Below are 56,002 nucleotides of genomic sequence, written 5' to 3' on the forward strand. Positions count from 1 at the left end.
CCCCCCCCCCCCCCCCCCCCCCCTTCTGCTTGACCCGCCGCCCCGGACCTCCGCGGCGGCGGGCCCTTACCTCACTTCGTCTTCTTCTGCTCCATCAGCAGCTTGAACTTGCTCCAGGTGGTCTCGTTGGGGCGGTTGTCGTCCCGGGGCGGCGCGTCCTCGTAGATCGGATAGTTGGCCCGGATCTCCTTCTTGAGCACCTCGGGCAGTTCCTCGAAGCCGCCGGGCAGCTTGCGGCCCATGGCGTTGAAGACCATCTGGCCGGGCCGATCGGCCATCTCCATCCACGGAGCCCATTGCGACACCCGCACCCAGCTTACCGCTGGATAGGCGGTCGGTGACTTGCGGCCGAACAATTCGCTCTTGAGCGCGACGAAATCGAAAATCTCCATCGCGTGATAGCTGCCGCCGACGTATTTCTGGTAATCGCCCTGAAGCGGGTTGGTGTAGAACAGCGGCGCTTCGAAGGGCATGAAGACGAATGGCCCTTCCTCGCGCAGGCTGGTGAGCCGGAGCGGCTTGCCGTCTGCGCTCGTCGCGTAGTTCGGGCGGCCGTTCACCGGGTCGTTGTGGATGTGCATCACGCTGACCTTCTGCCCGGTATAGGGGTTGGTCCATTCGCGCAGCACCTCGCCCGTAACCGGATCGAGCATCAGCATCACCTCGCGGCTGACCATCCGCCAGCCCTTGCCCTGCTTGGGATCACTGACCTCGACGCAGCGGCGGATGTTCATGCCTTCGCCCTTGAACAGCAGCTTGTCGGGCTGGCCGGGGCTGCGGCCGTAGATGTTGCCCGACCAGTGATACACGGCCGGCTTGTCTTCCGAAACGCCGCATTGCAGGCGCTTGGAGATCTCGAGTGCCTCTTCGGGCTTGTTCGGATCGAGCATTTGCGCAGTTCCCGGCGACGCGGCGACGGCGGCGGCCATCATGCTGGTAGACATGAGCAGCGAACGGATCGTCTTCATTCGTATTCCCTCCCTTTGGTGTGGCCTTGCGCCAGCGCGCCTTTCCGCGTCACGACACGGAAAATCGGGCTTGACTTTAGATTTGTCCGGACAAATTGTGAAGGCCTCAATTTCGCGGTTCCACCCCGTTGCGAAAAGGCCCAAAGTCGCCCTCATGTTCTCCGCCTGCAGCCTGCTTTTCGTGCCTGGATCGAAGGCCGAACGCTTTGCCAAGGCGAAGGCCAGCGGGGCGGACCTGACGGTGATCGACCTTGAGGACGCGGTGGCATTCGCCGACAAGGCGGGAGCCCGCGCGGCGGCGCTCAGCCAGATCGCAGCGGACGGCGAAGGCTGGGCGATCCGCATCAACGGGATTGCCACCGCCGCCGGCATCCGAGACCTTGCGGCGCTGGTCGATAGTCCGCTGCTGCCCGAGACGCTGCTCGTGCCGATGGTCGAGAGCGCGGCCGAACTGGCGGTGATCGCCGGGGCGCTCGGCGAACGCTGCCCCGATCTCGTGCCGCTGATCGAGACACCGCGCGGATTGCGCCTTGCCCTTGCCATCGCCAACCATCCGAGGGTGACGGCGGTGATGTTCGGCGGCGGGGACTTCTCGGGCGAACTCGGCGTAGCCCTCGCCTGGGAGCCGCTGCTCGCTGCGCGACAACAGCTGGTCCTTGCCTGCGTTGAGGCGAGAAAGCCCGCGATCGACGTGCCCTTCATCACGCTCGACGACGAAGCGGGGCTTGCCGAGGAGGCCGCCCGCGCCCGGGCCATCGGCTTTGCCGCCAAGGCCGCGATCCACCCCCGTCAGGTGCCCGCGATCCGCGCCGCCTTCGCGCCATCCGCCGCGGAAGTCGCCGAAGCCCGCGATGCGCTCGCGGCCTACGCGGCGGGCGGCGAGCGGGCGATCCGTCACAAAGGTCGGATGCTCGAGGCACCGATCATCAAGCACTACCGCGCGCTGATCGCGCGCCATGAGGAGTTGACCCATGCGTGACGCCTGTATCGAAGTCGCCCCCGGCCGCTTCCGCGAGACGCAGGGACGCTATTTCGAGGACTTCGTGGTCGGCCACGTCTATGAACACCGTCCCGGACGCACGATCACCGATGCGGACAACGTGTGGTTCACGCTGCTGACGATGAACACCCACCCGGCGCATTTCGATTACGAGCTCTCGAAGAACACCGAATTCGGCAAGCCGCTCGTGGTCTCGCCCTTCACCATTGCCTTGATGACCGGGATGAGCGTGTCCGACACCAGCGGGAAGGCGATCGCCAACCTGGGCTGGGACGAGGTGCGCATGGTGAAGCCGCTGTTCGTCGGCGACACGCTCTATTGCGAAAGCGAGATCCTCGAGAAGCGCGAGAGCCAGAGCCGCGAAGGCCAGGGGATCGTCACCTTCAAGACCATCGCCAGGAACCAGCATGGCGAGATCGTCAGCCACTACAAGCGCACCGTCCTCGTCTGGAAGCGCGGCTACGGCAATCTCGACGACTGACCCGCACGCGCCCCGACCGTTCAGCATCCGCACCATCAGGAACCCGACATGGCCACCGCCCCGAAAATCGAAACCCAACTTCGCAGCATCGACCCGGACGAGGAGCGCGCCTTCATGGACGCGATCGACCGCTGGCTCGAACGCGAGGTCATCCCGGTGATCCAGCATCATGACCACAACGATATCTGGCCCGAGAAGCTGGTCGAGCAGATGGCCGAGATGGGCCTGTTCGGCGCGACCATCGGGCAGGAATACGGCGGTCTCGGCTTGCCTGCGACGACCTATGCAAAGATCGTGATGCGCATCTCCAGCTACTGGATGGCGATCACCGGCATTTTCAACTCGCACCTCATCATGGCCGCCGCGGTCGAGCGTTTCGGCACGCCCCAGCAGAAGGCGAAGTGGCTGCCCAAGTTCGCGACCGGGGAGATCCGCGGCGGGCTCGCGCTGACCGAGCCCAATGCCGGGACCGACCTCCAGGCGATCCGCACCGTGGCGCGCAAGGATGCGAACGGCGACTACGTGCTCAACGGCACCAAGACCTGGATTTCGAACGCCCTCAACGGCCAGTGCTTCGCGCTGCTGGCCAAGACCGACCCGGCCGCCGAGCCGCGCTACAAGGGCATGAGCCTGTTCATCGCCGACAAGCGCGAGGGGCTGACCACCGGCAAGAAGTTCGACAAGCTCGGCTACAAAGCGATCGATTCTGCCGAACTCGTCATGGAGGACTACCGCGTCCCCGCCGACCAGCTGATCGGCGGGGTCGAAGGGCAGGGCTTCTTCCAGGCGACCGGCGGCCTCGAATTAGGGCGCATCAACGTCGCCGCGCGCGGGGTGGGCCTTGCCGAGGGAAGCCTTCGCCTCGCCACCGAATATGCCCAGCAGCGCGAGACCATGGGCAAGCCCATCGCCCAGCATCAGGCGATCCAGCTGAAGCTCGGCGAGATGGTGACCCGCGCGCGCGCCGCCCGGCTGCTGACGCTCGATGCCTCGGAGGCCTACGACCGGGGCGAGCGCTGCGACAAGGAGGCGGGAATGGCGAAGTACTTCGCCTCGGAGGCCGCGGTCGAGAACAGCCAGGAGGCGATGCGGATCTACGGGGGCTATTCCTATTCCAAGGAATACGACATCGAGCGCTACTACCGCGACAGCCTGCTTATGTGCATCGGGGAGGGGACCAACGAAATGCAGCGCATGATCATCGCCAAGCAGCACCTCGCCGAAAATCGCATCTGAGCGGCCGGGCCCTTCGCATGAATCTCCCGCTCGCCGGCTTCCGGATCATCAGCGCCGAGCAGTACGGGGCCGGCCCTTACGGCACGATGTTCCTCGCGCAGATGGGCGCGGAGGTCATCAAGATCGAGCCGCCGGGCACGCCCGGGCCCGACGGGCGACGACGCGGCGGCGGGGACACCGCGCGCGCGGTCGGCCCGCACTTCCTGCGGCCGGGCGAGAGCACCTATTTCCAGGCTTTCAACCTCAACAAGCGCTCGCTGACGCTCGATCTCAATTCCGCCGAAGGGCAGGAGGTGCTGCACCGGCTGGTGCCGACCTGCCATGCGGTCGCGAACAACCTGCGCGGCGACCTGCCGGCGCGGCTCGGCCTCGACTACGCGGCGCTCGGGCCGCTCAACCCGGCGATCGTCTGCGCGCACCTCTCCGCCTACGGGCGCGACAATGCGCGGGCCAAGTGGCCGGGCTACGACTACCTGATGCAGGCCGAGGCGGGCTACTGCCAGCTCACCGGCGAGCCCGGGGGCGAGCCGCAGCGCATGGGCCTCTCGATGGTCGACTTCATCACCGGCACGATCTTCTGCATCGGCCTTCTGGGCGCGCTCGTCGACGCGCAGCGCAGTGGCAAGGGGCGCGATGTCGACACTGACCTACTCTCGGCGGCGGTGCACCAGACGAGCTATCCGGCGCTGTGGTACATGAACCACGCCGACGAAACGCAGCGCACGCCGCGCAGCGCCCACCCCACCGCGACGCCGAGCCAGATGTTCCGCGCCGCGGACGGGTGGATGTTCGTGATGTGCCAGCTCCCCAAGTTCTGGGACATCCTCGTCGACCGCATGGGCCGGGCCGACCTCAAGGACGATCCGCGCTTCGCCACCAACGCCGACCGTCTCGCCCACCGGGAAGAGCTCACCGCCGTGCTCGACGCCGAATTCTCGCGCGAGCCGATGGCGCACTGGCAGGCGCTGCTCGCCGGCTTCGTCCCGGTCGCGCCGGTCTACACGCTGGGCGCCGCAATGGACAATCCGTGGCTCGACGCGATCGGCCTCAAGGACGAGGTCGCACATCCCGACAATCCCGCGCTCAAGGTGCTCGCAAGCCCGCTGAAGTTCGACGGCCGCCGCCCGCCCAATCGGGCCGCGCCCTTGCTCGGGGCCGACAGCGACAGCATCCTCGCCGATCTGGGCTATGAGCCGGGCGAGATCGCGCGATTGCGCACCGCCGGCGTGATCTGATCCGGCCCGTAGGAGGCACGATGGGCAAGCTTGACGGCATCAGGGTGGTGGACCTCACCCAGTTCCTGCCCGGTCCGATGATGACCGTGATGATGGCCGACCAAGGCGCCGAGGTCGTGAAGGTCGAGCCGGCCGCGGGCGATCCAGCGCGCGAGCAGGCGCCCTTTGCGGATTATGGCGGGGCGGAGAATTCGGTGTGGTTCGCAAACCTCAACCGCGGCAAGCGCAGCGTCGTGCTCGATCTGAAAAGTGCCGAGGGCAAGGCGAAGCTCGCGGAGCTGATCGCGGGCGCGGACGTGCTGGTCGAGGGCTTCCGCCCCGGCGTCATGGCCCGGCTCGGCTTCGACTATGCGGCGGCGCGAGCGATCAACCCGCGCATCGTCTATTGCTCGATCTCCGCCTTCGGCCAGCACGGCGCGCTCGCCCACCATCCGGCGCACGACATGGCGGTGCAGGCGCTCGCCGGGTTCCTCTCGGTCAATGACGGACCCGATGGCACCCCCGTGGTCCCGGGCGCTCCCAGCGCCGACCTCGCGGCCGGGCTCACCGCGCTCTCGGCCGTGCTCATGGCGCTGATCGGGCGCGAGCGGACGGGCGAGGGCGCCTATATCGACTGCGCGATGTTCGACAGCCTGCTGCCGTGGTGCGTCCACACCGCAGGCAGCGCCATCGTCGGGGGCGAGGCGCCGCGATCGGCGCGCCAGCGCTCGCTCGGCGGTGCGGCCTTCTACCAGGTCTACGGAACCGCCGACGGTCGCCACGTGGTCCTCGGCGGGCGCGAGATCAAGTTCGCGCGCAATTTGCTCGGGGCGCTCGGGCGGCCCGATCTCCTGCCGCTGGCCGAGGCGCCGGCGGGCGAGCAGGACGAACTCATCGCCTTCCTGCGCGACACATTCCGCACCCGCACCCGCGCCGAATGGGTGGAGTGGTTTGCGGACAAGGATGTGGCCTTCGCTCCGGTGCTCGATTTCCGCGAGACGCTGGACGAGCCGCACATCGCCGAACGCGGACTCGTGAGGGAGGGGCACATTGCCCCCGCGATCCGCTTCGCGGGTGAGCAATGGGCGCCGGCCAAGGTCCCGGGGCTCGGCGAGGATCGCGCGTGAGGGGCGGGTCAGGCCTCGACGTCGATGTGCATGGCGTAGGCGAAACGGTCGCCCGGGTGGTGGCTGACCGAAATCTCGAATATTCGTCCGCGCGGGTCGGAATAGCAGCGCAGGATGCGCAGCACCGGGCTGCCTTCCTCGACCTCCAGCGCGGCGGCAATCGCGTCATCGGCGGCGATGGCCTGGATGTCCTGCGTGATCTTGCCGATTTGCACCCCGGCGAGGCGCTCGATCTGGCTGAACAGCGTGCCCGCGCCAAGATCGAGCTCGCGCACCGCTTCCCCCAGCATCTCGTGGAAATAGGCGACGGTGGCGGCGATCGGCGGGTCGTGCTCGCCATGGCGGCGCACCCCGCGAAACGAGGTCCAAACGCCCCCGGTCGGCTCGGCAATCTGCTCCGCCACGGCTTCGGGCAATTGGCCCTCGCCATCCCTTTCGTAGACCACCTGGCTGCCTTGCGCATATTGCAGCAGCTCACCCACGTTGGAGAGCGGCTGGTGCAGCGCCCCGCCGCGCGCCGCAGCCGGCTGCACCGTGGTGCCCGATCCGCGCCGCCGCTGGATCAGGCCCTCGGCTTCGAGCCGTCGCAGCGCCTCGCGCACTGTGTAGCGACTGACATCGTAGCGGCCGCAAAGCACGGTCTCGGTCGGGAATTGCCGCCCGCCGGCGAATTCTCCTTGCAGGATCGCTTCGCGCAATTCGCCCGCCAATTGCAGATAGCGCGGGGTGCGTTTCGCCTTCGGCTCTTTGGCCTGCGTTGCCAAGATGGGCTCCAATATGCTGGCGGTCGGACGGCCCGGGCGTGGTGACCGAGCCGCTTCTGACCGGACTTGGCGCAAGGTTAGCGCGCCCCGTCGCCAAAAGCGAGCGCCAGCGTGCGCGGCTGCACCTGCTCGATTGGCTCGCCTGTGTCGCCGGCGCCCGCGGCACCGAGGCGGCGCTGCTCGGCGCCTCGATCGCCTTCAACGGGTGGGAGCGGGCAACCTATTGCGGCAACGTGCTGGAGATGGATGACGTGCATCGCACCGCGCTGCTCCACCCCGGCCCGGTGGTGTGGCCCGCGGCGCTCAGCATGGCGAGCGCAGGAATGGACGCGCGGCTCGATGCGGCGGTGCGCGGCTACGAGGCGATGATCGCCGTGGGCGCGGCCTTCGATGCGCATCACTATGCCCGCTGGCACCCGACCGCGACGATGGGCGGTCTCGGCGCGGCGGCTGCCTTTGGTTCGCTGATCGGCTTCGCGGGCGTCGAGTATGCCCACGCGCTCGCCAATGCCGGGTCGGTGGCGGGGGGGCTGTGGCATATGCGCCATGCCCCGGGCGTCCTCACCAAGCAGTGGCACATTTATCATGCGGTGCGTACCGGGCGCGACGCCGCGCTCCACGTTCACTACGGGGCGACCGGGCCGCTTACGCTGCTCGAGGGGCCGCAGGGGCTGTTCGCGTCGATGACGGAGCGACCCGGCACGCTTGGCGGAAGCGAGGAGGGCTGGCTGATCCACGCGGTCAGCTTCAAGCCCTTCGCCGCCTGCCGCCATGCTCACCCCGCGATCGACGCCGCGATGGAACTGCGCAAGGCCGGGCGGCTCGCGGCACCCTTCCATGTCGAAACCTATGCCGACGCTCTGACCTTCTGCGACCGGCCCGCTCCGATCACCGAGCTCGACGCCAAGTTCTCGCTCCAGCACGCGCTCGCCGTGGTGGCGGACGGCCGCAAGGCTGAGCCCGAGGACTTCACCACCGAGGCAATCGCCGCGCTCGCGCCGCTGCGCGCGCAGGTGACGGTGGCGGAGGACCCGGCCATCACCGCGCGCTATCCCGCGCACTTCGGCGCGCGCGTCAACGGGCTCGAACTGGTCGACACCCTCGGCGATCCCGAGCGCCCGGTGTCCGAGGAGCACATCGTCGCCAAGATGCACAGCCTCGCGCGCTGGGGCGGATTGCCCGCGAGCGCGGCGGAGCGTGCGGTGCGCCTCGCGCTCGAGGGCGAGGATGCAGCCGCCATCGACGCCATGCTCGAGGAATGGATCCGGTGAGCGCGACCGCCTGCCTCCTCGCCTTCGCGGGCGGCGATCACGTCCTGCCGCAAGCCGTGCGCGCCGATGCGCTGCGGCTGCTCGGCGACACGCTCGCGGTCGGCGCGGCAGGGGCGGGTGCGCCCGGCGCGGACGCAATCCTCGCCGCAGCGCGCGCGATGGGGCGGGGCGAGGAGGCGCGGCTTCTCGGCACCTCCGAACGCCTTCCAGCTCCGGCGGCAGCCTTCGTCAACGGCTATCGCATCCACTGCCTCGAATGGGACGCGGTGCACGAGCCGGCGGTGGTTCATGCACTCAGCACCGTGGTGGCGGCGCTCGGCGCGGCAATCGACCGGCGCGGCGGGTGCGATGCCGAGGAGGCGCTGGTCGCGCTCGCCGTCGGGGTCGATATCGCCGCGGGCCTGGGGCTTGCCGCCGATAGCCCGCTGACCTTCTTCCGCCCCGCCACCGCCGGGGTGATCGGCGCAGCGCTCGCTGTCGCGAGGATCGACGGTGCGCCCTTGGACGACGCGCTCGGCCTCGCATTCTCGAGCGCGGCGGGGACAATGCAGGCCCATGTCGAGGGGCTCGCGACGCTGCCCTTCCAGATCGCCAACGCCGCCCGCGCGGCGGTAACCGCCAGCGACCTCGCCCGCGCGGGCTTCCCCGGTCCCAGGGAGCCGCTGGAAGGCCAATTCGGCTATTTTCGCCTGTTCGATAGCGGCGACCTCACCCGCTACACGACGCATCTCGGCAAGGTCTGGCGGATCGCCGAGGTGAGCGTGAAGCCGTTCCCCTCGGGCCGCGCGAGCCACGCGATGATCGGCGCGATCCTCGAGGGCGGACTCACGACCGACGATGTCGAGGCGCTCGAGATGTATGTGCCCCCGCTGGTCCACCGCCTGATCGGGCGGGCCTACCATGCGGACATGACCCCCGCCTATGCGCGCCTGTGCGGGCCGCTGCTGGCGGCGCTCGCGCTGACCGACGGGACGATCGACCCGCGCCGCTTCTCGCCCGAAACCTTCGCCGATCCCGCCATCGCCGACCTCGCGGGCCGCATCGCGATCCGGGTCGACGACAATCCCGATCCCAACGCCCTGAGCCCGCAGCGCATGGTGGTGCATGTCCCCGATGGGCATCTCGACATGGAGATTCCCCACACGCTCGGCAGCCCGGCAAGCCCGCTCACGCCGGAGCAGGCCGCCGCCAAGCTCGCCCTCGCCCGCGACCTCGCGCTGGCGGACGCCGACCCGCGCATTTTCACCGATCCTCTCGCCTACTTTACCGGAACGCCATGACCTACCCGACCTATTTCGAAGCGCTCGACCACAGGCAGATCCTCGCCGACTATCCGATCGGCGAGGCCTTCACCGCACGCTATCGCGCCATGAGCCGCGACGAGCTCTTCGCGCTCCAGGATGCGCAGTTCAGGAAGCTCATGGCGCGGGGCTGGCAGGTGCCCTTCTACCGGCGGCTGTGGGGCGCGCGAGGCATCGAGCCGGGGGATATCCGCGGCCTTGCGGACATCGGCAAGCTCCCGGTCTACGACAAGTCGGAACTTATGGCCTCGATCGCCGACCACCCGCCCTACGGCGACTTCCACGGCATGGGCGAGGCGGCGATCCGCGCGCCGACCATCTTCCACACCACCTCCGGCACCACCGGCAAGCCGCAGACGCTCATCTTCGGGCCCAAGGGGAGGGAGGTCGGCAACCTCCTCGTCGGGCGGATGTACCGCTGGATGGGGCTGGAGCCGACCGACGTCGTCCATTCGGTCTACGGGCACGGCATGATCAACGGCGGGCACTACATCCGCGAGGCGGTGACGCACTTCACCAATTCGGTGTTCCTCTCCGCCGGCACCGGCATCGAGACCCGCTCCGTCAACCAGGTGCGGCTGATGGCCGATTTCGGCGTCACCGCGATCGTCGGCTTCGTCGACTATATTCGCAAGCTCGCCGAGACCGCCGAGGCCGAGGGGCTGTTCGACAAGATCGCCATCCGCATGATCATCGGCCACCTCGGCACCGAGGACCGCGCTTCGACAGAGGCCGCCTGGCACGGGGCCAAGGCCTATGACTGGTACGGCGTCGGCGACACAGGGAGCATCGCGGGCGAGGGGCCGGAGCGCGACGGGATGTATGTCTGGGAGGACGCGCAATATCTCGAACTGCTCGACATCGAGACCGGCGCGCCGGTTGCGAAGGGCGAGACCGGCGACATGGTCGTCACCTGCCTCTACAAGGACGACATCGCGCCCTGCATCCGCTTCAACACCCATGACATCACCCACGAACTCGACGGGCGCGGCGAGATCGTCTTCAAGCGCATCGCCGGGTTCAAGGGCCGCAGCGACAACATGGTGAAGTTGCGCGGCATCAACGTCTTCCCCCACGCGATCGGGGCGATCATCGAGAACCGGCCCGACCTTACCGGCGAATATGTCTGTCACCTGCGCCGCGACGAAGCGCAGAAGGACCACATGACCGTGACGCTCGAGAGCCGCGGAGGCACCGATTCTGCCGCGCTCGCCGACCTGCTGCGGCGCGGTCTCGGCGTGGAAGTCGAGGTCGCGCTGGTCGGCCCCGGCGATACGGCGGCCGCGACCGAGATCGATACCCGACAGAAGCCGCTGCGCCTCATCGACAAGCGCGGGTTGTAGGGCGCCGGCATGATCGATTTCGACGCCCTCGAAGCGGCCAACGCCCCGCTCAACGCCTTTAGCGATTTCGACCCGACGGCGGCGTTCGGCGAGGGGCCGCTGGCGGGGCTCGCCATAGGCGTCAAGGCCAACATCGCAGTGGCAGGGATGCCGTGGCACGCGGGGCTTGCCGCTTTCGAGACGCGGCTCGCCGAGCGCGATGCCGACACCGTCGCGCTGCTGCGTCAGGCGGGGGCGGCGATTGTCGGCGTGCTTAACATGGAGGAGGCCGCGCTCGGCGCAAAGACCGACAACCCGCATTTCGGCCCCGTCCACAACCCCCACCGGATCGGGTTCTCCCCCGGCGGATCGTCGGGCGGGAGCGGGGCGGCGGTGGCAGCGGGGCTCGTCGATGCAGCGCTCGGCACCGACACGATGGGCTCGATCCGCATTCCGGCCGCACATTGCGGGGTCTACGGCTTCAAGCCCGCGACCGCGAGCGTCAGCCAGGAGGGGCTGGAGCCCGCCGACCTCACGCTCGACGCGATCGGTCCGCTGGCGCGCGACCTGGATACGCTGGAGCGGGTGGCGCGGGTGATCTCGGGCTTCGGCGACGATCCGCTCGAAGACCCGGGGGCGACGCTGGTCGAGCACGGGGTCGCGGTGCATCCCGAGGTCGCGTCAGCCTTCGACGCCGCGCTCGCCGCGCTCGGCGAAGCGCCGGTGAAGGTCGCGCTCAGCCACCCGCAATCGCGCATCCGGTTCGCCGGTTTCATCGGCGTCGCGCGCGAGATGGCCGCGCACCTTTCGGGCATCGCCACCTCGGAGCGGCTCGCGAAACTCCTCGCCTATGGCCCGCGCCGCAGCCTTGCCGACTGGGCCGAGGACCGCGACGTCCTCGCCCGGACCCGCGACGAGGTGCGGTCGGTGGTCGAGGAGCACGGCTTCCTGATCCTCCCCACCGTGCCCAACCCGCCGTTCCCGCACAGCGAGCCCGAACCTGCCGCGCAGGCCGATTTCACCTGCCTCGCCAACATCGCGGGGCTCCCGGCCCTGTCGTTCCCCGCCGGTTGGACTGCCGACGGCCTGCCGATTGGCGTGCAGATCGTCGCCCCGGCGGGGGCGGAGACCGGGCTATTCGCGCTCACCCGCCATCTCGACGATACCTTGCGGGCCTATCGCCCGCCTAGCCAAGGAGTTTGAGCCATGCGCATCATCTGCCTGTTCAACCTGAAGCCCGGCGTCGACGTCGCCGAATACGAGGAATGGGCGAGGACCCGCGACCTGCCCACGGTGAACGCGCTCGGATCGGTCATCAACTTCACCGTCCACAGGGCGACCGGCGTGTTCGGGGACGAGGCGGCGACGCCCGTCTACCAGTATATCGAGGTGATCGACATCACCGGCATGGACGAATTCGTCGCCGACATCTCGACCGCCGACTTCCAGGCCGCCGCCGCGCCCTTCCAGGGCTTTGCCGACGCGCCGCAGTTTATCCTCACCGAGGATCTGTGACTATGGCCGGGGCGTTCGCGGGCAAGACCATCGTCGTCACCGGCTCGGGCAAGCACAAGGGGCTGGGGCAGGGCATCCTCCAGGCTTTCGCCGACGCGGGCGCGAACTGCGTCGTCTCCGACCTGGTGATCGACGAGGAGGCGCTGACCGTCGCCGAGGACCTGCGCGAGCGCGGAGCCGAGGTCGCGGCGATCGCCTGCGACGTCTCCAAAGCCGAGGATTGCTGCGCGCTGGTGGCAGGCGCGGTGGAGCGCTTCGGCGGGATCGACATCCTCGTCAACAATGCCGGGATCGGCTTCAAGATGAAGCCGCTGCTCGACGTCGACACGGCCGACGAGTGGGACCAAGTGATCGCCGTCAACCTGTCGGGCGCGTTCTACTGCACCCAGGCTGCAGCGCGGGCGATGGTGGCGGCCGCAAAGGGCGGGCGGATCATCAACATCGCCTCGCAGGCCGCCAAGACCGGCTTTCCGCACCTGCCTGCCTATGTCTCGTCCAAGCATGGCATGGTCGGGCTGACGCGGGCGAGCGCGGTTGAACTCGGCAAGCACGGCATCACCGTGAACGCGGTGTGCCCCAACCACGTGACCACCGGGCTCGGCGCGCAGCAGAACGAATATTTCAGCAAGCTGCTCGGTTTTGCGAGCGTCGAGGACTATCTCGCCAACATGGCCGCCAAGAACCCGATGGGCCGCCCGGGCCTCCCCTCCGACACCGCCGCCGCCTGCCTCTGGCTTGCGAGCGATGCGGCCTTCTATGTCACCGGCGAGGCGCTCAACGTCAGCGGCGGGGAGGAGATGCACTAGCCCCGCCTCACCCTCACCGTTTGCGCCGAGCGAAGTCGAGACACACAGGCGCGAACGGTTCTCGACTTCGCTCGAACCGAACGGAGAAGTTTGCGTGCTGACGGAAGAAAGAATGGACTGGCCCGGCGGGGCGAAGCTGGCGCTCAGCGTCGTCGTCAATGTCGAGGAAGGCAGCGAGATGACCATCGCCCGCGGCGACCGCGGCATGGAGCCGGTCGACGAGCTGGGCGTCTTCGTGAAGTCGAAGATGCGCAACTATTCCAACGAATCCAACTACCTCTACGGCATCAAGGCGGGCGCACCGCGGATCGTGAAGCTGCTCAAGCGCTATGACATCATGGCGAGCTGGACGGTCGCGGCCATGTCCCTCGAGAACCACCCCGAGATCGCCGCGGCGATCCGCGAGCTCGGCCACGAGCCTGTCAGCCACGGCTGGCGCTGGGTCCACCAGTTCAAGATGGACGAGGACGAGGAGCGCGACTTCATTCACAAGGCCGTTACCAGTATCGAGGCGACCTGCGGCGTGCGCCCTTACGGCTGGCTTTCGCGCTACCTCCTCACCGACAACACCCGCCGTCTGCTCTCCGAGGAGGGCTTCACCTATCACATGGACGATTACAGCGGCGACGTGCCCTTCTGGGACCGCGACACCGTGCCGGGCAAACCGATGTGTATCGTCCCCTATCAGCTCGACAGCAACGACATGAAGATGTGGACCGATCCCGCGCTCACCCCGCACCAGTGGCTCGACTACGCCAAGGCGAACTTCGACCAGCTCTACCGCGAGGGCGAGGAGGGCTTCGCCAAGATGATGAGCCTCGGCCTGCACCTCAGGATCATCGGCCGGCCGGGCCGGATCTGGGCGCTCGAGGAGTTCTTCCGCCACGTCCGCGCCCACGAGGGCGTGTGGGTGACGACACGCAAGGCGATCGCCGATCACTTCATGGCGAGCCACCCGGCATGAGCCTGCGACTCGCCATCGAGGGCCCGGTCGCCACCCTGCTGATCGACCGGGCGGACAAGCGCAACGCCTTCGACATGGCAATGTGGGAGGCGCTCCCGACGCTCGTCGCCGAGGCGGTCGCGGCCCCGGCGGCGCGGGTGCTGGTGGTCCGCGCGTCGCAGGCGGGCGGGGCGTTCTGCGCCGGGGCCGACATCCGCGAACTGCTCGCCAACAAGGACGACCCGGCGTGGCGCGCGGCGAACCAAGCGGCGATCAACCGCGCCCAGTCCGAACTTGCGCGCGCCGCGATCCCGACCCTTGCCTTCGTCGAGGGCGACTGCGTGGGTGGGGGCTGCGGCATCGCGATGGCCTGCGACCTGCGCGTGGCGACCCCGGCGGCGCGGTTCGGCATCACGCCCGCCAAGCTCGGCCTCGTCTATCCGCTGCATGACGTGAAGCTGCTGGTCGACCTCGTGGGGCCGGGGCAGGCGAAGCGGATGCTCTATACCGGCGCGCTTATCGATGCGGCCGAGGCGCTACGGATCGGGCTTGTCGAGCAGGTCGACGACAGTCCCGAGGCGCTCGTCGCCGATCTCGTCGCCGCCAGCCCGCATTCGGTCCGGCACCTCAAGTCCTTCGTGCGCCGCGTGCTCGACGGTCAGGCGGCGGACGATGCCGAGACCCTTGCCACCTTCGCCGCCGCCTTCGAGGGACCGGACTTCCTCGAGGGCACCAGCGCCTTCGTGGAAAGGCGCAAGCCGGAGTTCGGACAATGACGATCCCCCACGGCACCATCATGGGCGGGCTTTCGACCGTACCTGATGTCGCACAGGGCCTCGCTGCCTACCGTGACGTGCTGAGGCTCGACCTGATCGAGCAGGGCCGCCTCGATCCCGCGCTCGCCGCAAGCTGGGGCTGTCCCGCCAACGCCGATGCCCCCTACGCGGTGCTGCGCCCGGCGAGCGGCGCGCCGTGCTGGTTCCGGCTTGTTGAGCAGCCCGCGCACCCGGACTTCCGGCCCACCACCACCTATGGCTGGGCGGCCTTCGAGACCACGGTGGAGGACGTCTGGCATTGGCCCGAAGCCCTGCCGGAGGACCTTTTCACCATCGTCGGCCCGCCCAAGACAATCGCCAACATGAAACCCGCCTTCATCCCGATGCAGGCGCTGGGGCCGGGGCGGGAGATGGTCTACCTGAACCAAGTGCTCGACGACATGCCCGACACCGACCTGCCCCGCGCCCACGCGCCCGTCGACCGCATCTTCATCGTCGTGCTCGCCACCCCCGATCGCGAGGCGAGCGTCGCCTGGTATGCCGAGCGGCTCGGCCTCGCGCGCGGGGTCGACTACACCTTCCCCTATTCGATGATCAACAACGCCTTCGGCCAGCCTCCCGAGACGCAGACCACCATCACGATGGTGACCCACGGGCGGATGCCGATCGTCGAGGTCGACGACTATCCCGCCACCGCCACGCCGCGCCCGCGCCATCCGGGAATGCTGCCGCCGGGCAACGCTTTGGTGAGCCTTGCCGTGCGCGACCTCGATGCCTGCCGCGCCGACTGGATTGCGCCGCCCGCCGCGCGCGAGGGTGCGCTCTACGAGGGCCGCCGCGCCGCCACCGCGATCGGGTCCGGGGGCGAGCTCGTCGAGTGCATCGAGGTTGGAGGGTGAGGCTCTTCGCCTTCCACTGCCGCGACCATGCGGGAAGCGCCGCGCTGCGTGCCGAGGCCCTGGCTGCGCACCTTGCGCACATCGAAGCGCACATGGACCACTACGCCGTCGCCGGGCCGCTCAAGGAGGGCGACGCGACGGTGGGCTCGCTGCTCGTGATCAGGGCCGAAGATGCCGCCGAGGCGAAGGCGCGCTTCGCGGCCGATCCCTATGTCTCCGCCGGGGTGTGGGAAAGCATCACCTGCGACGAGTTCCGCGCGGTCGCCGGCGAATGGGTCGGCGGCGCGGCGTGGAAGCGCCCTGCCGGCTAGTCGCCAGTGCGCGTGCAGCTCCCCTGCATCCAGCGCAGGTTGATCCCTACCAGGCTCGCATCGGGAGAGGACCAGCTGTAGCTCTCGGCGCGCTCGGGGTCGTCCTTGTGGACGTAGAGCACCAGCGAGGGCTTGTTGCGGCTGCCCTTTGCCCAGGTGACATTGCGCAGCCGGATCGACACGTCGGGCGCCACGCCCTTGCCGGGGACAAGCACCCGCCCGCCCTGGTCGAAGCTCGCGAGGTTTCCCGCATAAGTCCAGTCGGGCGAGCCGTCGGGCTTGGCGGCGAACTTGCGGACCGAGACCCAGCAGGTGAAGGGCCGCGCCCGGCGGATCTCGCTGCCGCCGACTTGCCAGCCCGAGCCGCCTTCGCGGCGGGCGAGCCCCGGAACCGCGTCCTTGCGCCAGTCGCCCTGCGGCGCCCCGAAGGCGTCGATCGTCCGCCAGCGCCCGTCGGCCGCGACCTCGATCAGCACCGGATCGGGCCGCGTGCGACCCTCCTCCTCGGCGAAATAGGCGTCTTCGGTGTTGGTCCAGATGCCTGCGGGCAGGCGGTCCTGCGCGGCGAGCGGCAGGGTGCCGGCGGCGAGGGCGGCGGCAAGGAAGGTGCGCAGGGACCTCATGCCGCTTGTCTAGAACAATGGGGCGTGGTTGAAAAGATGTCCGGACAAATGGGGAAGGAGAGGCCATGCCGAGGATCGTCACACGGGCGCTTGCGGCGCTGATCGGCCTTGCCGCCGCCACGTTCGCCGGGGCCGCACCGCCGGAGCAGCCCGAGCCGCGCGCCGTGGTCGAACGCGCGGTCGCCGCGCATGGCGGGGCCGTGTGGCTCGATCCCGGCACGCTCGAACTCTCCGGCACCGCGACCTTCTACGATCCCGCCACGGGCGCTGTGCGCAGCACGGCCGATGACTACCGGATGTGGCGCACCTTCGAGGAGGGCCGAACCGCCTCGCACGAGGCCTCGGGCAAGGTCCGCATCGTCGCCAAGTCGGGCGGGAAGGTGATCTTCGAGGTCGGCTATGACGGCGCGACAACCTGGACCGAACGCGGGATCATGCCCAAGCCCGAGGCCGACGCCTACTGGGCCAGCAACTTCGGCTTCGGCATCATCCGCTCCGCGCTCGAGGACGGCTTCGCGCTGCACAATGCCCCGCCGCGCGATATCGGCGGGCGGTTCGCCCGCATCGTCAGGATCGTCGATCCCAAGGGGCAGCAGACGCTGTTCGGTTTCGACGCGGAGAGCGGCTTCGTCACCTACATGGCCTTCGACACGCCGCGCGGCTTCCACGAGCGGCTTTATGGCGATTTCGTCCGTCTGGAGAGCGGCTGGGTGCAGGCGCGGCGGGTGACGCTGCTCTACGACGGGATCATGGCCAATACCGTGTTTTGGCGCGAAACGCGGGTCGGCACGCCGCTCGATCCGGCGCTCTTCACGCCGCCGCGCGAGCGCTAGAGCGCTAGCGCATCCACGCGGTAGAGCCGCAAGGGGCAGCCTGCGGCCGGGGTCACAGGGAAGGTCGCCTCGATCCATCCCGCACGCGCCGGGTCGGCGGCCAGGATATGCGTTGCGCGCCAGGTCTCAACGAAGCGGCGGCTGCCTTCGGAGCCGAGCCGCCCCTCAGCCATGTTGCGCGGTTCCATCATCGTGGGCAGCCCGCCAAGGCCGCCCGCCCGCGCGGCAAGCAGATTGTCACCCACCACCAGGATGCGCGGCTCCGCCGTGTTCGCGACGCAGGTTCCGAGCGCCCGCACATCGGCAGGATCATCGAAGCGCGCCCACGCCTGTGCTCGCTCGGTCGCGGTCCCGGCGATCCGCCCTTGGTTTGCCACGAAACCGGCAGCAGCGAGCAGCGCCACCAAGAAGGCGGCTCTAGCGAAGATCCTGCGCTGGTGCAGCGTCCGGCCCTGCGCGATGCCCCAGCATCCCGCCGCAAGGATCGCGGCCCAGACGGGCACCGCCAAGTAGCGGTATTCGAGATAGCCGGTGAGCACCTGCGGCGCGAGCATGAGCCCGGCAAGCGCCGCCGTTCCGGCCAGCAGCCTTAGCGGCCCGCTGCCCCGCAGCCGGTCCCGCGCGGCGACCGACAGCGCGGCGGGCGGCGCCAGGTATCCGAGGATCGCCACGCCGAAGATGCTCGCCACAAGGCTCAGGGCGGTGAGCGAAAGCCCTGCGACATTCGCCGCCACCTTCGCGGCCCACGCCAGCGGATCGTCGGCCAGGGTCGGCTGCGGCGTCGGCCACCAGTCCGTCGCAAAGGCGCGCGGGTCGAGCGCGGCGGCAATTCCTGCATTGTCGCTGGCAAAGGGCGTGCCGAAGGTCGCAAGAGACCACAGAGCCCATGGCGCGTAAACGAGCGCGGCGGTCATCAGCACCAGTGCCCCGCGCTGCCATGAGCGGGCCAGCCAGCCCACGGCCAGCGCCACCGCCAAGGGAAGCAGCAGCGCATCGAAGCGGTTGAGCATCGCCAAGCCCACCAGCAGCCCGACCCCTGCGGCCCGTGCGTGGCTCATGGGATCCGCGCGCACCAGCGCCAGCAGCACGAGCGCATAAAGGAGCAATTGCAGCGGGATGGTTCTGCCTGCGCTCATCTCGATGAACAGCAGGTTGGGGCCGAGCAGCAACACCAGCGCCGCCCCGAGACCCAGCCAGGGTGCCCCCGTCACCCGTCGCCCGATCGCTTCCGAGGTCAGCGCGAAGCCGGCGAAGCAGGCGAAGGCGAGATAGAGCCCGGTGCGGGGCCCGGTTCCCATCGCCGCGTCGAGGATCGCGATGAGCACCGGGGTCAGCGGCGGAAAACTTGTCGAGAACGGCAGGTCGCTCGCATAACTGCGCCAGTGGGTGAAGCGATAGAAATCGCCGAACACGCTTTGCGCCAATTCCCACAGCGCCCAAGAATCGGGCGAGTAGGGCGGAGCGGCCACAACACTCCACAGTAGGGGCGCGAGCAGCGCCAGCAGGATCGCCACCGGGCCGAGCCATGATGTTCCGCCCCTTGCCGCAGCATCGGGGGTATAGCCTCCGGTTGCGGCCGTCACGGTCTCGCCGAGCAGCGCCAGCTTGGAGGCGAGGCCGCCGATCTTGGTCGGCACCTTCCCGTCATCGGGATAGCGCCGCGCGACGGGGACGTGGGCGACCTTCATCCCCAGCTGGCCTGCGCGCACCGTGAGGTAGAACAGCAGGTTGTAGACGGAGAAGACATCGCGGAACGGCTGAACGTCCGGGTGGGTGAGATAGCGCGTGGAATAGGCGCGGAACCCGTTGGTGGTGTCGGTGAACCAGTGCCGGCCGGCGATGCTCAGCACCGGGGCGTGGATCAGGCGGTTGGCGATGGTGCGTTCGAGCGGCGTGTTCTCCGCCGCGCCGCCCGGAAGGTAGCGCGAGCCCTGGACATAGTCGCAGCCCTCTTCGAGCTTCGCCACCATGTCGGACACCGCCTCGACCCCGTCCTTGCCGTTGCCGTCGATGGTGACGATCCCGGCATAGCCCTGCCTAAGGCACCAAGCGTAGGCCATCCGAAGCTGCGCGGAGAGCTTGCCGGGGCCGGTCTTGGTCAGCACCGCGCGCACGCCGACGCCTGCCACGAAATCAGCGTCCAGCGAGCCGTCGGTCGACCCGCCGTCGGCAATCACCACGTCGACCGGAAGCCCAGCGTCGGCGATCCGGGCGAGCTGACCGCGGATGCGCGCGCCCTCGTTGATGACAGGGATCACGAGCGCGTAGGCGTTGCGGCGCGGGCCGTAGAGCGCGACCTCATGCGCGGGCACCTGCCAGGCGGCATCGTCGAGGATCGGCGAGGGCTGCACGGTCATTGTCTCTCCCCTGACGAGGCTGGCTCGGCAGCGGCGAAGACGATCCGCTTGGAAAGCACGAAGTTGATGCAAAAGGATGCGCCCGCGCCGGCGACGAGGATCGCCAGCGGCCAGCGGCCTTCCGAGAGCCGCTCAAGCTGGGCGACGACCGCGACACGAACCGCCAGAGTCGCCAGCGCGACCAGCGCGTAAAGGCCGCCCCGCGCCAGCGACAAGTTGCGGGGGCCGTCACGGAAGCTCCAGGTCTGGTGGATGACGTAGTTCACGTTCGCCGCCAGCGTGAAGCCGATCACGGCGGCGAGCCACAGCGGCATCCCCGCCCAGCGGTTGAGCGCGAAAGCGACGGCAAGGTCTAGCACCACGCCGAGCACCGTCACCGTGAAGAAGCGCAGCACCTCGCTCACATCGCGCCTCCTGCGAGGTAGCGGTCGATCCCCTCGGGCAGCGGGGGCAGGGCGGTCACGTCGATCGCGGATTCGACCACGGCGGAGCAGCTGGCGGCGCCGATTGGCGAGCCGTCGAGGGTCTCCAGCGTCAGGCGGGTTGTCTGGCGGGGTGCGACCGGCGCCATCAGTTCCAGCGCAGGCACATTGGCGATCCCATAGTGTGGGAAATCGGCCCAGCGCTCGCGTTCGGCAGGCTCGGTGTCGGGCGAGTCCTCGAGCACCGTCAGCATCGCGCCGCGGCCGGTAGCGTAAGGAGGCCGGCGGGTGATGCTCACCGTGGCAAGGCCCGCATCGGCGGCGGCAATGTCCAGCACAATCTGGCCCTGAGCTAACGCCGCGACGCGGCAGGTCGCGGGAGCTGGCGGCGTGCGCGTGCCTCGGGCGCGGACCCAGAGCACCTGTTGATCGTTGCGCGCGATGGGCGTGTAATTCTCGTGCAGCGCGCGGAAGAAGGGCCAGCTGGCACGGGTCAGCCAGCCCTCCCACCCGCTGTAATCGGGCGCGATCGTGGTGACTGCGGCGACCTCTTTTCCGGCGACCAGCGCATTGAAGGCCGCGCGCTTCGTCGGCCCCAGCGCATGGATGAGCGAGCCGACATCGGCAGGGCTCCTGGCGCCAGCAGCGATATCGAGGGGGGAGGTATAGACCGACAGAAGGCGGCGGTCTTGCGGTACGCCTTGCGCGTCCCATGCTGCCGCCAACCGGCGCATCGCCGCCAGGTCGCGCGCGTAGGCAGGCGTTACGCGAAAGCCGAGGTCGGCGTCATGGACCGTTCGCTCGCTCCCGGAGTATGCCGCCGCGAAGCGAGCCGCTTCGGTCGCGATCATCGCCAGGGCGGCCAACCCGGTCAGCGTAGCGGCTTCGCGCGGACCGATTCTCCTCAGCACCGGTCGGGCCCGCCGCCAGAGCGCCGTCGGGGCGACGATCAGCGGCGCGCAGACGCCCAGCACGAAGACGATCCCGTTGTATTCTGCGCCGACGTGCCCGCCGATCTGCGGGACGAGGGCGGTGCCGAGCACGCTCGCGCCGACAAGCATGAAGGCGCTCGCGCGCACCGGGGCGTTCCGCCGACGCAGGCGTTGCACGGCTGCGAAGGCGATGCAGGCTGCAAGCAGGACCATGCTCAAAGCCGAGAGCGGGTCGGCGTGGCCCAGGATGGCGGGCAGGTCTGTCACGCCGAGAATGCGCGTGGATCGCTCCCATGGCGCAAAGAACCAGAACTGGTCGCCCGCCACGTCGCGGAAATTGTAGGCGAGCCAAGGCGAAGGCGCGGCGCGGGTCAGCGCCAGCAGGATCGCCGACGCAGACGCAAGAACGCCCAGCGCAAAGGCTGGCAGGGCCCAGGCAAGGCGCGCGGGATGGTCCCAAAGCGCCAGAACAAGCGCACCGGTCGTGGCGATCACCAGCGGAATTCCGGAATCGTTCGACCACAACAGGCCGATCCCCGCAACCAGACCCAGCGGAAAGCCGCCGGCGACGGCTTTCCCTTCAAGCCGCACCCGGCGCACCAGCACCACGAAGACCGGCAGGACGAAGAAGGCCAGCGCCCCCCGCAAGGGTCGCAGCGAGACGCCCGGATCAAGCGTGGCCGGCCACGCCAGCCCGATCGCCTGCCCGCAAAGCGCGCCCGCATAATAGAACAGGAAAAGCAGCACCACAGCGGCCTTCCAGCGTGCCCGCGGTGGCACCGGGCGGATCAGCCAGACACAGGCCCAGGCGGTCGCGACCGCTGCGGCGAGCACCATGACGTAAGCCGCCAGGGTCGAGGCGAACAGCGTCTTGCCGGCGAGCACGAAGACGGGGACCAGCGCCAGCACCATCGTTATCCCGAGATAGGACTGGAACGCCGTGCCCAGCTGCTCCCCGCGCGCGAAGTGATCGAGAGCGAACCACGTCTGCAATGCGCCGTCGAGCGAGTTGAGGCTGTGCGTATGCAGCAGCACGCCCCCCCGCAGCGCTGCGAGCAGAACTGTCACGCCGAGCAGGACCAGCATCCCCGTGCCGCGCATTCGCCAAACGGACCCTTCAGGCATGGACAGGACCGAAGACATGAACGGGATCGAGCGCGGCGAATTCGGGCGCCGTGTCCTTCACCGCCTCGAAAAGGTCGTAGATGTTGTCGATCTTCCCGCCCAGGACCGAGATTACCCGGCTGCGCTCCGGGGTGCGGTGGTAGAGGATCGGCCGCCCGTCGTCGGCCTCGTTCTTGATGAGGACGGTCTTCACCTCGTAGATCGACCGGCGGTAGGTCGCCCCGGCAAGGCAGGGGAGGTAGAACTGCGCGTCGCGCAGCATGAAGGCGTAGCGGCTCTCGGGCGCGAGCGTGGCGAAATGGCGGTAGGGGTCGCGCGCAGCGGCATTGTCCGCCCAGCTGTCGTGCGGGGTGTAGCGCACGTGGGTCAGTGAATAGAGGCCTTCTGCCGGATAGGGCATGGCGGAGAAGAACGGCCCGTCCATCACCGTCACCCCGATCCGGTCGAGCTCCCGCGGCGGTTCGATCAGCGCCAGTTCGGCAATCTCGTGTTTGAGACGCGCCGGGGGAAGGCTGGCCTTGGCCAGCACCGCATTGATTTGCGAATAGGTGATGTTGAAGGCGTATCGGGCGCTGATCTCGCTCGCGTCCGACAAACGTGCGACAACGCCGCTGCGGTGATCGGCAAGGCCGACGACTTCGGTCGAGAGGCGCACCTCGATCCCTGCCTCAGCCAGCCTTTCGCTCACCAGCCGTCCGAGGATCTTGTGATCGAAGGCGACCTCGTGGCAGGCGAAGACCTCCTCGATGCGCTCGGGGTCGAACAGCGCCCGGTGGCCTGCGCTGGCGGCGTCGATGGGCGCGCCCATGTCGCGGAACATGCGGTGGAACTTCTTGGCCGTCACCTTCGAGCGCCGCCGGGCGATGGCGTAGAGCATCTGGAAGTCGCCCACCACCGCCTCGGGAAAATCGGCGAGGAAGCGGCGGTGGAGCAGCATCGACTTCACCGCCGTCGCCGCGCTGCGCGGATAGTGAAAGCCGGTGTGCACCCGCGCCTGGTTGACCCGCGAGGCGCGGTCCATCAGCCGCTCGCCCGCCTCGACGAGCAAGACCCGGGCCGAGATCGAGCGCAGATAAAGCGCGAGGCAGCAGCCGTAGAAGCCGCCGCCGATCACGATGTAGTCGTAGTGGTTGGAGGGCCCTGCGCGCATCAGCCCTCGCGCGGTGGCAGCGGGGCGGCGGCGGGGTCGCTCTCCAGCACGACGTTGAGGTCGAAGGCGACCTGCTGGAACAGGTCGATCCGGTTGACCTCCTCGGGCACGATCCCGCCCTTCGCTCGCCGCTGTTGCTTGAGCAAGTGTTGCAGGCCGAGGCTCAGCCCGAGGGTGGAAAAGCCCATGAAGATCGCACTGACCGCCAGCATGGCGTTGGTGGTGAGCCACCCGGGCGCGAGCGTCTCGACCAATAACAGCGCCCCCACCACCCAGGCGGCGTAGGCGAGCCCGACCAGCGCCAGGATGCTCGAGGAGATCGCGACCACGGAAAGGATCGTCGGCGTCAGATAGACCAGCAGGGTCTGGAGAAGGGCGAGCCTGCGCCCCACACCCATGAAGGCGGTGCGGCTCGGGACGTTTACCCCGGTGCGGAACCACTCGCGCGGCAGGCGCGGATCGCGCGGCGGGAAGCGCAGCGCCAGGCGCGGCTCGTCATGCGCGAGCATCAGGTTGAGCAGCGTGCGCGGCACCGCGATCGACTGGAACTCGGCCGGATCGACGTTGAACCCGGCGAGCTTGCCGAGTGCGATGAAGGGCCATGCGAGCATACGCTTGATTGGACGACGCGCAGGGCGGAACGCCATCGTCACCGCGTTCTCCGCCTCGGCAAAATCGAGGAACCTCAGCACATCGAGCGCCGCGATCTCGTCGAGATTGCCGAGGATCACCAGATCGCCGATCGCCTCCTCGGCGGCGATCACTCGGCGGTCGTAGTATTCGGTGCCGCGCCGCACGACGAAGAGCCGCGTGTTCGCAATCTCGCGGACCAGCGGGAGGAACGCCTCGCGCTGGCTGTCGTCGACGACGAGGATGATCTCGCGAAAGCGATAGGCGGTGTCGAGTTTCCCGGCGAGATCGCGCAAGGCTGCGAACGTGCCGGCCGAGGCGGCAAGCTCCGAGAAGCACACCGAAACGACCACGTCCTCGCGCGGTTTGCGGAATGTTTCGGCCTCAGGCTCACGCATCGCCCGCCTCCGCCTGTTCGTGCGCCTCGACCAATCGCCGCACCGAAGTCCGCAGGGCTTCGAGGCCGTCTGCGTCTCGCCGCATCTCGATCGACACGGCCCTTGCGTATCCGCCCTCCCGCAAGGCCCGGAGCACCGGCACGAGCGGCGCGGCGGCGGCGGGGGCGGGGGCGAGGTCGGGTTCGCTGACGTGGACATGGGCGAGCCGAGGCGCCAACGCGCCGAGCGCAGACGGCAGGCTGTCGAAGTCGCGGTTCATGTGCATCGCGCCGAGATCGAGATGGATCTGCACTGCGGGATGATCGACCTTGCGGACAAAGGCATCCGCTTCGCCGAGCGTGTTGAGGAAGTTGGTGCCATAGGCGGCCGGAACGGGCTCGATCCCGATGCGCGTGCCCGCCTGGGCCGCCGCGTCGCCGAGCCTGCGAAACACCTCGGCTGCCTCGGCCATGGCGGCCTCTATCGTCATGCCCTCCGGCACGCGGCGCTGGAGCGGGGAGCCGAACACGAGGTTGGGGATGCCGAACCGTCCGGCAAGCGCGATGGCGCGGCGCATTGCGGTTTCGAACACCGAGCGCGCCTCGGGCCCCTGGAACAGCTCCGCGCCTGCTGCGCCGAACAGCAAGGACTGCATCGACACGAGAGTGAGCCCCGCTTCGGCGATCTCGCCGAGCGCCGCGCCGGCGCTGCTCTCGCTGGGGCGAAAGGGATCGTCGGCAGCGTGGAAGAACAGCCCCGGCGCGATCTCCAGCCCGGTGATCCCGGCTTCTGCCAGAATGGCATAGGCCTCCAGCCGTTCGTCCGGCTGCCATGCGATATTCGAGACGGCCAGCCTCATGCCGCGCCCCCTTGGACGGCGACGAAATCCGCGAGCCGATCGAGCGTGCGCGCGGCATCGAACTGGTAGGGCCCCTCGGCGCCCCACAGGCCCGCATGGCGGGTGTGCATATCCTCCCTGTGAACCCGTGCGGAGGTCTGCGGCATGGCGCGGCCCATCACCCGCTGATGGATGGCGGCTGCGGTGAGCGGCTCCGGGGCGAGATGCAGATGCTTGAGGCCAGCCGCGAGCGCGAAGCCGATGTCCTGCCACAGCCGATCAATCGAGTAGTATTGGTAGGTCGTTCCGGGGTGGTGGAACTGCACCGCCGTCGCCCCCATCACCTCCAGCGCAGCCTCGAGATCGGCCCGGCGCGGGTCGGCGCCTAGCGCCGCGCGGTCGAGTCGCAGCATCCCGGTCGCCGGATCGGGTGCATAGAGGCTGCGCAGCCACGCCCCGAGATCGCCCCTGAGCGCGTCCGCCAGCGCCGCGAGCTTCGCCTCGGGCAGCATCGAGGGCACAGGGTTCATGAGATCGAAGAGGAAGTTCTTGCGCAGGCCCGCCCCGAACAGGGCAGGCAGGCGCACGATCAGGCTGTCCGGAAAGCGGCTCTCGACGAAGGCTTCGAGCGCGCGGCGATGGCGGCCATAGGCGAGATCCTGCTGGAAGGCCTGCGTCGTCTCGTCATCGCCGCCGGCGAAATCGGCGAGCACCGCGATCGAGGAGATCAGCACGAGGCGCTGCGCCGTCACGCGCTCCAGCCGGGCGATCAGCGCATCGACCTGCGCCGCGTCGCGCTCAGGTGCGCGGTTCGCCTCGAGCATCGAGCCGGGCGCAGCCGCGCACACCAGCGTGCCGAACGTCTGACCGTCGATCGCGGCTATGTTGGCACTGTTGAAGCAGGCGTCGAAGCGCGCCTGCCGCAGCAGCGCACCGCCGACGAAGCCGGTGTGACCGATGAGCCCTGTGGGCGAGGGAGTGACATCGGAACCGTTCATCGCGTGGGCAGCTGGTTCTATCCGGGGGTTCGAAGACGCGGACAGCTGCAGGCCGGGTGGTGACAGACCACTCGGACCCGAACGGCCCTTGCGCCGCATCATAAAATCCATTCATTCCGATAAGGTTAACCAAGCGGCCACGGATGCGAGCGTGAGCACATCGATGAGCGGACGTGGCGCACCGAACCGGCAAGAGCCGCGCGACCGATTCATCTTGCCTCGCGCCGGGAACCCCATCAGAAATCGACCCCTATCGAATTCAGGGGGCTAGAAAATATGCGCAAGTGGGGTTTGCTCCTTGGCGGGGCACTGATGATCGCTTCGGCCGCGCAGGCAAAGGACAAGAAGGCCGAAGCGGCGAAGACGGACGAGCCGACGCTGGCGCAGTTCGTCAAGGACTTCGACCGGAGCGAGGGGCTGTTCCCCGTTTACCGCGACAAGAAGTCCGGCGAGGTCTTCATGGAGATCGACGCCGATCGCCTGGGCCGCGAATTCATCTACTTCACCTACACCGAGAACGGCCCGGTCGAGACCGGTCATTTCCGGGGCAACTTCCGCGACAATCGCATCATCGTGTTCAATCGGAACTACGACCGGATCGAGGTGGAGGCGGTCAACACCAGCTACTACTTCGATCCCGCCAATGCGCTGGCCCGGTCCTCGAGCGCGAACATCGCCCGCGCGCCGATCGGCAGCGTCGAAATCAAGGCGAAGAGCGAGGACGGCAAGAAGCTGCTGATCTCGGCCGATGCGCTGCTGAAGAGCGAGGCCCTGCACCAGATCTCCCCGTGGCAATCGCCCGATGCCAAGCCGGGTGCGAGCTTCGGGCTGGGCGAGCTTTCCAAGGACAAGACCCGCATCACCGCGGCGCGCAGCTTTCCCGCAAACACCGACCTCAGGGTCGAATATGTCTATGACAATCCCAAGCCGGCGAACTACGGCACGCTCGACGTGACCGATGCGCGTTCGGTCGCGGTGCTGGTGCAGCACTCCTTCCTCGCCATGCCCGAGCCCGGCTACGAGCCGCGGGCAGACGATTTCCGCGTCGGCTACTTCACCAGCCAGTCGACCGATCTCACCTCCAAGGAGCACGCTCCCTATCGCGACCTGATCCATCGCTGGCGGCTGGTGAAGAAGAACTCCGGGGCGGCGCTCTCGGACCCGGTCAAGCCGATCACCTTCTGGATCGAGAACACCACCCCGGTCGAATTGCGCGGCATCATCCGCGACGCCACGCTCGCCTGGAACAGCGCCTTCGAGAAGGCCGGCTTCACCAACGCGGTCGAGGTCAAGATCCAGCCCGACGATGCGGACTGGGACGCGGGCGACCTGCGCTACAATGTCCTGCGCTGGACGTCTTCGCCGACCCCGCCTTTCGGCGGCTACGGCCCGAGCTTCGTCAACCCGCGCACCGGCGAGATCATCGGCGCGGACATCATGCTCGAGTATGTCTTCCTCACCAACCGGATGCGCTACAACGAGATCTTCGAGACCGCAGGGCTCCCGGCGGAAATGCGCGGACCTGACGCGGCGCATCGGCACGGGCCCGGCGCAGGGCCGGCCTGCGATTTCGGCGCGCTCCTCCAGGCGCGGATGATGACCGCCCGCGCCGTGCTGCTCGCTCAGGGCGCATCGCCCGAGGCTTTCGACGCCTTGATCGAGCAGGAGCTCTACTACCTCGTCCTCCACGAAGTAGGGCACACGCTGGGGCTCAACCACAATATGCGCTCCTCGCACAGCGTGCCTTACGCGGCGCTGAGCTCGCCCGAGACCCTGCCGGTCAACTCGGTCATGGAGTACCCGGCGATCAACATCGCGCGGCCGGGCGAGACCCAAGGGCAGTTCTCGGTCAAGCGCCCGGGGCCCTATGATCTGTGGGCGATCGAATACGGCTACACCACCGACGCGGGCGCGCTCGGCAACATCCTTGCCCGATCGACCGAACCGCAGCTCGTCTTCGGCAACGATGCCGACGATATGCGTGCGCCCGGCGTGCATATCGATCCCCGGGTGATGGTCGGCGACCTTTCCGACGATCCGATCGGCTGGGCGCAGCGCCAGTCGCAGCTCATCAACCAGACCTTCGCGGCCTTGCCCGCAAAGGTGCTGAAGGCGGGCGACAGCTACCAGGCGCTGATCGACAGCTACTTCATCCTCACCGGACAGCAGGCGAATGCCGCGGTTGTCGCCTCCCGCTGGATCGGCGGGGTGTTCAACAACCGTGCGGCGGTGGGGCAGGCGGGGGCGCAGAAGCCGCTGGTGCCGGTTGCCGTGGCGGACCAGCGCCGCGCGCTCGCGGCCGTCACTGCGATCGCCTTTGCGCCCGCTGCCTTCGCGGCCAGCGAGGCGCTGCTCGACCGCCTCCAAGTCCAGCGGCGCAGTTTCGACAGCTTCGGCACCAATGTGGACCCCAAGCCGCACGCGCGCGCGCTGAGCATCCAGAGCGACTTGCTCGATCATATGCTGCACCCCAATGTCCTTACGCGCCTTACCGATGCGCGGCGTTATGGTGGGGAATATCCGGTCAGTACCTACATGGCCGAGCTGACGGCCGCCGTCTTCGACGCCGATCGCGCGGGGCCGGTGAACACCTATCGCCAGAACCTGCAGATCGAATATGTCACCCGGCTGATCGCTGCCGCCTCGGGCGCGGGGAGTGGTGCGGCCTAGACACCGGTGGGGCCGGTGCCGCTGCCGACCTACGACTATGTCGCAAGATCGGCCGCGCTGGCGAGCCTCGAGAGGATCAAGACGCTCGCGGCGCAGCCTGTAACCGATGCGGAAACGCGCGCGCACCGGGCGCATATCCGATCGCTGATCGCAGCCTTCGAAAGACGGTAGCGGACAGGGCGGCCATCGCGCGATATGGACGCGCGATGGCCCGCCTGATCCTGTTCAACAAGCCCTTCGGCGTCCTCTCGCAGTTCACCGACAAAGGATCGCCCGCGACGCGCGCGACCTTGTCGGACTTCATCGCGGTGAAGGGCGTCTATCCTGCCGGCCGGCTCGACCGGGACAGCGAGGGCCTGCTGCTGCTTACCGACGATGGACGGCTGCAGGCGCGCATCGCCGATCCGCGCTTCAAGCTGCCCAAGACCTATCTGGTGCAGGTCGAAGGCGATCCGCAGGAGGCCGATCTCGCGCCGCTGCGTGAAGGTGTCCGGCTCAAGGACGGCATGACTCTCCCGGCCGACGTCGCTCTGATCGACGCGCCGGATCTGTGGCCGCGCAACCCGCCGATCCGGGAGCGCAAATCCATCCCCGACCGATGGCTCAGGATCACCTTGCGCGAAGGTCGCAATCGGCAGGTGCGGCGCATGACGGCGGCGGTGGGCCTGCCGACCTTGCGCCTTGTGCGCTGGTCGATCGGCGAATGGACCCTTGCCGGGATCCCGCCCGGGACGTTTGCGGACATTTCCATATGAACTATCGCCACTCGTTCCATGCCGGCAACAGCGCCGATGTCGTCAAGCACAGCGTGCTGATCGCCCTTGTGCGGGCCTTGCAGCACAAGCCCGGCGCCTTGACCCTGATCGATACTCATGCCGGTTGCGGGCTCTACGATCTCGGCGGCGATCAGGCGCTGCGCACTGGCGAGGCGACCGGGGGGGTGCTGCGGGCCTTCGCTGACGCCGACCCCTTGCTGGACGACTACCGCGCGGCCGTTCGCGCGGTGAATGCCGGTGACGCGCCGCGCCTCTATCCCGGCTCGCCGCGCATCCTTGCGCAGCTGCTGCGCCCGCAGGACAGCCTGATCCTCAACGAGAAGCACCCGGAAGACGCTGCCGCTTTGCGCGCAGCGATGCGCGGCGTGACCGCAGCGATCCACGAGCGCGATGCCTACGAGCTGTGGCTCGCGATGCTGCCGACCCGGACCCCGCGCGGGGTTGTGGTGGTCGATCCGCCCTACGAGCAGACCGACGAGCGCGCCCGGATCGCTGCAACGCTTGCGGTTGCCATGCGCAAGTGGGCGCACGGCGTGACCGTGATCTGGTATCCGCTGAAGGACCGTGCCGCGCACACGCGCTGGAAGGAGCAATTGCGCCGGCTCGGCATCCCCAAGCTGCTGACGGTCGAGCACTGGCTGTACGATGCCGACCAACCCGGCCTCTACAACGGCGCGGGGCTCTTCATCGTCAACCCGCCATACGCGTTCACCCAGGCGCTGCCGCCGCTTCTTGAGGCCCTTCGCATCGCGCTGGCGCCCGAGGGGCACCGGGGGGCGATTGCGGCGCACTGGCTGGGAGGCCAGGGGTGATGGGGGCGTCTGCCCGCCGCCTTGGCAACTGCGATCCGCCGGCAGGGGCGACAGGACGTGGTGACCCGGCGAGGCAGCTCTCGCCGCGCGAAGTTCATCGCGCTTGGAACCAATTGCTGCCGAAGGCTCTATGCACACCCCTCGAAGCGAGGGATGCGAAGTGACCGATCAGACGCGCGCGCGCGGAGAAGAGGCATCATCTCCATGGGAGATGCCGATCGCCGCGTGGAAGGACGTTCTTGTCAGAACCTACCGGGAGGCATCGGCCGACAATGTCGGCCACCTTGCCGCTGGAGCCGCGTTCTACAGCTTCCTCGCGCTTTTTCCCCTGCTGGCAGCCGCGGTGCTGACCTACGGCCTAGTGGCCGATCCTGACCTCGTCCTCAGTCACCTCACCGCCTTGACCACGATGCTTCCTGCCGACGTTGCCCGGATCATCGGCGACCAACTGCTCAGCGTCGTCGAGACGTCGGGCGGCACGAAAGGGCTGGGGCTGCTTGTCGCGCTCGCAGTGGCGATCTTCGGTGCGCGCAACGCAGCCGGCGCAATCATCACCGCGCTCAACATCGCCTACGAAGAGGAAGAAAAGCGCGGGTTCCTGAAGACCAATCTGGTCGCCCTCGCGATCACGGTTTGCGCCGTGATCGCTCTGGTGATCGCCGCGATGGCGATGGCGGCCTTGGGCTATCTCGACGCGCTCATGCCGACGTCCGGGGCATGGGCGATCGCGGCCAGCAAGGCGCTGTCATACGCGCTGTTCGCGATGGCCGCCGCTATGGGCGCGGCGGTGCTCTACCGTTTCGGCCCTTCGCGGGAGAGGGCGAGCTGGAAATGGGTGACGCCGGGATCGCTGCTGTTCGCGGTCGCCTGGGTGATCCTCACGCTCGCCTTCGGCTTCTACATTGCGCGTTTCGGCAACTACGGAGCGACCTATGGCTCGCTCAGCGCCGTGGTCGTGCTGCTCACGTGGCTCTACCTCTCGGCCTATGCGCTCCTGTTCGGCGGCGAGCTCAACGCGGAGCTCGAGCATCAGACGGCGAGGGATACCACCACCGGTCCGGCCCAGCCGATGGGGACGAGGGGAGCGTGGGCGGCTGACAATGTCGCAAGCGGGCAGGCGGCGGTCCCGACCGCGCGGTGAGAGCGGAGATCGACAAACAGGCGCGCGCATCCAGCGCGTCTGTGCAGATTTGCAGATTTGCCCCTTGCCGCGCGGCATGGGACGGTTACGACCGGCGGATCAGTTCATCGCAACGGAGCACCGCCTCGTGACATTGACCCCAGCCCGCACTTGGCGAGCCGCTTGGCAGGCCTGCGTCGCGCTCGCGGCGCTCGGTGCAGCCTGCAGCCCTGCCGCAGCGCAAGACCGCGCCATCGCCTTTACCGGCGCGCGCATTCTCACCATGGCGGGCGAGCCGATCGAGAACGGCACGCTTGTGGTAAAGGGCGGCAAGATCATCGCGGTCGGCGCGAATATCCCCGTCCCCTCCGATGCCGAGCGGCGCGCGCTCGACGGGCGCACCATCATGCCTGGCATCGTCGATACCCACTCGCACATCGGCCAGGTTGCGGGTGCGGACGGCTCCGGCCCGATCCAGCCCGACGTGCGGGCGATGGATTCGATCGATCCGCTCGCGCCCAACATCGCCAAGGCGCGTGCGGCGGGGATCACCACGGTCAACATCATGCCGGGATCGGGACATCTTCTCAGCGGGCAGACCTTCTACATGAAGTTGCGTCAGGGCCGCACGGTCGGCGACGTCGCCTTCGCGATGAAGGACGGCGCGGCGCTGGGCGGCATCAAGATGGCGAACGGCACCAACCCGATGGGGCGCACCGGCTTTCCCGGCACGCGCTCCAAGTCGGCGGCGATGCTGCGCGCGGCGCTGACCGAGGCCAAGGCCTATTGCGCGGGCGACCGCAAGAAGCGCGATCTGGGCAAGGACGCGCTGTGCGAGGTGCTCTCGGGCGAACGGCTCGTGCACTTCCACAGTCACCGCGCCGACGACATCATGACGGTGGTGCGCCTGAAGGAGGAATTCGGCTTCGACGTGCTGATCCAGCACGGCACCGAGAGCTACAAGGTCGCCGATGAGCTCGCGCGCGCCAAGGTGCCGGTCTCGAACATCACGCTCGATGCGCCGGGCGGCAAGCTCGAGACGATGGACCTCAGGATGGACAACGCGGCGATCCTCGAGAAGGCGGGCGTGCTGGTGTCGATCCACACCGACGATCCGATCGTGGATTCGCGGATGCTGCTGCGCGAGGCCGGGCTCGCCGTGCGCGGCGGGATGACCCGCGAGGGCGCCTTGCGGGCACTCACAATCAATGGTGCCAAGCAGATGAAGCTGGATGCGCGGATCGGTTCGCTCGAGCCGGGCAAGGATGCCGATTTCGTGGTGCTCGATGGCGATCCCCTGTCGGTCTACACCCATGTGCTCGAAACCTGGGTGGAGGGACGCAGCGTCTACGATCGCAGCAAGCCGGAAGACCTGCTGATGGCGACCGGCGGCTACGGCGCGGGAAGTCCGCTGGAAGCCTCGCACCACCATTGGGAAATCGCGGAAGCAGGGGGAGATCACTGATGCGCCGCGCCGCCGCCCTGCTCGCCGCCGCCGCGGGTTTCGCCGTGTCCGCTTCGCCGGCGCTGGCCCAGGACATCGCCGTACGCGGGCGCGAGGTGCACACCATGGCCGGCCCCGTCATCACCGATGGCGTGGTGGTGATCGACGATGGCAGGATCGTCGCCGTCGGCCCGGCTGCAACCACGCCGATCCCGGCGGGCTTCAAGGTCGTGGAGGCGGCGGTGGTCACCCCCGGCCTCGTCGATGCGCACAGCACGGTGGGCCTTTCGGGCTATCTCAACCAGACGCAGGATCAGGACCAGCTCGACAAGAGCGCGCCGGTCCAGCCGCAACTGCGCGCGATCGATGCCTATAACCCCAACGAAGCGCTGGTCGCCTGGCTGCGCGGGTTCGGGGTGACGACGGTGCACACCGGCCATGGGCCCGGCGCGCTGGTCTCGGGCCAGACGATGATCGCCAAGACCGTCGGCAACACCGCCGATGCGGCCGCACTGGTGCCGGTGGCGATGGTCGCGGCCAATCTCGGCCCTGCCGCGCTCGCGAGTGAAGGCAAGGCTCCCGGCACCCGCGCCAAGCAGATGGCGATGCTGCGTCAGGCGCTGCTCGATGCCCGTGCGGGCGAGCGTCCGGCCGCCAAGGCGGGCGCCAAGCCCGGCGCCGAGGACAAGCCGCCGACCCTCGAAACGCTGGCGATGCGCGACGTGCTGGCAAGAAAGCTGCCGCTGCTTGTCACCGCCAACCGCGCGCAGGACATCATGAGCGCGCTGCGGCTGAAGGAGGAGTTCGGCATCGATCTTGTGCTCGACGGCGCAGCCGAGGCGCACCTCCTCACGCAGGAGATCAAGGCATCGGGGGTCAAGGTGATCCTCCACGCGCCCATGACGCGGCAATATGGCGAATATGAAAACGCCAGCTTCTCCACCGGCAGCGTGCTGCGCGCGGCAGGCATCCCCTTCGCCTATCAGTCGGGCTACGAAGCCTATGTGCCCAAGACCCGCGTCGTGCTGTTCGAAGCGGCGGTCGCGGCGGCCAACGGGTTGACGCGCGAAGAGGCGCTGGCGGCGATCACCATCGATGCGGCGCGGATCATCGGCATGGACAGCCGCGTCGGCTCGCTCGCCGTCGGCAAGGACGGCGATGTCGCGCTGTTCGATGGCGATCCGTTCGAATATGCCTCGCACACGATCGGCGTGGTGGTGAACGGGGTGCTCGTTTCCACCACGCCGCAGTAGTCGCAGGAGAGCGCCGAGCGGTTCAGCGCGCAGCTGTCCGGACAGGCTGGCTCCCGGAGGGCGTGACGCGCCAGATCGTATTCGAAAGATCGTCCGCGACGATGAGCGCGCCGCGCGGGTCGATCGTCACGCCCACCGGGCGGCCCATCGTGTCGCCATCGGCCTGGAAGCCGCCGAGAAAGTCGACGGGCGGTCCGGACGGGCGGCCGCCCCGGAACGGCACGAATATGACCTTGTATCCGACGGGCACTTCGCGGTTCCAGCTGCCGTGCTCGCCAATGAAGACGCCTTCGGCGAAGCGCGGACCCATCGCAGGGACCGAAAAGGCAAGCCCGAGCGGCGCGGTGTGCGACTGCAGGCTGTAATCGGGGCGCACGGTGGCCTTGACCAGATCGGGGCGCTGCGGCCTCACGCGCGGGTCGACGTTGGGTCCGAAATAGGCATAGGGCCACCCATAGAAGGCCCCTTCGCGCACCGAGGTGAGGTAGTCCGGCACGAGGTTGGGGCCAAGCTCGTCGCGCTCGTTGACCACCGCCCACAGCTGGCCGATGCCCGGCTGCATGGCGAGCGCCGTGGGATTGCGCAGGCCCGTCGCGAACGGGCGGGCGGCGCCGGTCTCGGCATCCACCTCCCAGACCATCGCCCGGTTCTCCTCGATCTCCATGCCGCGCTCGCCCACGTTCGAGTTGGAGCCGATGCCGACATAGAGAAAGCGGCCGTCCGGACTTGCGGTCATCGCCTTTGTCCAGTGGTGGTTCACTTCGGACGGCAGATCCGCAACCCTCACCGGCGGCCCGCTCGCCCGGATCTGGCCCGGCTGATAGTCGAAGCGGACGATGGCGTCCTGATTGGCGACGAACAGGCGGTTACCGATCAGCGCAAGGCCATAGGGGGCATTGAGGTTCTCCGCGAAGACCGCCCGGCCTTCGTAGCGGCCGTCACCGTCCGCGTCGCGCAGCAGCGTGAGGCGATTGCCGCCCTCGACCGGGCTCGTGCCCCGCTTCTTGATGAAACCCGCGATCAGGTCCTTCGGGGTCAGCACGGGCGCACTGTCCCCCCGGCCTTCGGCAACGAGGATGTCGCCGTTGGGCAGAACGAGGGTTTGGCGGGGGATCTTGAGATCGCCGGCGATAGCCGAGACCGTGAAGCCGTCCGGCACGGTGGGGCGGCGGTCCCCCCAACCGGCGGGACTGGCGATGGTCATGTTAGGGAGGAGGCCACGCTGTTGTTCGGGCAGGTCCGGATTGGGTCCGTACTGATTGGCTTCCGGCGAACCACCGCAGCCTGCCACGAGGGCTGCGCCCGTCAGGGCCAGAAAAATTCTACGCATGACGCGTCCTTTCGTGCGTCGGCGCGAAGCCGATCCAGATTGCAACGAGCGCCAGTGCGACGAGGATCAGCGAGAGGATAAGTCCTGCGGGCATGGCGGCCCAGCCATCCTTGGCATGGACGAGCGCATTGACGAGACCGAACAGGAATGTCGCCGCGAGCAGTCCCGCTCCGAGCCATCCGCCTCCCGTCCGTGCCCGGCTGCCGCGCAGGGCAGCGAGGATTGCCCACAGCAAGGCAAAGCCCACGAACACCAGCCCGCCGGCGATCAGCCACGCGGCGAAGTTCGTCCACTGCACTTCGTAGGTGGCGGAATAGGCCCAATCCGCCAGCAGCGCACCGAGGAACAGCGGCAGGGACCCGGCAAGGAGAATGGCATGGAGGGGATGAAGAGAGCGCGTGTGGTTCCAGGCTGGTGCCGTTGCCATCTGGGCTTCCTTTCTGTCACTTGGTGCGATCAACTCGCGTCATCGGGTAAGCAGCGCGCCCGAATTGGAGGGTCTTCGGCAGCGCAACCGTCGGGAAACTGGCGTCGTGCGCGCCGGGTGACCACGCGAAAGGTTTGCACCATATGTTAAAGGGGCGGGCGGGGCGGAGGGCGATTGCGCTGCCCTGGATCACCGGGCGCGCCGTCAGCCCCGGGGCTCGCACCGGGCGGACGCGACAGGTGCCGGGTCGCTATCGTCGCGCCGCATATGGAGCATCGGCCGCGCCACATCGATCACGGCGCGATGGTCGTTCATCACATCCTGTCCGATGATGCCATAGACCTCGCGACCCGCCGCATCTCCGAGCGTCTCGAGCAGCGGTCCCAGATCCGCGACGAGCACCCGGCGCTGCCGGATATCGATGTCGCCGAGTGTGAAGCTGTCGACCCTCACCTGTCGGCCCGCGCCGGACGCGCCGGCGATACGCGCGACCCCGGCGCCCAGAACACCGCCCGCAGCCTGCGAAAGCCCGAACCGCTCGGCGTGGACGGCGCTCACGACCGTCACGTTGGCGCCTGTATCCAGAAGGAAGTCGCCGACAACGCCATTGATGCGCGCTTCGACGAGTTGATGACCCGGCCTCACGTTGCGGATCGGCACGTGAACGAACCCCAGCAGGCACAAGGCATGATCGACGGTCCCCGCCTCGCCGGGGCGATATTGGACCTTCGCACTTTGCGATGAGGCAAAGGGATTGTCCTGCCCTTCACAGCCCGAAAGGATCACGCAAAGGACCACGAGCGGCAGCATCCGGCGCAGATCAATCCGGCTCACGATAGGCCTCCAACTCGTCCAGGAGGGCCATGGAAGCTCTACCCGGCGGGCGCGGCGGGGTTGCATGGCGACGATGCGGTTGGCCGCGATGGTCGTCCCGTTGATCGTTCTTCCGGGCTGTTCGGGGGAATTGTCCGCGCTCGACCCCGCCGGGCCGGCCGCCGCGCGGGTCGAGGTCCTGTGGCTGATCCTCGTCTGGGGCGCGGCCGCGATCCTGACCGGGGTAATGGGGACGGCGCTCTTTGCGCTGGCCACCGCCGAGCGGGAGCGGCGGTTCTCCACCCGGCGGGTGCTGATCGGCTGGGGCCTCGCTTTCCCGACCGTGACGCTGAGCGCGCTGATGGTGTTCGCCTTCGTGCGCGGCGATCAGCTGCTCGCCCGCGAGGAGGACGAAAGCACGGCCATCCGCGCGCATGGCGAGCAGTGGCGCTGGCGCTTCGCGTATCCGGGGGGCGCGCAATCCACCGGCGTTCTCCATGTCCCGGCGGGGCGCGAGTTCACGGTGATCGTCACCAGCGCAGACGTGATCCATTCCTTCTGGGTGCCGCGGCTCGGGGGCAAGATGGATGCCATACCAGGACGGCGAAACGCGCTGCGCCTCCAGGCCGACAGGCCGGGCGTCTATCTCGGCCAGTGCTCGGAATATTGCGGGCCGGGCCATGCGCATATGCACTTCGAGGTGCACGCCCATCCGCCCGACGCCTACGCGGCCGCGATGGCCGCCGCTGACGACGCCGCGCTCGCGCCGCTGCCGGTGCTCGAGCAGCGCCCGGCGCCTGCGGCGCGGACGATCGAGACATGGGCGGACCGCGTGCTCGACATGGTGGGCCTCAGATGAGCGAAATCTCGCAGCACAACCGCGCGCTCGAATTGCACCATGCGCTCCAGCCGCTCTATTCGGCGCCGCCCGGCCGCTGGGGCTTTTTGGCGGCGACCAACCACACGACGGTTGGGGTCCGCTTCATGCTGACCGCCATCGGCTTCTTCCTGGTGGGCGGGGTGCTCGCCATGCTGATCCGGGCGCAGCTGTCGGGACCGAACACGCAGTTCCTGAACGCTGCTGAATACGCGCAGGTCTTCACCATGCATGGCACGGTGATGATGTTCCTCTTCGCCATTCCGCTGATTGAAGGCTTCGCGCTGTATATGCTCCCCAAGCTGCTCGGCGCGCGCGACCTCGCCTTCCCGCGCCTTAGTGCCTTCGGCTATTGGTGCTACCTTCTGGGCGGGCTGATCCTGCTCGGCGCGCTGCTCGCAGGGGCGGCGCCGGACAGCGGGTGGTTCATGTACACGCCTTTGTCCTCCAAGCCCTATTCGCCGGGCATCAATGCCGACATCTGGCTGGTGGGCATCACCGTCGTCGAGGTCTCGGCGGTCTGCGCGGCGGTGGAGATCATGGTCACCGTGCTCAAGGTCCGCGCGCGCGGCATGGGGCTGATGCAGATGCCGCTGCTCGTCTGGTACCTGTGGGTGACGGCGGCGATGATGCTCGCGGGCTTCCCGCCGCTCATCCTGGGGTCGATCCTGCTGGAGATGGAGCGGGCCTTCGGGCTGCCGTTCTTCGACCCGACACGCGGCGGCGACCCCTTGCTGTGGCAACACCTGTTCTGGCTGTTCGGCCACCCGGAGGTCTACATCATCTTCCTGCCCGCCGCCGGGATCGTCTCGACGATCCTGCCGGTGTTCAGCGGGCGGCCGATGGTCGGCTACACCTGGATCGTCGCCGCCCTGATCGCGCAGGCGCTGATCAGCTTCGGCCTGTGGGCGCACCACATGTTCACCACCGGCATCCCGCATCTCAGCCTCGCGATCTTCTCGGCGGCGAGCCTTCTGGTGGTGATCCCGACGGCGGTGCAGATCTTCGCCTGGCTCGCGACCCTGCTGAAGGGCCGGCCCACGCTGCGCCTGCCGATGCTGTGGATCTTCGGCTTCTTCTTCGTCTTCGTCAGCGGCGGACTGACCGGCGTGATGGTGGCGGTGGTGCCCTTCGACTGGCAGGTGCACGACACCCACTTCGTGGTCGCGCACCTGCATTACGTGCTGGTCGGCGGGTTCGTCTTTCCGGTGATCGGCGGGCTCTACTACTGGACCCCGCAATTCACCGGCAGGCGGTCCGATACCGGGCTCGGCAAGCTCGCCTTCTGGACCGTGTTCACAGGCTTCAACCTGACCTTCTTCGTCATGCACTGGACCGGCCTGTTCGGAATGCCGCGCCGGGTCTACACCTATGCGGCGGGGCTAGGCTGGGAAGTGCCCAACCTCGTCTCCTCGATCGGCGGCTTCATCCTCACGATCGGCTTCGCGCTCATCATCTTCGACATGGCGGTGCAATGGCGCTTCGCGCCGCACGTGCGCCGCAACCCGTGGGGCGCGGGAACGCTCGAATGGGCAATGGCGACCCCGGTGACGGCCTACAACTTCGCGAGCCTGCCGCAGGTGAACGCCCGCGAGCCACTCGCCGCGGACCCCGATCTCCCGGCGCGCCTGGCAGCGGGCGAGGGCGTCCTCGCCACGCCCACCGCCCCCGGGCGTCGCGAGACCCTGGCAGTCTCGGCGATCGACGGTGCGCCCGATTACGTCATCGTCCTGCCCGGCCCAAGCTACCTGCCGCTGCTCGCGGCGCTTGCGCTGGTCGGAGCGGCGCTATGCTTCCTGTTCGGCCTCTACCCGGGCGCGCTCCTCGGCGGCGCGGTGCTCGTCGGCATCTGCGTGCGCTGGCTGTGGGAGACGGGCCTTCGCGATGAGGCGCATCCGCTCGATATCGGGGGCGGGCAGCGTCTCATGCCGCAAGCTGCCAGCAGCCAGCCGCCCGGCTGGTGGGCGATGGTCTTCACTCTGATCTTCGATGCGACATTCCTCGCCTCGCTGCTGTTCGGCTACATCTTCCTGCTGGTCGTCGCGCCCGGCGGATGGCCGCCCACGGTGTTTGCGCCGCCGTGGGGTGTCGTCGCGCTCGTGGTGGTGGGCACGGGAGGCCTGCTGGTCGGGAGCCAGGCCGCGGTTCTGGCCACGCCTGCCCAGCGGGAACGGCAGCGCGGGCTCTGGCTCTCGGTAGCGGCGCTCGGCGGCGCAATGGCGGCAATCGGCTTCGGCGCGGTCGTGGCCATGCTGGTTCCGCAGGCGACGGGCCACGCCTATACTGCCTGCCTCATCGCGATGGCGCTCTACGCCGCCCTCCATGCCGCCCTCGCCACGCTCGGCAGCCTGCTGCTCATCGCGCGGGGGAGGGCCGGGTTCATCTCCCCCGTCAAGCCCAACGAACCGCTCATCCTGCGCCAGTGGTGCCGGTTCGCTGCCGGCGCGGGCCTCGCGATCCTGCTTGCGATATTTCTTCCGGCCTGGTCGTGAGAGGCGCTGGCCGCCGCTGCTGCGAAGGGCGACCACGCCAGCGGCACGGATGGAACCACGCGGGGCGTGGATGGGTAATCGCCCCCATGCGCGTGCTTGCCGGCTTTCTTGCCATTGTCGCCCTGTCGGTTGCGGTTCCCCGCACCACCTTGGCGCAGTTGCCGATGCCGGAGGCTCAGGAAAGCGCCCCGGTGGCAAGGGATGCCTTCAATCGGCAGACACCGCGCTCTACCGTGGCGGCCCTGATCCGCGCCCTTGCCGAGCGCAATTATCTGCTGGCCGGAAACTATTTCGCGCTCGACAAGGACGACCCTGCGCGCGCGGCGGACTTTGCCCGGGCCCTGCAGATGTCGCTCGATGGCGGGGGCAATCTGGTGCCTTTCGCCGAGTTGTCGAACGATCCGGGTGGGCGTGTCGACGACGGCCTGCCGCTCGATGTGGAGAGGGTGGGCACGCTCGGCGGACCCGATCAGGTGCCGATCCTGCTCGAACGGACGACGCCCGGCGCCGATGGCGGCGGGGATGCAAGCTCACCGCCGATCTGGCGCATCTCGGGCGAGACGCTCGGCGCGCTCGACGCCCAGACCGAGGCGATTGCCCCCGACGATACGCCCGAGCAGTTCCTGTTCGCCGGAGCGCCTCTGGCCGACTGGACGCTGCTCGCCGGGTTGCTGGTGGGCACCTTTGCGGCCTTCTGGCTGCTTTCCTGGCTCATCCTGGCGGGCGTGCGGCGTCTGTCCCGAGACCCCGAAAGCAGCGGCGTCTATCAGTTCTTCTACGCTGCCTTGCCGCCGCTGAGCCTGCTGCTGGCGGTGATCGTCTTCCGCATCTCGAGCATCGATGCCCCGGCTTCAATCATCGCCCGCCAGACGATCTTGCGCTATGTCGGCATCTTCGCGTGGATCGCCATGGCGTGGTTCGCGATCCGCATGGTCGATGCGATCGCGGCCCTGCTGACCTCCAGGCTCGATTCCCACGAGCGGCGTCAGGCCGCCTCGGCCGTCACGCTGGCGCGCCGGGCAATCAAGCTGATCCTGATGGCGATGGCGTTCATCGCCATCCTCAACACGGTGGGCGTGGACATCACCACCGGCGTCGCGGCGCTCGGCATCGGCGGCATCGCGCTGGCGCTGGGGGCGCAGAAGACGGTCGAAAACCTCGTCGGAAGCGTCACCGTGGTCGCCGACCGGCCGATCCAGGTCGGCGATTTCTGCCGCGTCGGCGACGTGCTCGGCACGGTCGAAGATATCGGGATGCGCTCAACCCGCATCCGCACCAACGAGCGCACCGTCGTCACCATTCCCAACGGCGACTTCTCGTCACGGCAGATCGAGAACTACTCCCAGCGCGACCGCTACCTGTTCAATCCGGTCATCGGCCTAGAATACGGCATCAGCGGGCAGCAACTGCGACAGGGGATCGCGATCATCGAGCAGGTGCTCGCCGATCACCCGCTCGTCTCGGCCGACCCGCGCCGCGCGAAGCTGGCGCGGTTCGGTCCGAGTTCGCTGGATATCGAGGTCTTCACCTACATCACGGTCGCCGACTTCGCCGAAAGCCTCTCCATCCGGCAGGACCTGCTGCTATCCATCCTCGAGCGTCTCGAGGACGCGGGCCTCTCGATCGCCTTCCCGACACAGACCCTCTACCTGAAGTCGGACGGTAGCGATGCCGAACCGACGCACGCGGAAACAGAAAGGTCGGCGCACTGATCGCGTGACGACGGCATACATCCGCCTTCGCCATCCCCGCGTCCTGCTCCTTCGAAACAGCGAGGATCTGCTCCGCGCTGAACCTGCTTTGCTTCATTCGTGCGTCTCCTCGTCAGGGCCGGACACTAACCGAGCGCTTTACCCTGCTCGTGATCGCCGTTGATGGAAGCGCTCCAGCTTCAGTTCCTATGTGGGTCCATTTGCTCCATTCTGTGCCTGCCCTTCACGATGCTTCGCGCTGTGTCGGCGGGATGCACATGGTGCGCATTCCGCCGTCCACCTCCAGACCCAATCAGCCGCCCTTGCGGGAAGTCCCTTCCTCGATCAGCGCGAGCGCGCGGGCGCTGGCGGCCTCGGGGGTTTGCTTGCCGTCTTTGATCTGATCGGCGAGGGTCATTAGCTCGCCGGCGATCACTGTGCCCGCGCTCGGCTCCTGCGCGATGCGGATGCCGCCATGGCTCTCGGCGACCTCGTCCCACTTGCCGCGCACCGCGTTCCAGTAGCCCTTGGTGCGCTCCCAATAGGCCTCGGCGGCAGCGACATTGTAGCCGTTGAAGCGTTCATAGGTGTTGAGGACATATTCCTGCACGACCGGCTTCGCCTCGCGCGCACCGTCCGCAGGGGTCTGCATCTTGGTGTTGTCCTGCCAGTGGATCCACCCGGTCGGGGTCAGCTGGTGGCGGTTGATGCCCATGTAGTGGTCATAGACGGGATTGCGGATCGCATCGCGCCGGGCGAGCGGGCGGGCCGTCCAGTTCGATCGCCAGCGGCGGATGCCCTGGCTCGTCTCCCATTCGCCCCACCCGGCATAGCGCGGGCTGTCATCGGTCTGATACACGGTTTGCGACCAGCGCCCGGCGCGCATCTTTTCGGGCACGGGGGTCAACTCCCACGTATCGCCGCCCTTGAAGGCGAGGATCTGCGCGGGCTGATATTCCCAGTCCTGCCGCCAGTGCTTGACGACATAGGGGTTGGCCGCGTCGCCCGTGACGAGCAGGTGCTGGAGCACGATCCGCGTGCCGGTGTCCTCGATTACGCGGACGCTTTCGTAACCGCCCGAAATCTTGCGTTCGAGCGGGGTGTAACCTTCCATCCAGGGGGTCGATTCCTGCATGTCGAAGGTCACCTTGAAGTCGCCCGCCATGGCGAGGATAGTCTTGCGGTCCTCCTCGAAGGCGGCCTTGGCGGCCTCGGCGGATTGCACGATCGGGCCATCGGCGAGAGCCGGGGCGGGCGTGGCCGCCAGTGCCAACGCGGCAAGGCCGGAGGCGAGCAGGGTCCTGGTCAGTCGGTTCATAGTGTCCTCCATGCGGGGTTTAGAAGCGGTAGCTGGCCGAAACGCTGAGGTTGCGGCCCGGGCGGGTGAAGGCGTCCACGAGCCCCGCGTCTGCGGTGCGCAAGCCCCGCACGTCAGACCACAGGGCATAGGTTTCATTGGTCAGGTTGAAGAGCCCGGCGCGCAGTTTCAGCCGGTCGGTGACGGCATAGAAGGCGGTGAGATCGAGGATGGTCGAGGCCCCCGGCCGCACGAACAGGTCGCTGCCGTCGGCGGCGCGCTCCAGTTCGCTGGCATGCTTGCGGGCATTGTGGGTGAGGATCAGCTCGCCCCCGAACCGCCCTTGCGGATCGCGATAGCCGATGCTGCCGACGATGTTGAACGGATCAATCGTATCGAGCGGTGTGCGGCTTCCGACCGGATCAATCGTATCGCCATTGGTATAGGCCATCGCAACGCGCCCGGTAAGGCCATTGTCCAGCTTCATCTCTGCCCGCGCCTCGATGCCCTCTATCTGCGCGCTGTCAAAGTTGATGAACTGGAAGATAGCCGGGTTCTGCGGGGTGAAGCCGCCGCGCACGACCTGTTGGCTGATGAAATTGTCGTAGTCGCCGCGGAACGCAGTCAGTTGCAGCGAGAATCGTTCGCCGACATAGCGCGCGCCTGCCTCGAAGCTCTCGCTCGTCTCGGGGCGCAGGTCGGGATTGGGGATCGAGGTGTAGCCGCCCGCAATGAATTCGAAGAAGTTGTTCACCTGCGAAGGTGTGGGCGCGAGGAAACCCTGCGCGTAGCTGCCAAACAGGATCACATCGGCCGCCAGCTTCACCGTCGCGCCGAACTTTGGCGAGAGGCGGCTGTCGCTCTGCCCCTGCGGCACGAAGGTGGCGAGCAGAGGATCGTCGGTCGGGTTGAGGTCGTAGAAGTCGAAGCGCAGCGCTGGGAACAGCGTCAGCGTCCCATCGAACAACGTGATCTCGTCCGAAACGAACAGCCCCCCGAGCGTGAAGTCGGTGACAGGGAAGGCGCGCGTGGGAAAGCTCTCGCCGCGCCCGGGGAAGGTGCCGTCGCGCAGGCCCTGCTGGCGGGTCCAGCTGATGTCCCCGCCCAGCGCAATGCGGTGCTTCATCCCGCCCAGATCGAAGCCGGAGCGCAGCTCGCCGACCGCGCCGTAGACGCGGTTTTCGAAGGTGTTCAGCCGCTCACGATCTGGCGCAGGCGTGGCAGTGAGGGTGGTGCGCTCCTCGAAAGCGAACTGGCGATCCTCGGCGTCCTGCCAATAGGCCGAGAGGAAGGCATATTCGATCACGTCCCCGGGGTTGCCGTCATAGGTCCAGTCCAGCGAGGCGCGCTTCCTCTCAGCGGTATCGCGTGCGTTCAGAGCGTCGACGTTCCACACTGGTTGCGGACCGAACGTGAAGGCCGGACCGAGGCCGGTCAGCACCTCGGTTGCCACAGCGCTCTCGAGCCATTCGCCGGTCAGACGGATGCGGTGCGGGCCATTGTCCCATACCAGCTTGGCAAGCACGGCATCGCTGCTGCCATCCTGCGGATTGGGCAAGGTGCGGGCCGGGCCGGTGCCGCCGGTGGTGCCGCGGTTCTCCAGTTCGTTGAAGTCGCGCCGGCTGTAGGCGACGATCGCCGAAAGGTTGCCGGTCTGTCCGGCGAGGGTCGCGGTGTGGGCGAATTCGTTATCGTCGGACGAATATTGGGTCGAGACGAAGCCTCCAAGGCGTGTGCCCTTAATGATATCGACCGGATCGGCCGTGACGAAGCTGACCGCGCCCGCGAGACCGTCCGAGCCATAAAGCGCCGAGGCCGGGCCGCGCAGGATCTCGACCTGCTTGACCAGACTGACATCGGCAAAACCGTCGCGCCCCGCGCTTTGGGGGCCGAAGCTGAAGCCTTGCGGTGAACGGATGCCGTCGACCTGGATCAGCACGCGGTTGCCGCCGATACCCCGGATCGCGATATCCTCGTTGCCCGCACGGCCTGTCGCGCCAATCGCTGCGCCGAAGCGCGCAGGCGCACGGCGCACAGTGACGCCGGGTTCGAAGCGAACGAGGTCCTTGATGTCGGTAGCGAGCTGATCGGCGATGTCCTCGCTGGTGATCACCGTGACGGTCGCGGGCGCTTCCTCTTGCAGCACGGGCGTCCGGGTGGCGGTGACTATTATGCGGCCGGTCTGCTGCTGGCTTTCCGCTTCGCTTTCAAGGGTATCCTCAGCCGCGGCGGGCACTGCCAGCAGAGAAAGGGGGGCGGCGGAGAGGGCAAGGATCGATCTGAGATACACGCGAAGGGCTTCCTGCTGGGGTCACGGCCGAGACGCCCGGCAAATGACCTTATTGCGAATGAGAGTCAATACCACTTCAGCGATCTGAACCTTTGCGTAGCCTTTGGCAGGCGCCTCTCTGACCACTTTGATGAGTGCTCGGACTGGACCGCCGATACTATTTGCGGAAGCGTCTGTTGTAGCCCCGCTGCACGGCTCATCCGCGGGCGAGGTCCAGCTCCTTGGTGAAGAGGCTGAACTCACAGCTTATGGAAAATCTGTCGGGAGAAACTGGCGAAGGAAACCGTGCGGCGCCACCAGTAGGCGGTACCGCGGCGTTTGAGGTTGAGAAGGCAGAACGCGTCATCGGGCAAACCCCTCTCGAGGTCTGCTGTCCGCACCTTCCTGGGGGCAGCTGGTTGGGACAGTTGGTGGGGACAACTGCGGTTCCGTGGAGTTGCCACGAAAGAACCTGGCTTTGCCAGTGTTTTGAGGAGAATGGCTGGGGCGGAAGGATTCGAACCTTCGCATGGCGGTACCAAAAACCGCTGCCTTACCGCTTGGCTACGCCCCAGCAGACGATGCGCCTATAGCGGCTCCTTCGGCGTTGTGAAGGGGGCGAGGGCGCATAAATGATCGCGCCCTCGCGCCAAGTTCATTCGGGCTTGCTGGCCTCCAGCCGCTTGCCGGCGAAATCGGCTACGGAGTGGCGCTCGCGCAGCTGAGTGTCCTCGTCGCCCCACACCTTGTTGACGATCCGCCCGCGCTGCACCGCCGGTCGCGCGGCGATCTCGTCCACCCAGCGGGCGACGTTGCGATATTCGTGGATCGCCAGGAAGGTGTTGGCGTCGTTGTAGATCTGCCCTGCCACGAAGGGCGCGAGCCAGGGGAAGTTGGCGATGTCCGCGATCGTGTATTCGTCGCCGCCGAGGAAGCGCGACTGCGCGAGCCGCTGGTCGGCGACGTCGAAGATGCGCTTGGTCTCCATCGCGTAGCGGTTGATGGGGTATTCGTACTTTTCGGGCGCATAGGCGTAGAAGTGGCCGAAGCCGCCGCCCATGAAGGGGCCGCTCGCCACCTGCCAGAAGGTCCAGGACAGCACCTCGGCCCGCGCGGCCGGATCGGTGGGCAGGAACATCCCGAACTTCTCGGCGAGGTGGACGAGAATCGCGCCGCTCTCGAAGACGCGGAAGGGCGCGGCGGGATCGCTGCGGTCGAGAAGCGCGGGGATCTTGGAGTTGGGGTTGACCGCGACGAAGCCGCTGGTGAACTGCTCGCCGTCACCGATGCTGATCGTCCAGGCGTCATACTCGGCGCCCGTGTGCCCGGCTTCCAGCAGCTCCTCGAGCATGATCGTCACCTTCACCCCGTTGGGCGTGGCGAGCGAATAGAGCTGGAAGGGGTGTTCACCGACCGGCAGGTCCTTCTCCTCGCGGGCCCCGGCGGTGGGGCGATTGATGGTGGCAAAACGGCCGCCGCTGACGGTGTCGGGGCTCCAGACCTTGGGGGGAACATAGGGCGCATCGGCCATCGGCTTGTCTCCTTTCGGCGCGGGGGAAGCGCGCGCTGTCGCGATTGTCTAGCTGGCGCGCGAGGGGGACGGCTGCAAGGTGGAACATTGCAGGCCCCCGCCGGATTTCCTTGGCGATGGAGAAGCTGGTCTATGTTGACGATGCCCTGCCCGGCATCACCCGCAGGCGGGTGGGGAAGGGCTGGGCCTATTACGATCCGGCCGGCGTGCTGATCCGCGACGCGCGCGAGAAAAAGCGCCTCAACGCCATCGCGCTGCCGCCGGCCTACAAGGATGCGTGGTTCTGCCCCGCACCCAACGGGCATATCCTCGCCACCGGCTACGACGATGCGGGGCGCAAGCAATACCGCTACCATCCCGATTTCCGCGTCCAGCGCGAGAGCGCGAAATACGATGCCTGCGCGGGCTTCGGCAAGCTGCTGCCGCTGGTCAGGCAGCGCGTCGAGGGAGACCTCGGCGCCCGCGGCGTGCCGCGCGAGCGGGCGCTTGCCGCGGTGGTACGGCTGCTCGACTTGTCGGCGATCCGCATCGGCAACGAGCAATATGCCAAATCGAACGACAGCTACGGCGCGACCACGCTGCGCGCCGATCATGCCGAAGTCGGCCGGCGCAGGCTCAAGCTCCACTTCGTCGGCAAGGGCGGCAAGGAGCACGACCTGGCGGTGGAAGACGCCGACCTGGCGGCGGCGGTGCGGCGCATGGAGGACCTCGCCGACGCGGACCAAGGGGGCGACGATCACCTGTTCCGCTACGAGGACGACGAGGGCGAGGTCCACCCCGTCACCTCCGCCGACGTCAACGCCTATCTGCGCGAGACGATGGGCGAGGATTTCTCCGCCAAGCATTTCCGCACCTTCCATGCCAGCAGCCTCGCCTTCGAGAAGCTGGTGCAGGGGCCGGGCATCATCAAGCTGAAGGAGATGCTCGAGCACGTCGCCGAGCATCTCGGCAACACCCCGGCGATCGCGCGCAAGTCCTATATCCATCCGGCGCTGATCCAGCGCATCGAGGGACAGGAGGAATGGCGCTCGGGGCTGAAGCTGCCGCGCCAGACCCGCTGGCTGAGCCGGGCCGAGCGCGGGCTCATTGCCTTTCTGGAAGAATGCGGCGCGGCGAGCGACTATCTCGGCGGCGAGGCGGACTGAAGGGCAGGGCCTAGGCAGCACCCGCGCGCCGGGTTACAGCCGCGCCATCAAGGAGAACCTGCGCGGATGACCGAGGCCCACCCCTTCTACGACATGCACGAACACGGCTTCGTGCGCGTGGCGAGCGCGACCCCCTGCACGCGCACCGCGGACGTGCCCTACAATACCAGAGGCGTGCTTGCCGAGGCACGCAAGGCGCACGCGGCCCATGTCGATCTCGTCGTCTATCCCGAACTGACGCTGTCCTCCTACGCGATCGACGACCTGCTGCTCCAGAACGCGATCCTCGAGCGGGTCGAGGAGGCCATCGCCGAGGTGGTCGCCGCTTCGGCCGATCTCACGCCCGTGCTGGTGGTCGGCGCGCCGCTGAGGCGGGCGGACAAGGTCTACAACTGCGCGGTCGTGATCGCCCACGGACAGATCCTCGGCGTGGTGCCCAAGAGCTTCCTGCCCAATTACCGCGAGTTCTACGAGAAGCGCCACTTCGCCCATGGCCGCGGCTGCACCGACCTGTGGATCGACGTCGCGGGGAGCGAAGTGCCCTTCGGCACCGACCTGATCTTCGCCGCCGAGAACCTCCCCGGTTTCCGCTTCGGGGTGGAGATCTGCGAGGATTTCTGGGCGCCTGTCCCGCCGGGGATGCAGGCCGCACTCGCCGGCGCGCTGATCCTGTGCAACCTTTCGGCGTCGCCCGTCACCATCGGCCGGGCGGATGACCGCCACCTGCACGCGCGCTCCTCGGCGGCCCGCGCCATCGCCGCTTACGTCTATTCGGCCAGCGGGCACGGCGAGAGCACCACCGACCTCGCGTGGGACGGGCAGGGGATGGTCTATGAAATGGGCAGCCTGCTCGCGCAGTCCGAACGCTTCGACCGCTCGGGCGAATTGTGCATCGTCGACATCGACACCGAGAAGCTTGCCGCCGAGCGGATGCGCAACCAGACCTTCGCCGACGCCGCCGAATGGGCGGGGCGGCCCGAGGACTCCTACCGCAGGATCGAATTCGAGCACGGCTATGCGGCAGGCGACATCGGCCTTGTCCGCCCCGTCGCGCGCTTCCCCTTCGTGCCCGACCGGCCCGAGAAGCTCGACGAGGACTGCTTCGAGGCCTTCAACATCCAGGTCGATGCGCTGATGCGCCGCATCCAGTCGACCGGGGCGAAGAGCCTCATCATCGGCATCTCGGGCGGGCTCGATTCCACTCACGCGCTGATCGTCGCGGCCAAGGCCTGCGACCGGCTGGGCCTGCCGCGCACCACGATCCGCGGCTACACCATGCCCGGCTTCGGCACCTCGGAAGGGACGAAGAGCAACGCCCTCCGCCTGATGCAAGCGCTCGAGATCACCGCGGGCGAGATCGACATCCGCCCTGCTGCGCGCAAGATGCTGGAAGATATCGGCCATCCCTTCGCAGCCAATGAAACAGGGGGCGGCGAGCCGGTGTATGACGTGACCTTCGAGAACGTCCAGGCGGGCCTGCGCACGGACTACCTCTTCCGCCTCGCCGGACAGCATGGCGGCTTCGTGGTCGGCACCGGCGACCTCTCCGAGCTCGCGCTGGGCTGGTGCACCTACGGCGTGGGCGACCACATGAGCCACTACGGGGTCAATGCGGGCGTGCCCAAGACGCTGATCCAGTATCTGATCCGCTGGGTGATCCGCACGGGGCAGTTCTGCGAGGAATGCTCGGCGGTGCTGGGCGGCGTGCTCGACACCGAAATCTCCCCCGAACTGGTGCCGCCGGGCGAGGACGGGCAGGTGCAATCGACCGAGAGCCTCGTGGGCCCTTACGAACTCAACGACTTCTTCCTCCACCACATCATCCGCTTCGGCCAGCGCCCCTCCAAGGTCGCCTTTCTGGCGTGGCACGCGTGGAAGGAAGCGGGCGCGGGAATGTGGCCTGCGGGCTTTCCGGAAACCCGCAAGAACGCCTACGATCTTCCCACCATCGCCCGCTGGCTCGACAAGTTCTGCGCGCGCTTCTTCGGCTTTTCGCAGTTCAAGCGCTCGGCGCTGCCCAACGGGCCCAAGGTCTCCTCGGCCGGCGCCCTGAGCCCGCGCGGCGACTGGCGCGCGCCGTCCGATGCGGTCGCGACCGTGTGGCGCGAGGAGCTGCGCGAAGGCCTGCCGGACGAGATTGCGCGCGACCTTACCCCCTGATGCCCAGATCGCTCCCCCTCTCCGCGCTCGGGATCATGCTGTTCTGCAACGTGGCCTGGGCGATGAATATCGTGGTCAGCAAGATCGCGGTGGCGACGCTTGACCTGCCGCCGCTGTTCTACACCGTGCTGCGCTCGGCCACGGTGGTGGCGGTGCTGGTGCCGCTGCTGCTGCGCGGGCGGCCCGAGCGCCTGCCGCTGGTGCTGCTGATCGGCTTCGCTATCACCGGGGGGAGCTTCGGGCTGCAATTCATCGGCCTCCAGACCGCGAGCCCCTCGGCGGTCGGGATCGTCAACCTCTCGGGCGCGCCGCTGACCGTGCTGTTCGCGATCCTGTTCCTCGGCGAGGAAGTGCGCTGGCGGCGCGGGATCGGGATGGCGCTGGCGCTTGGGGGCGTGGGCCTCGCGATCGGCGCGCCGTCGGAGGCGGGCGACCCGGTGGGGCTCGGCTTTGCCTTCGCAGGCGTGCTCATCGGCGCTTTCGCCTCGGTCTTCGTCAAGCGGCTCGATATCGGCGCTGCGACCCTTCAGGCCTGGGCGGGGGTCGCCTCGCTGCTCGTCATGCTGCCCGCGACGATGGCATTGGAGACCGGCCAGATCGCCGCGATCGAGGCCGCGCCGCTGGCGGTGGCGGGCTGCGTGCTGTTTGCCGGGGTGATCGTCTCGGTCGGCGCGCATTCGGCCTATTTCATGCTGTTCCAGCGCTACGACGCGAACCTGATCGTCCCGCTGACACTGCTGACCCCGCTGCTCACCATCGCCTTCGGGACCTGGCTGACGGGCGACACGATCCACTGGCCGCTGATCGTCGGCGGAGCGATGGCGCTGACGGGGGTCGCGATCATCGTCATCCGCCCGAGCCGCACGGTCTTCAAGTCCTGGCTCGCGCGGCCCAAGGTGTAGGTCAGAATCGAGTTGGGTGGGGGACGGTGCGACCCTTGTCGTCCGCCCCCCGCCCATGGTGCCGCGATCAGGCGGCGAGCTTCAGCGCGGCGTCCCTGGCGGCGGCGATCTTCGCCTCGCCATCGACGCCCATGATGCCGTCAGCGGCGACGATGTCCACGTCGGTGATCCCGAGGAAGCCGAGGAAGAAGGTCAGCCAGCGGCTCATGAAGTCGAACTCCGCGCCCACCGGGGTGCCGCCGGTGGCGATGGCGAGGTAGGCCTTCTTGCCCTTGAGAAGCCCTTCGGGGCCGTTCGCGGTGTAGCGGAAGGTGGTGCCCGCGCGCGCCACCAGATCGGCCCAGGCCTTGAGCGTGGCAGGCGGGCCGAAATTGTAGACGGGGCTCGCGATCACGATGGTGTCGGCGGCCTGCAATTCGGCGATCAGCGTGTCGGCGATGGCGGCGAGTTCGGCCTGCTCCGGCGTGCGATCGGCGGCGGGCGTGAGGTTGGCGGCGAACCTTTCGGCGCTCACGAAAGGCAGGTCGTTCGCGGCGAGGTCACGGGTGGTGACGCCCGCGCCGGTCCTGGCGGCGAGGCCGTCGACAATGTTCTGGCCGAGCTGGCGCGAGACGCTCTCGGCGTCCGGGCGGATGCTGGCGGTGATGAAGAGGATGTTGCGCATGGGATGGCTCCTTGGGGTGAGAGGGGCAATCTCCCCTCCCGCTTGCGGGAGGGGTTGGGGGTGGGCCTGTTCCGCATTCCCACCCCCCGACCCCCTCCCGCGAGCGGGAGGGGGAGTTAGGGCTTACGCCGCGTCGACCAGCACGACCTCGCTGTCTTCGAGCGCGGTGATGGTCACCTCGGCCAGCTGCGTGATCGCCACGCCGTCACGGGCGACCGCTTCGACTTCACCGATCCGCACCCTGCCGGTGGCAGGCACGAGGTAGAGGTGGCGGTCGGCCGAGCGGGGCATGTAGGTCACGCTTTCGCCCGCCTTGATGGTCGCGCCCAGCACCCGCGCATCGGCACGGATGGGCAGAGCGTCGTCATCATTCGCCACGCCGCTGGCGAGCGGCACGAAGGCACCCGCACGGTCGTCCTTGGGGAACTGGCGCGCACCCCAGCTGGGCTGGCCGCCGCGGGCATCGGGGATGATCCAGATCTGGAAGATCCGGGTCTCCTCGTCCTCGAGGTTGTATTCCGAGTGGGTGACGCCGCTCCCGGCGCTCATCACCTGGACGTCGCCCGCTTCGGTGCGGCCTTCGTTGCCCATCGAGTCGCGGTGCGTGATCGCCCCGGCGCGGACATAGGTGATGATCTCCATGTCGCTGTGCGGGTGCGGCGGGAAACCCGACTTGGACGCGATCGCATCGTCGTTCCAGACCCTGAGCGCGCCCCAGTGGACCCGGGCCGGATCATGGTAGCCCGCGAAGCTGAAGTGGTGGTGCGCATCGAGCCACCCGTGGTTGGCGGCACCCAGGGTGTTGAAGGGACGCAGTTCGATCATGGCGTGTCTCCTCGTATGAGTGTGTGAACGCCAGATAGGCCAGCCGGTTCGTGCGGATAAGTGCGATAAAACTTGCCAAGATGTTCAGGATATCTGAACAAGGCGTCCGGGCGCAATGCGCCGCTTCCGTTCGTGTCGAGCGAAGTCGAGACACATTGCCAAGGCCTCTCGACTTCGCTCGAGGCGAGCGGAGGTGGGTGGAGGCCTCTGGCCTGCGCGCGGGTGGGTGGTCGGGACCATTTAAAGGACAGACGCACATGAAACTCGGTGACCCCACTCTCGATCAGCTGCGCATCTTCATCGCCGTCGCCGACCACGGCAGCTTCGGCGAAGCGGCGCGGGCGATGGGGCGGGCGGTCTCGGCGATCTCCTACGGCATCGCGCAGCTCGAGGCGGCGCTGGCGCTCACCCTGTTCGCGCGCGAGGGCTCGCGCCGCCCGGTGCTCACCCCGGCGGGTGAGGGGCTGCTCGCCGAGGCGCGGGCCGTGGCCGACCGCGCCGATGCGCTGCTCGCCAAGGCGCGCTCGCTCCATGCCGGGCTGGAAAGCGCGCTGACGCTGGTGATCGACGTGATGGTGCCCGGCGACGTCACCGCCCACGTGCTCGGCGAATTCCGGCGCTTCTTCCCGACCTGCGCGCTGACCTTGCGGATCGAAGGGCTCGGCGCAGTCGCCGCCTGCCTGATCGAGGGCGGCGCGGACCTTGCGATCGGCGGCCCGGTGATCGGCGACAACCCCGCGCTCGAACGCCAGGCGGTGGGCGAGATCGACCTGATCCCCGTCGCCGCGCCCGCCCACCCGCTGGCGCGCGCCGGGGCGGCGCCGGGGGAGAGCCGCCGCCACCTGCAACTGGTGCTGACCGACCGATCCCCGCTGACCGAGGGGCGCGAATTCTCGGTGCTCTCCCCGCTCACCTGGCGGCTGGGGGATCTGGGGGCCAAGCACGCGCTGCTGAGGGAAGGGCTGGGGTGGGGCAATATGCCGCGCGCGATGGTGGCGGGCGACCTTGCGAGCGGCGCGCTGGTCGAGCTCGACCTGCCGGAGAAGCCCGGCGCGCATTACCGCCTCAGCGCGCTGTGGCGGCGCGATACCCGCCTCGGCCCGGCGGCGAGCTGGCTGGTCGATGCGTTCAGGGCGGGGCTGGGTGGTTAGGTCTCGTCAGGCTTCGGCATAGTCCTCGCGGGCAAGGCTGCGCAGCACGAACAGGTTGTTGATGACAGCCGCACCGTGCATGAGCGTCAGGACGGCCAGCGTCGAGGCACCGAACAGGCCGCCGAACCAGACAATCGTCCAGACAATTGCCCAGAAGGTCCACAATCCGCGAATTCCGTAGCGTTCCATGATCCAGCGCAGCAGGCGGTTGCTTTCGAGCTCTGGCCCGGCCCGCCGCACGAACATCGTCGTGGTGACGTAGTCGGCAAGGCTCATGATGGTCGCGGCCAGCAGCAGCTCGAACCGCCACGGGGCGAGCGCCTGCCTCCACAGCGACGGATCGAGCCATTCGGGCATCAGGCGCCTGCCCCGTTGCGGCGCTGCATCATGCCAAGCGCAATCAGCGCGAGGATCGCCGGGAACACCCACGGCTGGACTAGGGCGACTGCCTCGCGGTGCGCCTCGATCCAGCTGAGGCTAGCCGTGCCCAGCCACCAGCCGGCAAGGCAGGTGGCCGCTGCGGCGATGAGCGCAGCGACCGCTGACATCGCTTTGATTGCGGGCCAGGCTCCTGTCATATTCACACAGGATATCAGCGTGTAACCGGGCGTTCAAGCGCTGCGGCAAGGCGCGCGCAGGCGGATCATGGGCCGAACAGCACCGGCGCATCGCCCTCGGCCCAAGGCGCGAACTTGGGCATGACGGCGGCGAACAGATCGCTCGCGCAGTGGCCTTCGAGCCACGCGGCAAGGCGCGGCACAGGCTGGCTCGCGAACCATGCGGGGTCGATTGCGGCAAACTGGCGGACGAAAGGGAAGAGCGCGATGTCGGTGATGCTGCGGCTTTCTCCGCACAGCTGGGCATGGGCTGCCAGCCGCTCCTCGAGCGGCCGCAGCTTGGCGAGCGCTTCGGCGCGGTGATCAATCGCGTCGGCAGCGTACCGATCCGGATATTTGGCGCGGTCGAGATGGTGCTTGAACGGCCCGTCGTTCGCCGCGATCAGCGCCGGATCATCGCCCGCGAGCCAGCCTTCGGGATCGGCCTGTGCCAAGGCCCAGCGCATGATTTCAAGGCTTTGGTCGATAACTTTTCCACCGGGTAACACCAGCACCGGAACCGTCGCCTTGGGGCTGGCAGCGGCCAGTTCGGGTGGCTTGGCTGCGAGCTTGACCTCGCGCAGTTCCACCGCGATCCCCGCCACCCACAGCGCCATGCGCGCCCGCATCGCATAGGGGCAGCGGCGGAAGGAATAGAGGATGGGACGCGCGCTCACGCCGCGGCCGGGCCGCACACCGGGCAGGCGCCGCCCGCAGGAAAAGGCCGCCCGCAAGGCTGGCAGCGGGTGTGGGTGCCCTGCGCGAGGCCATGACCAAGGCTCACGCGTTCGTCGAATACGAAGCATTCGCCCTGCCATAGGCTTTGCTCCTCTGGCACCGCTTCGAGGTATTTGAGGATGCCGCCCTTGAGGTGGTACACCTCCTCCACCCCCTCGGCGCGGAGCAGCGCGGTGGACTTCTCGCAGCGGATGCCGCCGGTGCAGAACATGGCGACCTTGGTTTTGCCTTCGAGCAGCGCCTCGCGGTTCGCGCGGAACCAGGCGGGGAAGTCGCGGAAGGAGGGCGTCGCGGGGTCAACCGCCCCGGCAAAGGTGCCGATCGCGACCTCGTAGTCGTTGCGGGTGTCGATCACGAGGGTCTCGGGATCGGCGATCAGCGCGTTCCAGTCGTGCGGATCGACGTAGTGGCCCACCACGAGCGTCGGATCGACCGGCTCGCCCATGGTGACGATCTCGCGCTTCACCCGCACCTTCATCTTGCCGAAGGGCATGGCGGGGGCCCCGGAGAACTTAACGTCGAGCTCGCCGCACCCCGGCAGCGCGCGGATCTTCGCGAGCACGGCCTCCAGACCCTCGGGCGGGCCAGCGATGGTCCCGTTGATCCCCTCGCGCGCGAGCAGCAGCGTGCCCTTGATCCCATGCGCCTCGCAGGCGTCCAGCAGGGGCGTGCGCAGGGCCTCCGGGTCGGCGAAGGCGGTGAACCGGTAGAGCGCGGCGACGCGCACGGGCATGGCCCTAGACCCGCGTCACCCAGCCGTGGGTGTCGGCGATGCGGCCGGTCTGGATGCCCACAAGGGC

The 56,002-nt window shown here is 68.1% G+C and carries 52 protein-coding genes, 1 tRNA gene and 1 pseudogene (1 of these 54 cut by a window edge); 29 read left to right on the plus strand and 25 right to left on the minus strand.

Annotation, left to right across the window (positions count from 1 at the left end):
• Positions 1-71 precede the first annotated feature (71 nt).
• Complete coding sequence (locus tag OPU67_RS11545) at positions 72-968, minus strand: DUF1838 family protein (RefSeq protein WP_267619688.1); 897 nt, start codon at positions 966-968, stop codon at positions 72-74.
• A gap of 181 nt (positions 969-1,149) precedes the next feature.
• Here OPU67_RS11545 and OPU67_RS11550 point away from each other — a divergent pair, with 181 nt between their 5' ends.
• Genes OPU67_RS11550 through OPU67_RS11570 form a run of 5 tightly spaced genes read left to right on the plus strand, consistent with a single transcriptional unit; the run spans position 1,150 to position 6,026 of the window.
• Complete coding sequence (locus tag OPU67_RS11550; RefSeq protein WP_267619689.1) at positions 1,150-1,947, plus strand: HpcH/HpaI aldolase/citrate lyase family protein; 798 nt, start codon at positions 1,150-1,152, stop codon at positions 1,945-1,947.
• Positions 1,940-2,449 carry a MaoC family dehydratase gene (locus OPU67_RS11555; protein ID WP_267619690.1) on the plus strand — a complete coding sequence of 170 codons (510 nt, stop codon included), beginning with the start codon at positions 1,940-1,942 and terminating at the stop codon, positions 2,447-2,449. The genes OPU67_RS11550 and OPU67_RS11555 overlap by 8 nt, the downstream gene beginning before the upstream one ends.
• Positions 2,450-2,497: 48 nt before the next feature.
• A complete protein-coding gene (locus OPU67_RS11560) occupies positions 2,498-3,685 on the plus strand; it encodes an acyl-CoA dehydrogenase family protein (RefSeq protein WP_267619691.1) in 1,188 nt (395 codons plus the stop codon).
• Between the two features lie 17 nt (positions 3,686-3,702).
• Positions 3,703-4,920, plus strand: coding sequence for a CaiB/BaiF CoA transferase family protein (locus tag OPU67_RS11565; RefSeq protein ID WP_267619692.1), 1,218 nt, complete (start codon positions 3,703-3,705; stop codon positions 4,918-4,920).
• A 20-nt stretch (positions 4,921-4,940) separates the two neighbouring features.
• On the plus strand, positions 4,941-6,026 hold the full coding sequence (locus tag OPU67_RS11570; protein ID WP_267619693.1) for a CaiB/BaiF CoA transferase family protein: 1,086 nt from the start codon (positions 4,941-4,943) through the stop codon (positions 6,024-6,026).
• An 8-nt stretch (positions 6,027-6,034) separates the two neighbouring features.
• Here the strand turns inward: OPU67_RS11570 and OPU67_RS11575 are convergent, their stop codons facing one another.
• Positions 6,035-6,790, minus strand: a complete 756-nt coding sequence (locus tag OPU67_RS11575) for a GntR family transcriptional regulator (protein WP_267619694.1) — start codon at positions 6,788-6,790, stop codon at positions 6,035-6,037.
• A 41-nt stretch (positions 6,791-6,831) separates the two neighbouring features.
• Here OPU67_RS11575 and OPU67_RS11580 point away from each other — a divergent pair, with 41 nt between their 5' ends.
• The 10 genes from OPU67_RS11580 to OPU67_RS11625 all read left to right on the plus strand — a co-directional run bounded on the left by OPU67_RS11580 (position 6,832) and on the right by OPU67_RS11625 (position 15,934).
• Complete coding sequence (locus tag OPU67_RS11580; protein WP_267619695.1) at positions 6,832-8,061, plus strand: MmgE/PrpD family protein; 1,230 nt, start codon at positions 6,832-6,834, stop codon at positions 8,059-8,061.
• Positions 8,058-9,341 (plus strand): MmgE/PrpD family protein, encoded by a 1,284-nt coding sequence (locus tag OPU67_RS11585; RefSeq protein WP_267619696.1) that lies wholly within the window; start codon positions 8,058-8,060, stop codon positions 9,339-9,341. The genes OPU67_RS11580 and OPU67_RS11585 overlap by 4 nt, the downstream gene beginning before the upstream one ends.
• Entirely contained in the window at positions 9,338-10,705 is a 1,368-nt protein-coding gene (locus OPU67_RS11590) for a phenylacetate--CoA ligase family protein (RefSeq protein ID WP_267619697.1), read from the plus strand. Before OPU67_RS11585 ends, OPU67_RS11590 begins: the two co-directional genes overlap by 4 nt.
• A gap of 9 nt (positions 10,706-10,714) precedes the next feature.
• Complete coding sequence (locus OPU67_RS11595; protein ID WP_267619698.1) at positions 10,715-11,887, plus strand: amidase; 1,173 nt, start codon at positions 10,715-10,717, stop codon at positions 11,885-11,887.
• 3 nt (positions 11,888-11,890) lie between these two features.
• On the plus strand, positions 11,891-12,199 hold the full coding sequence (locus tag OPU67_RS11600) for an REDY-like protein HapK (protein WP_267619699.1): 309 nt from the start codon (positions 11,891-11,893) through the stop codon (positions 12,197-12,199).
• Between the two features lie 2 nt (positions 12,200-12,201).
• Positions 12,202-13,005, plus strand: a complete 804-nt coding sequence (locus tag OPU67_RS11605) for an SDR family NAD(P)-dependent oxidoreductase (protein ID WP_267619700.1) — start codon at positions 12,202-12,204, stop codon at positions 13,003-13,005.
• A 112-nt stretch (positions 13,006-13,117) separates the two neighbouring features.
• A complete protein-coding gene (locus tag OPU67_RS11610) occupies positions 13,118-13,969 on the plus strand; it encodes a polysaccharide deacetylase family protein (protein WP_267619701.1) in 852 nt (283 codons plus the stop codon).
• The gene (locus OPU67_RS11615) at positions 13,966-14,724 is read left to right on the plus strand and encodes an enoyl-CoA hydratase/isomerase family protein (protein ID WP_267619702.1); all 759 of its coding nucleotides are present in this window, start codon (positions 13,966-13,968) and stop codon (positions 14,722-14,724) included. The genes OPU67_RS11610 and OPU67_RS11615 overlap by 4 nt, the downstream gene beginning before the upstream one ends.
• On the plus strand, positions 14,721-15,623 hold the full coding sequence (locus tag OPU67_RS11620) for a VOC family protein (RefSeq protein WP_267619703.1): 903 nt from the start codon (positions 14,721-14,723) through the stop codon (positions 15,621-15,623). The genes OPU67_RS11615 and OPU67_RS11620 overlap by 4 nt, the downstream gene beginning before the upstream one ends.
• Positions 15,620-15,934, plus strand: a complete 315-nt coding sequence (locus OPU67_RS11625; protein WP_267619704.1) for a YciI family protein — start codon at positions 15,620-15,622, stop codon at positions 15,932-15,934. The genes OPU67_RS11620 and OPU67_RS11625 overlap by 4 nt, the downstream gene beginning before the upstream one ends.
• On the opposite strand, the gene OPU67_RS11630 is transcribed toward OPU67_RS11625, so the two are convergent.
• On the minus strand, positions 15,931-16,557 hold the full coding sequence (locus OPU67_RS11630; RefSeq protein ID WP_267619705.1) for a hypothetical protein: 627 nt from the start codon (positions 16,555-16,557) through the stop codon (positions 15,931-15,933). The genes OPU67_RS11625 and OPU67_RS11630 overlap by 4 nt on opposite strands.
• 65 nt (positions 16,558-16,622) lie before the next feature.
• Here OPU67_RS11630 and OPU67_RS11635 point away from each other — a divergent pair, with 65 nt between their 5' ends.
• A complete protein-coding gene (locus tag OPU67_RS11635; protein WP_267619706.1) occupies positions 16,623-17,390 on the plus strand; it encodes a hypothetical protein in 768 nt (255 codons plus the stop codon).
• Here the strand turns inward: OPU67_RS11635 and OPU67_RS11640 are convergent.
• The 7 genes from OPU67_RS11640 to OPU67_RS11670 are packed head-to-tail and all read right to left on the minus strand — an operon-like array spanning position 17,387 to position 26,219.
• Positions 17,387-19,747: a glycosyltransferase family 2 protein gene (locus OPU67_RS11640; protein WP_267619707.1), complete on the minus strand. Its 2,361-nt coding sequence runs from the start codon at positions 19,745-19,747 to the stop codon at positions 17,387-17,389. The two genes, OPU67_RS11635 and OPU67_RS11640, sit on opposite strands and share 4 nt — an antisense overlap.
• Positions 19,744-20,151, minus strand: a complete 408-nt coding sequence (locus OPU67_RS11645) for a GtrA family protein (protein WP_267619708.1) — start codon at positions 20,149-20,151, stop codon at positions 19,744-19,746. The genes OPU67_RS11640 and OPU67_RS11645 overlap by 4 nt, the downstream gene beginning before the upstream one ends.
• Positions 20,148-22,226 (minus strand): hypothetical protein, encoded by a 2,079-nt coding sequence (locus tag OPU67_RS11650; RefSeq protein WP_267619709.1) that lies wholly within the window; start codon positions 22,224-22,226, stop codon positions 20,148-20,150. Before OPU67_RS11650 ends, OPU67_RS11645 begins: the two co-directional genes overlap by 4 nt.
• Positions 22,219-23,376: an FAD-dependent oxidoreductase gene (locus OPU67_RS11655; protein WP_267619710.1), complete on the minus strand. Its 1,158-nt coding sequence runs from the start codon at positions 23,374-23,376 to the stop codon at positions 22,219-22,221. The genes OPU67_RS11650 and OPU67_RS11655 overlap by 8 nt, the downstream gene beginning before the upstream one ends.
• Positions 23,376-24,404, minus strand: a complete 1,029-nt coding sequence (locus tag OPU67_RS11660) for a hypothetical protein (protein ID WP_267619711.1) — start codon at positions 24,402-24,404, stop codon at positions 23,376-23,378. The genes OPU67_RS11655 and OPU67_RS11660 overlap by 1 nt, the downstream gene beginning before the upstream one ends.
• Complete coding sequence (locus OPU67_RS11665; protein ID WP_267619712.1) at positions 24,397-25,242, minus strand: sugar phosphate isomerase/epimerase family protein; 846 nt, start codon at positions 25,240-25,242, stop codon at positions 24,397-24,399. Before OPU67_RS11665 ends, OPU67_RS11660 begins: the two co-directional genes overlap by 8 nt.
• Positions 25,239-26,219, minus strand: a complete 981-nt coding sequence (locus OPU67_RS11670; protein WP_267619713.1) for a hypothetical protein — start codon at positions 26,217-26,219, stop codon at positions 25,239-25,241. Before OPU67_RS11670 ends, OPU67_RS11665 begins: the two co-directional genes overlap by 4 nt.
• 312 nt (positions 26,220-26,531) lie before the next feature.
• Here OPU67_RS11670 and OPU67_RS11675 point away from each other — a divergent pair, with 312 nt between their 5' ends.
• From OPU67_RS11675 to OPU67_RS11700, 6 genes are all read left to right on the plus strand, one after another.
• On the plus strand, positions 26,532-28,889 hold the full coding sequence (locus tag OPU67_RS11675; RefSeq protein WP_267619714.1) for a zinc-dependent metalloprotease: 2,358 nt from the start codon (positions 26,532-26,534) through the stop codon (positions 28,887-28,889).
• 206 nt (positions 28,890-29,095) lie between these two features.
• Positions 29,096-29,644, plus strand: a complete 549-nt coding sequence (locus OPU67_RS11680; RefSeq protein WP_267619715.1) for a pseudouridine synthase — start codon at positions 29,096-29,098, stop codon at positions 29,642-29,644.
• Positions 29,641-30,477, plus strand: coding sequence for a 23S rRNA (adenine(2030)-N(6))-methyltransferase RlmJ (locus OPU67_RS11685; RefSeq protein ID WP_267619716.1), 837 nt, complete (start codon positions 29,641-29,643; stop codon positions 30,475-30,477). The genes OPU67_RS11680 and OPU67_RS11685 overlap by 4 nt, the downstream gene beginning before the upstream one ends.
• Before the next feature lie 160 nt (positions 30,478-30,637).
• Positions 30,638-31,618 carry a YihY/virulence factor BrkB family protein gene (locus OPU67_RS11690; RefSeq protein WP_267619717.1) on the plus strand — a complete coding sequence of 327 codons (981 nt, stop codon included), beginning with the start codon at positions 30,638-30,640 and terminating at the stop codon, positions 31,616-31,618.
• A gap of 127 nt (positions 31,619-31,745) precedes the next feature.
• Positions 31,746-33,062 carry an amidohydrolase family protein gene (locus OPU67_RS11695; RefSeq protein ID WP_267619718.1) on the plus strand — a complete coding sequence of 439 codons (1,317 nt, stop codon included), beginning with the start codon at positions 31,746-31,748 and terminating at the stop codon, positions 33,060-33,062.
• Positions 33,062-34,294 carry an amidohydrolase family protein gene (locus tag OPU67_RS11700; protein ID WP_267619719.1) on the plus strand — a complete coding sequence of 411 codons (1,233 nt, stop codon included), beginning with the start codon at positions 33,062-33,064 and terminating at the stop codon, positions 34,292-34,294. Before OPU67_RS11695 ends, OPU67_RS11700 begins: the two co-directional genes overlap by 1 nt.
• 22 nt (positions 34,295-34,316) lie before the next feature.
• Here the strand turns inward: OPU67_RS11700 and OPU67_RS11705 are convergent, their stop codons facing one another.
• The 3 genes from OPU67_RS11705 to OPU67_RS11715 form a co-directional block, all read right to left on the minus strand.
• Entirely contained in the window at positions 34,317-35,624 is a 1,308-nt protein-coding gene (locus OPU67_RS11705) for a PQQ-dependent sugar dehydrogenase (protein WP_267619720.1), read from the minus strand.
• Positions 35,617-36,051, minus strand: a complete 435-nt coding sequence (locus tag OPU67_RS11710; RefSeq protein WP_267619721.1) for a DUF2231 domain-containing protein — start codon at positions 36,049-36,051, stop codon at positions 35,617-35,619. Before OPU67_RS11710 ends, OPU67_RS11705 begins: the two co-directional genes overlap by 8 nt.
• Before the next feature lie 204 nt (positions 36,052-36,255).
• Complete coding sequence (locus OPU67_RS11715; protein WP_267619722.1) at positions 36,256-36,885, minus strand: retropepsin-like aspartic protease family protein; 630 nt, start codon at positions 36,883-36,885, stop codon at positions 36,256-36,258.
• A gap of 64 nt (positions 36,886-36,949) precedes the next feature.
• On the opposite strand from OPU67_RS11715, the gene coxB reads away from it, so the two are divergent.
• From coxB to OPU67_RS16380, 3 genes are read left to right on the plus strand one after another with little or no spacing between them, the layout of a single operon-like run.
• Positions 36,950-37,723 carry a cytochrome c oxidase subunit II gene (gene coxB, locus OPU67_RS11720; protein ID WP_267619723.1) on the plus strand — a complete coding sequence of 258 codons (774 nt, stop codon included), beginning with the start codon at positions 36,950-36,952 and terminating at the stop codon, positions 37,721-37,723.
• The gene (gene ctaD / locus OPU67_RS11725) at positions 37,720-40,233 is read left to right on the plus strand and encodes a cytochrome c oxidase subunit I (protein WP_267619724.1); all 2,514 of its coding nucleotides are present in this window, start codon (positions 37,720-37,722) and stop codon (positions 40,231-40,233) included. The genes coxB and ctaD overlap by 4 nt, the downstream gene beginning before the upstream one ends.
• Positions 40,167-41,945, plus strand: coding sequence for a mechanosensitive ion channel family protein (locus tag OPU67_RS16380; protein ID WP_420709007.1), 1,779 nt, complete (start codon positions 40,167-40,169; stop codon positions 41,943-41,945). The genes ctaD and OPU67_RS16380 overlap by 67 nt, the downstream gene beginning before the upstream one ends.
• A 37-nt stretch (positions 41,946-41,982) precedes the next feature.
• Here OPU67_RS16380 and OPU67_RS16385 read toward each other — a convergent pair.
• The 5 genes and pseudogenes from OPU67_RS16385 to yghU all read right to left on the minus strand — a co-directional run.
• Positions 41,983-42,042: pseudogene (locus tag OPU67_RS16385) on the minus strand (hypothetical protein); the annotation flags it as partial.
• 195 nt (positions 42,043-42,237) lie between these two features.
• On the minus strand, positions 42,238-43,242 hold the full coding sequence (locus tag OPU67_RS11740) for a DUF6607 family protein (protein ID WP_267619725.1): 1,005 nt from the start codon (positions 43,240-43,242) through the stop codon (positions 42,238-42,240).
• A 19-nt stretch (positions 43,243-43,261) separates the two neighbouring features.
• Positions 43,262-45,457, minus strand: a complete 2,196-nt coding sequence (locus OPU67_RS11745; protein ID WP_267619726.1) for a TonB-dependent hemoglobin/transferrin/lactoferrin family receptor — start codon at positions 45,455-45,457, stop codon at positions 43,262-43,264.
• 532 nt (positions 45,458-45,989) lie between these two features.
• Positions 45,990-46,064, minus strand: a tRNA-Gln gene (locus tag OPU67_RS11750).
• Positions 46,065-46,145: 81 nt separating this feature from the next.
• Positions 46,146-47,021, minus strand: coding sequence for a glutathione-dependent disulfide-bond oxidoreductase (gene yghU, locus OPU67_RS11755; protein ID WP_267619727.1), 876 nt, complete (start codon positions 47,019-47,021; stop codon positions 46,146-46,148).
• A 116-nt stretch (positions 47,022-47,137) separates the two neighbouring features.
• Between yghU and OPU67_RS11760 the strand changes: the two genes are divergently transcribed.
• The 3 genes from OPU67_RS11760 to OPU67_RS11770 all read left to right on the plus strand — a co-directional run bounded on the left by OPU67_RS11760 (position 47,138) and on the right by OPU67_RS11770 (position 51,228).
• Positions 47,138-48,166 (plus strand): DNA topoisomerase IB, encoded by a 1,029-nt coding sequence (locus tag OPU67_RS11760; RefSeq protein WP_267619728.1) that lies wholly within the window; start codon positions 47,138-47,140, stop codon positions 48,164-48,166.
• A gap of 66 nt (positions 48,167-48,232) precedes the next feature.
• The gene (locus tag OPU67_RS11765) at positions 48,233-50,326 is read left to right on the plus strand and encodes an NAD(+) synthase (RefSeq protein WP_267619729.1); all 2,094 of its coding nucleotides are present in this window, start codon (positions 48,233-48,235) and stop codon (positions 50,324-50,326) included.
• Positions 50,326-51,228 carry a DMT family transporter gene (locus tag OPU67_RS11770; protein WP_267619730.1) on the plus strand — a complete coding sequence of 301 codons (903 nt, stop codon included), beginning with the start codon at positions 50,326-50,328 and terminating at the stop codon, positions 51,226-51,228. Before OPU67_RS11765 ends, OPU67_RS11770 begins: the two co-directional genes overlap by 1 nt.
• A gap of 67 nt (positions 51,229-51,295) precedes the next feature.
• On the opposite strand, the gene OPU67_RS11775 is transcribed toward OPU67_RS11770, so the two are convergent.
• Both OPU67_RS11775 and OPU67_RS11780 read right to left on the minus strand, forming a co-directional pair.
• Complete coding sequence (locus tag OPU67_RS11775) at positions 51,296-51,892, minus strand: FMN-dependent NADH-azoreductase (protein WP_267619731.1); 597 nt, start codon at positions 51,890-51,892, stop codon at positions 51,296-51,298.
• A 123-nt stretch (positions 51,893-52,015) separates the two neighbouring features.
• The gene (locus OPU67_RS11780; RefSeq protein ID WP_267619732.1) at positions 52,016-52,717 is read right to left on the minus strand and encodes a pirin family protein; all 702 of its coding nucleotides are present in this window, start codon (positions 52,715-52,717) and stop codon (positions 52,016-52,018) included.
• Positions 52,718-52,974: 257 nt separating this feature from the next.
• Between OPU67_RS11780 and OPU67_RS11785 the strand changes: the two genes are divergently transcribed.
• Positions 52,975-53,868 (plus strand): LysR family transcriptional regulator, encoded by an 894-nt coding sequence (locus OPU67_RS11785; protein ID WP_267619733.1) that lies wholly within the window; start codon positions 52,975-52,977, stop codon positions 53,866-53,868.
• 6 nt (positions 53,869-53,874) lie between these two features.
• On the opposite strand, the gene OPU67_RS11790 is transcribed toward OPU67_RS11785, so the two are convergent.
• The 5 genes from OPU67_RS11790 to OPU67_RS11810 all read right to left on the minus strand — a co-directional run.
• The gene (locus OPU67_RS11790; RefSeq protein WP_267619734.1) at positions 53,875-54,225 is read right to left on the minus strand and encodes a hypothetical protein; all 351 of its coding nucleotides are present in this window, start codon (positions 54,223-54,225) and stop codon (positions 53,875-53,877) included.
• Positions 54,225-54,416 (minus strand): hypothetical protein, encoded by a 192-nt coding sequence (locus tag OPU67_RS11795; protein WP_267619735.1) that lies wholly within the window; start codon positions 54,414-54,416, stop codon positions 54,225-54,227. Before OPU67_RS11795 ends, OPU67_RS11790 begins: the two co-directional genes overlap by 1 nt.
• Positions 54,417-54,511: 95 nt before the next feature.
• The gene (locus OPU67_RS11800) at positions 54,512-55,141 is read right to left on the minus strand and encodes a glutathione S-transferase (protein WP_267619736.1); all 630 of its coding nucleotides are present in this window, start codon (positions 55,139-55,141) and stop codon (positions 54,512-54,514) included.
• Complete coding sequence (locus OPU67_RS11805) at positions 55,138-55,935, minus strand: rhodanese-related sulfurtransferase (RefSeq protein ID WP_267619737.1); 798 nt, start codon at positions 55,933-55,935, stop codon at positions 55,138-55,140. The genes OPU67_RS11800 and OPU67_RS11805 overlap by 4 nt, the downstream gene beginning before the upstream one ends.
• A 4-nt stretch (positions 55,936-55,939) precedes the next feature.
• Positions 55,940-56,002, minus strand: partial view of a branched-chain amino acid aminotransferase gene (locus tag OPU67_RS11810; RefSeq protein ID WP_267619738.1) — the end only. The gene runs 1,014 nt beyond the window's last position; 63 of the gene's 1,077 nt are visible here — the last part of the coding sequence; its start codon lies beyond the right edge, outside the window; its stop codon occupies positions 55,940-55,942.

The sequence above is a fragment of the Erythrobacter sp. WG genome (assembly GCF_026586795.1).
In the GTDB taxonomy this organism is placed as follows: domain Bacteria; phylum Pseudomonadota; class Alphaproteobacteria; order Sphingomonadales; family Sphingomonadaceae; genus Erythrobacter.

Excerpts from the sequence above, each read along its gene's own strand:
- OPU67_RS11785 (WP_267619733.1), top strand. The coding sequence starts at position 52,975 with ATGAAACTCGGTGACCCCACTCTCGATCAGCTGCGCATCTTCATCGCC.
- OPU67_RS11805 (WP_267619737.1), bottom strand. The coding sequence starts at position 55,935 with ATGCCCGTGCGCGTCGCCGCGCTCTACCGGTTCACCGCCTTCGCCGAC.
- coxB (WP_267619723.1), top strand. The coding sequence starts at position 36,950 with ATGGCGACGATGCGGTTGGCCGCGATGGTCGTCCCGTTGATCGTTCTT.
- OPU67_RS11610 (WP_267619701.1), top strand. The coding sequence starts at position 13,118 with ATGGACTGGCCCGGCGGGGCGAAGCTGGCGCTCAGCGTCGTCGTCAAT.
- OPU67_RS11555 (WP_267619690.1), top strand. The coding sequence starts at position 1,940 with ATGCGTGACGCCTGTATCGAAGTCGCCCCCGGCCGCTTCCGCGAGACG.
- OPU67_RS11605 (WP_267619700.1), top strand. The coding sequence starts at position 12,202 with ATGGCCGGGGCGTTCGCGGGCAAGACCATCGTCGTCACCGGCTCGGGC.
- OPU67_RS11795 (WP_267619735.1), bottom strand. The coding sequence starts at position 54,416 with ATGTCAGCGGTCGCTGCGCTCATCGCCGCAGCGGCCACCTGCCTTGCC.
- OPU67_RS11620 (WP_267619703.1), top strand. The coding sequence starts at position 14,721 with ATGACGATCCCCCACGGCACCATCATGGGCGGGCTTTCGACCGTACCT.
- OPU67_RS11775 (WP_267619731.1), bottom strand. The coding sequence starts at position 51,892 with ATGCGCAACATCCTCTTCATCACCGCCAGCATCCGCCCGGACGCCGAG.
- ctaD (WP_267619724.1), top strand. The coding sequence starts at position 37,720 with ATGAGCGAAATCTCGCAGCACAACCGCGCGCTCGAATTGCACCATGCG.
- OPU67_RS11765 (WP_267619729.1), top strand. The coding sequence starts at position 48,233 with ATGACCGAGGCCCACCCCTTCTACGACATGCACGAACACGGCTTCGTG.
- OPU67_RS11635 (WP_267619706.1), top strand. The coding sequence starts at position 16,623 with ATGCCGAGGATCGTCACACGGGCGCTTGCGGCGCTGATCGGCCTTGCC.
- OPU67_RS11685 (WP_267619716.1), top strand. The coding sequence starts at position 29,641 with ATGAACTATCGCCACTCGTTCCATGCCGGCAACAGCGCCGATGTCGTC.
- yghU (WP_267619727.1), bottom strand. The coding sequence starts at position 47,021 with ATGGCCGATGCGCCCTATGTTCCCCCCAAGGTCTGGAGCCCCGACACC.
- OPU67_RS11660 (WP_267619711.1), bottom strand. The coding sequence starts at position 24,404 with ATGCGTGAGCCTGAGGCCGAAACATTCCGCAAACCGCGCGAGGACGTG.
- OPU67_RS11760 (WP_267619728.1), top strand. The coding sequence starts at position 47,138 with ATGGAGAAGCTGGTCTATGTTGACGATGCCCTGCCCGGCATCACCCGC.
- OPU67_RS11600 (WP_267619699.1), top strand. The coding sequence starts at position 11,891 with ATGCGCATCATCTGCCTGTTCAACCTGAAGCCCGGCGTCGACGTCGCC.
- OPU67_RS11770 (WP_267619730.1), top strand. The coding sequence starts at position 50,326 with ATGCCCAGATCGCTCCCCCTCTCCGCGCTCGGGATCATGCTGTTCTGC.
- OPU67_RS11700 (WP_267619719.1), top strand. The coding sequence starts at position 33,062 with ATGCGCCGCGCCGCCGCCCTGCTCGCCGCCGCCGCGGGTTTCGCCGTG.
- OPU67_RS11655 (WP_267619710.1), bottom strand. The coding sequence starts at position 23,376 with ATGCGCGCAGGGCCCTCCAACCACTACGACTACATCGTGATCGGCGGC.
- OPU67_RS11680 (WP_267619715.1), top strand. The coding sequence starts at position 29,096 with ATGGCCCGCCTGATCCTGTTCAACAAGCCCTTCGGCGTCCTCTCGCAG.
- OPU67_RS11560 (WP_267619691.1), top strand. The coding sequence starts at position 2,498 with ATGGCCACCGCCCCGAAAATCGAAACCCAACTTCGCAGCATCGACCCG.
- OPU67_RS11710 (WP_267619721.1), bottom strand. The coding sequence starts at position 36,051 with ATGGCAACGGCACCAGCCTGGAACCACACGCGCTCTCTTCATCCCCTC.
- OPU67_RS11670 (WP_267619713.1), bottom strand. The coding sequence starts at position 26,219 with ATGAACGGTTCCGATGTCACTCCCTCGCCCACAGGGCTCATCGGTCAC.
- OPU67_RS11590 (WP_267619697.1), top strand. The coding sequence starts at position 9,338 with ATGACCTACCCGACCTATTTCGAAGCGCTCGACCACAGGCAGATCCTC.
- OPU67_RS11740 (WP_267619725.1), bottom strand. The coding sequence starts at position 43,242 with ATGAACCGACTGACCAGGACCCTGCTCGCCTCCGGCCTTGCCGCGTTG.
- OPU67_RS11565 (WP_267619692.1), top strand. The coding sequence starts at position 3,703 with ATGAATCTCCCGCTCGCCGGCTTCCGGATCATCAGCGCCGAGCAGTAC.
- OPU67_RS11545 (WP_267619688.1), bottom strand. The coding sequence starts at position 968 with ATGAAGACGATCCGTTCGCTGCTCATGTCTACCAGCATGATGGCCGCC.
- OPU67_RS11595 (WP_267619698.1), top strand. The coding sequence starts at position 10,715 with ATGATCGATTTCGACGCCCTCGAAGCGGCCAACGCCCCGCTCAACGCC.
- OPU67_RS11790 (WP_267619734.1), bottom strand. The coding sequence starts at position 54,225 with ATGCCCGAATGGCTCGATCCGTCGCTGTGGAGGCAGGCGCTCGCCCCG.
- OPU67_RS11675 (WP_267619714.1), top strand. The coding sequence starts at position 26,532 with ATGATCGCTTCGGCCGCGCAGGCAAAGGACAAGAAGGCCGAAGCGGCG.
- OPU67_RS11705 (WP_267619720.1), bottom strand. The coding sequence starts at position 35,624 with ATGCGTAGAATTTTTCTGGCCCTGACGGGCGCAGCCCTCGTGGCAGGC.
- OPU67_RS11570 (WP_267619693.1), top strand. The coding sequence starts at position 4,941 with ATGGGCAAGCTTGACGGCATCAGGGTGGTGGACCTCACCCAGTTCCTG.
- OPU67_RS11615 (WP_267619702.1), top strand. The coding sequence starts at position 13,966 with ATGAGCCTGCGACTCGCCATCGAGGGCCCGGTCGCCACCCTGCTGATC.
- OPU67_RS11650 (WP_267619709.1), bottom strand. The coding sequence starts at position 22,226 with ATGCCTGAAGGGTCCGTTTGGCGAATGCGCGGCACGGGGATGCTGGTC.
- OPU67_RS11640 (WP_267619707.1), bottom strand. The coding sequence starts at position 19,747 with ATGACCGTGCAGCCCTCGCCGATCCTCGACGATGCCGCCTGGCAGGTG.
- OPU67_RS11665 (WP_267619712.1), bottom strand. The coding sequence starts at position 25,242 with ATGAGGCTGGCCGTCTCGAATATCGCATGGCAGCCGGACGAACGGCTG.
- OPU67_RS11780 (WP_267619732.1), bottom strand. The coding sequence starts at position 52,717 with ATGATCGAACTGCGTCCCTTCAACACCCTGGGTGCCGCCAACCACGGG.
- OPU67_RS11630 (WP_267619705.1), bottom strand. The coding sequence starts at position 16,557 with ATGAGGTCCCTGCGCACCTTCCTTGCCGCCGCCCTCGCCGCCGGCACC.